The organism is Sinorhizobium mexicanum, from assembly GCF_013488225.1.
GTDB lineage: Bacteria > Pseudomonadota > Alphaproteobacteria > Rhizobiales > Rhizobiaceae > Sinorhizobium > Sinorhizobium mexicanum.
The window spans coordinates 316,276-371,472 of record NZ_CP041238.1; the positions used below are offsets into that span (position 1 = coordinate 316,276).

At 62.4% G+C, this 55,197-nt stretch carries 54 protein-coding genes, 2 tRNA genes and 1 pseudogene (2 of these 57 cut by a window edge); 28 read left to right on the forward strand and 29 right to left on the reverse strand.

Features of this window, described 5'->3' with window-relative positions:
- From rimP to FKV68_RS01470, 11 genes are all read left to right on the forward strand, one after another.
- A protein-coding gene (rimP, locus tag FKV68_RS01420) for a ribosome maturation factor RimP (protein ID WP_180939789.1) crosses the window boundary here: on the forward strand, positions 1–16 show its final stretch. The gene continues 602 nt to the left of window position 1, outside the view; only the last 16 of its 618 coding nucleotides appear in the window; the start codon falls outside the window, past its left edge; the stop codon is at positions 14–16.
- Positions 17–62: 46 nt separating this feature from the next.
- Complete coding sequence (nusA, locus tag FKV68_RS01425) at positions 63–1,673, forward strand: transcription termination factor NusA (protein WP_180939790.1); 1,611 nt, start codon at positions 63–65, stop codon at positions 1,671–1,673.
- Positions 1,674–1,678: 5 nt separating this feature from the next.
- Positions 1,679–2,371 (forward strand): RNA-binding protein, encoded by a 693-nt coding sequence (locus tag FKV68_RS01430; RefSeq protein WP_180939791.1) that lies wholly within the window; start codon positions 1,679–1,681, stop codon positions 2,369–2,371.
- Positions 2,372–2,476: 105 nt separating this feature from the next.
- Positions 2,477–5,149 carry a translation initiation factor IF-2 gene (gene infB / locus FKV68_RS01435; protein WP_180939792.1) on the forward strand — a complete coding sequence of 891 codons (2,673 nt, stop codon included), beginning with the start codon at positions 2,477–2,479 and terminating at the stop codon, positions 5,147–5,149.
- Positions 5,150–5,331: 182 nt separating this feature from the next.
- Positions 5,332–5,739 (forward strand): 30S ribosome-binding factor RbfA, encoded by a 408-nt coding sequence (gene rbfA, locus FKV68_RS01440; protein ID WP_180939793.1) that lies wholly within the window; start codon positions 5,332–5,334, stop codon positions 5,737–5,739.
- A gap of 9 nt (positions 5,740–5,748) precedes the next feature.
- Positions 5,749–6,684, forward strand: a complete 936-nt coding sequence (truB, locus tag FKV68_RS01445; protein WP_180939794.1) for a tRNA pseudouridine(55) synthase TruB — start codon at positions 5,749–5,751, stop codon at positions 6,682–6,684.
- A 347-nt stretch (positions 6,685–7,031) separates the two neighbouring features.
- Positions 7,032–8,750, forward strand: coding sequence for a sensor histidine kinase (locus FKV68_RS01450; protein ID WP_425347633.1), 1,719 nt, complete (start codon positions 7,032–7,034; stop codon positions 8,748–8,750).
- A gap of 270 nt (positions 8,751–9,020) precedes the next feature.
- A complete protein-coding gene (rpsO, locus tag FKV68_RS01455; protein WP_180939796.1) occupies positions 9,021–9,290 on the forward strand; it encodes a 30S ribosomal protein S15 in 270 nt (89 codons plus the stop codon).
- Positions 9,291–9,745: 455 nt separating this feature from the next.
- Positions 9,746–11,899, forward strand: a complete 2,154-nt coding sequence (pnp, locus tag FKV68_RS01460) for a polyribonucleotide nucleotidyltransferase (RefSeq protein WP_180939797.1) — start codon at positions 9,746–9,748, stop codon at positions 11,897–11,899.
- Between the two features lie 194 nt (positions 11,900–12,093).
- Complete coding sequence (locus FKV68_RS01465) at positions 12,094–13,110, forward strand: class I SAM-dependent methyltransferase (RefSeq protein ID WP_180939798.1); 1,017 nt, start codon at positions 12,094–12,096, stop codon at positions 13,108–13,110.
- 136 nt (positions 13,111–13,246) lie between these two features.
- Positions 13,247–13,483: a hypothetical protein gene (locus tag FKV68_RS01470; RefSeq protein ID WP_180939799.1), complete on the forward strand. Its 237-nt coding sequence runs from the start codon at positions 13,247–13,249 to the stop codon at positions 13,481–13,483.
- Positions 13,484–13,674: 191 nt separating this feature from the next.
- Here the strand turns inward: FKV68_RS01470 and fabI are convergent, their stop codons facing one another.
- The 3 genes from fabI to fabA are packed head-to-tail and all read right to left on the reverse strand — an operon-like array spanning position 13,675 to position 16,269.
- Complete coding sequence (fabI, locus tag FKV68_RS01475; protein ID WP_180939800.1) at positions 13,675–14,481, reverse strand: enoyl-ACP reductase FabI; 807 nt, start codon at positions 14,479–14,481, stop codon at positions 13,675–13,677.
- 4 nt (positions 14,482–14,485) lie between these two features.
- The gene (fabB, locus tag FKV68_RS01480) at positions 14,486–15,706 is read right to left on the reverse strand and encodes a beta-ketoacyl-ACP synthase I (protein ID WP_180939801.1); all 1,221 of its coding nucleotides are present in this window, start codon (positions 15,704–15,706) and stop codon (positions 14,486–14,488) included.
- A gap of 47 nt (positions 15,707–15,753) precedes the next feature.
- On the reverse strand, positions 15,754–16,269 hold the full coding sequence (gene fabA, locus FKV68_RS01485; protein ID WP_180939802.1) for a 3-hydroxyacyl-[acyl-carrier-protein] dehydratase FabA: 516 nt from the start codon (positions 16,267–16,269) through the stop codon (positions 15,754–15,756).
- Between the two features lie 388 nt (positions 16,270–16,657).
- Here fabA and irrA point away from each other — a divergent pair, with 388 nt between their 5' ends.
- Positions 16,658–17,080, forward strand: a complete 423-nt coding sequence (gene irrA / locus FKV68_RS01490; protein ID WP_153442464.1) for an iron response transcriptional regulator IrrA — start codon at positions 16,658–16,660, stop codon at positions 17,078–17,080.
- Between the two features lie 59 nt (positions 17,081–17,139).
- Here irrA and FKV68_RS01495 read toward each other — a convergent pair whose 3' ends face one another.
- The 4 genes from FKV68_RS01495 to FKV68_RS01510 form a co-directional block, all read right to left on the reverse strand.
- On the reverse strand, positions 17,140–17,775 hold the full coding sequence (locus tag FKV68_RS01495; protein WP_180939803.1) for a trimeric intracellular cation channel family protein: 636 nt from the start codon (positions 17,773–17,775) through the stop codon (positions 17,140–17,142).
- A 270-nt stretch (positions 17,776–18,045) separates the two neighbouring features.
- Entirely contained in the window at positions 18,046–18,831 is a 786-nt protein-coding gene (locus tag FKV68_RS01500) for a YdcF family protein (protein WP_180939804.1), read from the reverse strand.
- Positions 18,832–19,033: 202 nt separating this feature from the next.
- Positions 19,034–19,109, reverse strand: a tRNA-Ala gene (locus FKV68_RS01505).
- A 253-nt stretch (positions 19,110–19,362) separates the two neighbouring features.
- Entirely contained in the window at positions 19,363–19,752 is a 390-nt protein-coding gene (locus FKV68_RS01510; RefSeq protein WP_180939805.1) for a TIGR02300 family protein, read from the reverse strand.
- Between the two features lie 286 nt (positions 19,753–20,038).
- Here FKV68_RS01510 and aroA point away from each other — a divergent pair, with 286 nt between their 5' ends.
- From aroA to rpsA, 3 genes are all read left to right on the forward strand, one after another.
- Positions 20,039–21,406: a 3-phosphoshikimate 1-carboxyvinyltransferase gene (aroA, locus tag FKV68_RS01515; protein ID WP_180939806.1), complete on the forward strand. Its 1,368-nt coding sequence runs from the start codon at positions 20,039–20,041 to the stop codon at positions 21,404–21,406.
- Positions 21,406–22,044 carry a (d)CMP kinase gene (cmk, locus tag FKV68_RS01520; protein WP_180939807.1) on the forward strand — a complete coding sequence of 213 codons (639 nt, stop codon included), beginning with the start codon at positions 21,406–21,408 and terminating at the stop codon, positions 22,042–22,044. The genes aroA and cmk overlap by 1 nt, the downstream gene beginning before the upstream one ends.
- Positions 22,045–22,206: 162 nt before the next feature.
- Positions 22,207–23,913 carry a 30S ribosomal protein S1 gene (rpsA, locus tag FKV68_RS01525; RefSeq protein WP_136509254.1) on the forward strand — a complete coding sequence of 569 codons (1,707 nt, stop codon included), beginning with the start codon at positions 22,207–22,209 and terminating at the stop codon, positions 23,911–23,913.
- An 81-nt stretch (positions 23,914–23,994) separates the two neighbouring features.
- Here the strand turns inward: rpsA and FKV68_RS01530 are convergent, their stop codons facing one another.
- A complete protein-coding gene (locus FKV68_RS01530; protein ID WP_180939808.1) occupies positions 23,995–25,638 on the reverse strand; it encodes a hypothetical protein in 1,644 nt (547 codons plus the stop codon).
- A 477-nt stretch (positions 25,639–26,115) separates the two neighbouring features.
- Between FKV68_RS01530 and FKV68_RS01535 the strand changes: the two genes are divergently transcribed.
- Positions 26,116–26,445: a DUF6665 family protein gene (locus FKV68_RS01535; protein WP_180939809.1), complete on the forward strand. Its 330-nt coding sequence runs from the start codon at positions 26,116–26,118 to the stop codon at positions 26,443–26,445.
- Between the two features lie 7 nt (positions 26,446–26,452).
- Here the strand turns inward: FKV68_RS01535 and FKV68_RS01540 are convergent, their stop codons facing one another.
- A complete protein-coding gene (locus FKV68_RS01540; RefSeq protein WP_180939810.1) occupies positions 26,453–27,526 on the reverse strand; it encodes a hypothetical protein in 1,074 nt (357 codons plus the stop codon).
- 347 nt (positions 27,527–27,873) lie between these two features.
- Positions 27,874–28,311 (reverse strand): BA14K family protein, encoded by a 438-nt coding sequence (locus FKV68_RS01545; RefSeq protein WP_180939811.1) that lies wholly within the window; start codon positions 28,309–28,311, stop codon positions 27,874–27,876.
- A 340-nt stretch (positions 28,312–28,651) separates the two neighbouring features.
- On the opposite strand from FKV68_RS01545, the gene FKV68_RS01550 reads away from it, so the two are divergent.
- Positions 28,652–28,736: transfer RNA gene (locus FKV68_RS01550), tRNA-Leu, on the forward strand.
- Between the two features lie 279 nt (positions 28,737–29,015).
- Here FKV68_RS01550 and FKV68_RS01555 read toward each other — a convergent pair.
- Entirely contained in the window at positions 29,016–29,237 is a 222-nt protein-coding gene (locus FKV68_RS01555; RefSeq protein ID WP_180939812.1) for a hypothetical protein, read from the reverse strand.
- Positions 29,238–29,725: 488 nt separating this feature from the next.
- On the opposite strand from FKV68_RS01555, the gene FKV68_RS01560 reads away from it, so the two are divergent.
- A complete protein-coding gene (locus FKV68_RS01560; protein WP_180939813.1) occupies positions 29,726–30,379 on the forward strand; it encodes a DUF6647 family protein in 654 nt (217 codons plus the stop codon).
- A 40-nt stretch (positions 30,380–30,419) separates the two neighbouring features.
- Here the strand turns inward: FKV68_RS01560 and FKV68_RS01565 are convergent, their stop codons facing one another.
- From FKV68_RS01565 to FKV68_RS01575, 3 genes are all read right to left on the reverse strand, one after another.
- Positions 30,420–32,552, reverse strand: a complete 2,133-nt coding sequence (locus FKV68_RS01565; protein ID WP_245181867.1) for an adenylate/guanylate cyclase domain-containing protein — start codon at positions 32,550–32,552, stop codon at positions 30,420–30,422.
- Positions 32,553–32,902: 350 nt separating this feature from the next.
- A complete protein-coding gene (locus tag FKV68_RS01570) occupies positions 32,903–34,870 on the reverse strand; it encodes an adenylate/guanylate cyclase domain-containing protein (RefSeq protein WP_180939814.1) in 1,968 nt (655 codons plus the stop codon).
- Between the two features lie 222 nt (positions 34,871–35,092).
- Positions 35,093–35,422 (reverse strand): hypothetical protein, encoded by a 330-nt coding sequence (locus tag FKV68_RS01575; protein ID WP_180939815.1) that lies wholly within the window; start codon positions 35,420–35,422, stop codon positions 35,093–35,095.
- Positions 35,423–35,552: 130 nt separating this feature from the next.
- On the opposite strand from FKV68_RS01575, the gene FKV68_RS01580 reads away from it, so the two are divergent.
- Entirely contained in the window at positions 35,553–36,179 is a 627-nt protein-coding gene (locus FKV68_RS01580; protein WP_180939816.1) for a ribonuclease D, read from the forward strand.
- A gap of 3 nt (positions 36,180–36,182) precedes the next feature.
- Here FKV68_RS01580 and FKV68_RS01585 read toward each other — a convergent pair whose 3' ends face one another.
- Positions 36,183–36,527, reverse strand: coding sequence for a YqaA family protein (locus tag FKV68_RS01585; RefSeq protein WP_180941373.1), 345 nt, complete (start codon positions 36,525–36,527; stop codon positions 36,183–36,185).
- Positions 36,528–36,837: 310 nt separating this feature from the next.
- On the opposite strand from FKV68_RS01585, the gene FKV68_RS01590 reads away from it, so the two are divergent.
- Positions 36,838–37,719, forward strand: a complete 882-nt coding sequence (locus tag FKV68_RS01590; RefSeq protein ID WP_180939817.1) for an aldo/keto reductase family oxidoreductase — start codon at positions 36,838–36,840, stop codon at positions 37,717–37,719.
- A 126-nt stretch (positions 37,720–37,845) separates the two neighbouring features.
- Here the strand turns inward: FKV68_RS01590 and FKV68_RS01595 are convergent, their stop codons facing one another.
- Positions 37,846–38,127 carry an Rdx family protein gene (locus tag FKV68_RS01595; protein ID WP_180939818.1) on the reverse strand — a complete coding sequence of 94 codons (282 nt, stop codon included), beginning with the start codon at positions 38,125–38,127 and terminating at the stop codon, positions 37,846–37,848.
- Positions 38,128–38,313: 186 nt separating this feature from the next.
- Between FKV68_RS01595 and FKV68_RS01600 the strand changes: the two genes are divergently transcribed.
- Positions 38,314–38,769 (forward strand): DoxX family protein, encoded by a 456-nt coding sequence (locus FKV68_RS01600; RefSeq protein ID WP_180939819.1) that lies wholly within the window; start codon positions 38,314–38,316, stop codon positions 38,767–38,769.
- A gap of 58 nt (positions 38,770–38,827) precedes the next feature.
- Here the strand turns inward: FKV68_RS01600 and rnk are convergent, their stop codons facing one another.
- A complete protein-coding gene (gene rnk, locus FKV68_RS01605; RefSeq protein ID WP_180939820.1) occupies positions 38,828–39,223 on the reverse strand; it encodes a nucleoside diphosphate kinase regulator in 396 nt (131 codons plus the stop codon).
- Between the two features lie 476 nt (positions 39,224–39,699).
- Here rnk and FKV68_RS01610 point away from each other — a divergent pair, with 476 nt between their 5' ends.
- Complete coding sequence (locus tag FKV68_RS01610) at positions 39,700–40,179, forward strand: GFA family protein (RefSeq protein WP_180939821.1); 480 nt, start codon at positions 39,700–39,702, stop codon at positions 40,177–40,179.
- A gap of 8 nt (positions 40,180–40,187) precedes the next feature.
- Complete coding sequence (locus tag FKV68_RS01615; protein ID WP_180939822.1) at positions 40,188–40,745, forward strand: sugar O-acetyltransferase; 558 nt, start codon at positions 40,188–40,190, stop codon at positions 40,743–40,745.
- Positions 40,746–40,874: 129 nt separating this feature from the next.
- Here the strand turns inward: FKV68_RS01615 and FKV68_RS01620 are convergent, their stop codons facing one another.
- A complete protein-coding gene (locus FKV68_RS01620; RefSeq protein ID WP_180939823.1) occupies positions 40,875–41,180 on the reverse strand; it encodes a GIY-YIG nuclease family protein in 306 nt (101 codons plus the stop codon).
- 49 nt (positions 41,181–41,229) lie between these two features.
- On the opposite strand from FKV68_RS01620, the pseudogene FKV68_RS01625 reads away from it, so the two are divergent.
- Positions 41,230–41,454 (forward strand): annotated as a pseudogene (locus tag FKV68_RS01625) (GNAT family N-acetyltransferase); the annotation flags it as partial.
- Between the two features lie 9 nt (positions 41,455–41,463).
- Here the strand turns inward: FKV68_RS01625 and FKV68_RS01630 are convergent.
- From FKV68_RS01630 to FKV68_RS01645, 4 genes are all read right to left on the reverse strand, one after another.
- The gene (locus tag FKV68_RS01630; RefSeq protein WP_180939824.1) at positions 41,464–41,763 is read right to left on the reverse strand and encodes a CcdB family protein; all 300 of its coding nucleotides are present in this window, start codon (positions 41,761–41,763) and stop codon (positions 41,464–41,466) included.
- On the reverse strand, positions 41,763–41,996 hold the full coding sequence (locus FKV68_RS01635; RefSeq protein ID WP_180939825.1) for a type II toxin-antitoxin system CcdA family antitoxin: 234 nt from the start codon (positions 41,994–41,996) through the stop codon (positions 41,763–41,765). The genes FKV68_RS01630 and FKV68_RS01635 overlap by 1 nt, the downstream gene beginning before the upstream one ends.
- A gap of 56 nt (positions 41,997–42,052) precedes the next feature.
- Complete coding sequence (lepA, locus tag FKV68_RS01640) at positions 42,053–43,879, reverse strand: translation elongation factor 4 (protein WP_153442485.1); 1,827 nt, start codon at positions 43,877–43,879, stop codon at positions 42,053–42,055.
- An 82-nt stretch (positions 43,880–43,961) separates the two neighbouring features.
- On the reverse strand, positions 43,962–45,221 hold the full coding sequence (locus FKV68_RS01645; RefSeq protein WP_180939826.1) for an MFS transporter: 1,260 nt from the start codon (positions 45,219–45,221) through the stop codon (positions 43,962–43,964).
- 183 nt (positions 45,222–45,404) lie between these two features.
- Here FKV68_RS01645 and FKV68_RS01650 point away from each other — a divergent pair, with 183 nt between their 5' ends.
- Together FKV68_RS01650 and FKV68_RS01655 are read left to right on the forward strand one after the other, a co-directional pair.
- Complete coding sequence (locus tag FKV68_RS01650) at positions 45,405–45,983, forward strand: helix-turn-helix domain-containing protein (RefSeq protein WP_180939827.1); 579 nt, start codon at positions 45,405–45,407, stop codon at positions 45,981–45,983.
- Between the two features lie 274 nt (positions 45,984–46,257).
- The gene (locus tag FKV68_RS01655; protein WP_180939828.1) at positions 46,258–46,785 is read left to right on the forward strand and encodes a GNAT family N-acetyltransferase; all 528 of its coding nucleotides are present in this window, start codon (positions 46,258–46,260) and stop codon (positions 46,783–46,785) included.
- Between the two features lie 47 nt (positions 46,786–46,832).
- Here FKV68_RS01655 and FKV68_RS01660 read toward each other — a convergent pair whose 3' ends face one another.
- Both FKV68_RS01660 and FKV68_RS01665 read right to left on the reverse strand, forming a co-directional pair.
- Positions 46,833–47,783, reverse strand: coding sequence for an NAD-dependent epimerase/dehydratase family protein (locus FKV68_RS01660; protein ID WP_180939829.1), 951 nt, complete (start codon positions 47,781–47,783; stop codon positions 46,833–46,835).
- 66 nt (positions 47,784–47,849) lie between these two features.
- A complete protein-coding gene (locus FKV68_RS01665) occupies positions 47,850–48,488 on the reverse strand; it encodes an exopolysaccharide biosynthesis protein (protein WP_180939830.1) in 639 nt (212 codons plus the stop codon).
- Positions 48,489–48,834: 346 nt separating this feature from the next.
- On the opposite strand from FKV68_RS01665, the gene FKV68_RS01670 reads away from it, so the two are divergent.
- Positions 48,835–49,500, forward strand: a complete 666-nt coding sequence (locus tag FKV68_RS01670; RefSeq protein WP_180941374.1) for a YiaD family glycine zipper/OmpA-like lipoprotein — start codon at positions 48,835–48,837, stop codon at positions 49,498–49,500.
- A gap of 88 nt (positions 49,501–49,588) precedes the next feature.
- Here the strand turns inward: FKV68_RS01670 and FKV68_RS01675 are convergent, their stop codons facing one another.
- The 5 genes from FKV68_RS01675 to epmA form a co-directional block, all read right to left on the reverse strand.
- Positions 49,589–51,037, reverse strand: coding sequence for an MFS transporter (locus FKV68_RS01675; RefSeq protein ID WP_180939831.1), 1,449 nt, complete (start codon positions 51,035–51,037; stop codon positions 49,589–49,591).
- Between the two features lie 26 nt (positions 51,038–51,063).
- Positions 51,064–51,954, reverse strand: a complete 891-nt coding sequence (sigJ, locus tag FKV68_RS01680) for an RNA polymerase sigma factor SigJ (protein WP_180939832.1) — start codon at positions 51,952–51,954, stop codon at positions 51,064–51,066.
- A gap of 1 nt (position 51,955) precedes the next feature.
- Positions 51,956–52,387 (reverse strand): carboxymuconolactone decarboxylase family protein, encoded by a 432-nt coding sequence (locus tag FKV68_RS01685; protein WP_180939833.1) that lies wholly within the window; start codon positions 52,385–52,387, stop codon positions 51,956–51,958.
- 97 nt (positions 52,388–52,484) lie between these two features.
- A complete protein-coding gene (locus FKV68_RS01690; protein WP_180939834.1) occupies positions 52,485–53,537 on the reverse strand; it encodes a lysine-2,3-aminomutase-like protein in 1,053 nt (350 codons plus the stop codon).
- The gene (gene epmA, locus FKV68_RS01695) at positions 53,534–54,586 is read right to left on the reverse strand and encodes an EF-P lysine aminoacylase EpmA (RefSeq protein WP_180939835.1); all 1,053 of its coding nucleotides are present in this window, start codon (positions 54,584–54,586) and stop codon (positions 53,534–53,536) included. The genes FKV68_RS01690 and epmA overlap by 4 nt, the downstream gene beginning before the upstream one ends.
- A 191-nt stretch (positions 54,587–54,777) precedes the next feature.
- On the opposite strand from epmA, the gene efp reads away from it, so the two are divergent.
- Positions 54,778–55,197, forward strand: partial view of an elongation factor P gene (gene efp, locus FKV68_RS01700; protein WP_180939836.1) — the 5' portion only. It continues 150 nt past the right edge of the window; the window shows 420 of its 570 coding nt (coding positions 1–420); its start codon is at positions 54,778–54,780; its stop codon lies off the right edge, out of view.

Here is a 55,197-nt window from a genome sequence, read left to right on the forward strand (position 1 = left end):
TTCACCTATCGAATAAGGCAGGGCGTGCTTCAAAGGCCCCTGCAACCAGACGGAGACAAGATATGGCAGTCAGTGCTAACCGGCTCGAACTTCTGCAGATCGCAGATGCTGTGGCACGCGAAAAGGTGATCGACCGCGAGATCGTTCTGGCCGCTATGGCGGATGCGATCCAGAAGGCGGCTCGCTCGCGTTATGGCTCGGAATCGAACATTCGCGCGGACATCAATTCGAAGACCGGCGAAATCCGTCTGCAGCGCCTTCTGGAAGTGGTCGACAAGGCTGACGATTATTCGACGCAGATCCCGCTGGAGCTTGCGCGCGATCGCAATCCCGACGCCAAGATCGGCGATTTCATCGCGGATCCGCTGCCGCCGATGGATTTCGGCCGTATCGCAGCGCAGTCGGCCAAGCAGGTAATCGTGCAGAAGGTCCGCGAGGCCGAGCGTGACCGCCAGTACGAGGAGTTCAAGGATCGCGTCGGCGAGATCGTCAACGGCACCGTGAAGCGCGTCGAATACGGCAATGTCATCGTCGACCTCGGCCGTGGTGAAGGCATCATCCGCCGCGACGAGATGATCCCGCGTGAAAACATGCGCTACGGCGATCGCGTTCGCGCCTTTGTCTACGATGTCCGCCGTGAACAGCGCGGGCCGCAGATCTTCCTGTCGCGCACGCATCCGCAGTTCATGGTCAAGCTCTTCACCATGGAAGTGCCGGAAATCTACGACGGCATCATTCAGATCAAGTCGGTGGCCCGCGACCCGGGCTCGCGCGCCAAGATCGCCGTCGTCTCCAACGACTCGTCGATCGATCCGGTCGGCGCCTGCGTCGGTATGCGCGGCTCCCGCGTTCAGGCCGTCGTCGGCGAGCTTCAGGGCGAGAAGATCGACATCATTCCGTGGTCGCAGGATCCGGCCTCCTTCATCGTGAACGCCCTGCAGCCGGCGGAAGTCGCCAAGGTCGTTCTCGACGAGGATGCCGAGCGTATCGAAGTGGTGGTTCCGGATGAGCAGCTTTCGCTCGCCATCGGCCGCCGCGGCCAGAACGTCCGCCTCGCCTCGCAACTGACCGGCTGGGATATCGATATCCTCACCGAGCAGGAGGAAAGCGAGCGCCGTCAGAAGGAATTCAACGAGCGGACCCAGCTTTTCATGGAGGCGCTCGACGTCGACGAGATGGTCGGCCAGGTGCTCGCCTCCGAAGGCTTTGCCCAGGTCGAGGAACTCGCCTATGTCGATCTCGACGAAATCTCGTCGATCGACGGCTTTGACGAAGAGACCGCGACCGAGATCCAGACCCGCGCCCGCGAGTACCTCGACAAGATCGAGGCCGAGATGGACGCCAAGCGCAAGGAACTCGGCGTTGCCGATGAACTGCGCACGATCAACGGGCTGACCAGCCAGATGCTGGTTGCGCTCGGCGAAGAGGGTATCAAGACCGTCGAGGACTTCGCCGGTTGCGCCGCCGACGATCTCGTCGGCTGGACCGAGCGCAAGGACGGCGAGACCAAGCGCTTCGAGGGCATCTTCTCGAAGTTCGAGGTGACCCGTGAAGAGGCCGAGGCGATGATCGTCCAGGCGCGTCTGGCTGCCGGCTGGATCACCGAAGAAGATCTGGCAACCGAGACGGAAGAACCGATCGAGGTCGCCGAAGGCGCCGAGCAGGACGCCTGATCACGATGATAGCGGAAACCGATGCTAATACCCTGCCTTCGGACAAGGGTCCGAAGGACCGGAGCGGCAGCACCCGGACCTGCATCGTCAGTCGCGAGAGCGGTTCGCCGGACGAGTTGGTCCGCTTCGTTGCTGCTCCTGACGGACGCGTCGTGCCGGACCTGAAGCGACAGCTTCCCGGGCGCGGATGCTGGATCAAGGCGGAGCGGGTGCTTGTCGAGAAGGCGGCGGCGAAGAAGCTTTTTGCCCGTGCCCTCAAGGCCGACGTCACGGCCGACGCGGCACTGGCGGACGACGTCGACAGGCTGCTTGCCGAGCAGCTTGCCGGAATGATGAACATGGCGCGCAAGGCCGGCCAGTTCATTACCGGGGCGACGAAGACGGAACAGGCGGTGCGTGGCCTTGCGGCGCTCGCCGTCTTCCACGCCATCGATGCGGCCGCCGACGGTGTCCGCAAGATCGACCAGGCTCGCAAGGCGATGAGTTTCGTCGCCGATGATGAAAAGGAAATAGCCGCCTTCCGCCCCTTCACGGCGGCGGAAATGGATGGGCTTTTGGGAAGTAATGCTTTTATCCATGCCGCAGCGCTTGCAGGGCAGGCGGGTGAGGGTGTAGTGAAGCGCGCAATCATGCTCGAAAAGTACCGAGGATCCGTCCCGGTCCGGGCCGAAGGCGGCGCTGGCAAGCCACAGCAATGATACGCATCACCGGCAAGGGCCGGCATCGCGAGCATTGTTTGAGACAATTTGGAAGACAGGGTCAGGTGTTTCGCATCCGGCCCTGATCGCTAGGAACGGAACGGAATGACCGACAACAAAGACGACAAGACACTCAGCGTAGCGGGCAAGAAGACGCTGACCCTGAAACCCTCCGGGGTTCAGCAGGGGACAGTGCGTCAGGACATGGGCCGCGGCCGCACCAAGGCGGTTGTGGTTGAAACCAAGAAGCGGCGCCATTCCCGTCCTGAAGACGAGCGGCCAGTCACGCCCATGAACACGTCGCCGGCAGCGCGTGCGCCGGAGCAGCGCCCCATGCCACCGCAGCCGTCCGGCCGCCCCGCGCCGCAGCCGCAACCGCATCAGCCGCGCCAGGAGCAGAACCGTCCGCGCGGCGGCGTGGTTCTCAACGATCTGTCCGCTGGTGAGATGGAAGCCCGCCGTCGCGCCCTGGCGGAAGCTCAGATCCGCGAGGCCGAGGAAGCCAAGCGCCGCGTCGAAGAGGAAGCTCGCCGTCGGCGCGAAGAAGAAGAGCGTGCCGCACGCGAACGGGAAGAGGCCGCGCGCCGTGCCGCCGAAGAGGCAGCACGTCCGGTGGTCGTCGGCGAAAAGGTCGAGGAAGAGCGGCCGGCCGCGGCTGCGCCCGCCGTCACCGCGGAACGCCGCCCCGACACACGCCCGCAACCGCCGCGCCCGGCTCCCGCTCCGGCCGCCCCGCAGGCGCCGGGCGCCGCCGCCTTGCGCGGCCGCCGCGCCGGTGAGGACGAAGAGGACGATCGCGGTGCGCGCGGCGCCGGCCCCGCCCGCGGCAAGGTCACGCGCCCGGAACCGGCGAAGCCTGTCACCCGTCCGAAGGGCGATGACGGCCGTCGCCAGGGCAAGCTCACCCTGACTGCCGCCGTCGACGAGGACGGCGGTCAGCGCGGACGCTCGCTCTCGGCCATGCGTCGCCGGCAGGAAAAGTTCAAGCGCAGCCAGATGCAGGAGACCCGCGAGAAGATTTCGCGCGAAGTCGTTCTGCCGGAGACCATCACGATCCAGGAACTGTCGCAGCGCATGTCCGAACGCGCGGTCGACGTCATCAAGTTCCTGATGAAGGAAGGTCAGATGATGAAGCCGGGCGACCTGATCGATGCCGATCTCGCCGAACTCATCGCTGGCGAATTCGGCCACACGGTCAAGCGCGTCTCGGAGTCGGATGTCGAAGAGGGCATCTTCAACATCGCCGACACCGAAGAGACCATGGAGCCGCGTCCGCCGATCGTCACGATCATGGGTCACGTCGACCACGGCAAGACGTCGCTGCTCGATGCGATCCGCCACGCCAACGTGGTTGCCGGCGAAGCCGGTGGCATCACCCAGCACATCGGTGCCTATCAGGTCGAGCAGAACGGCCAGAAGATCACCTTCATCGACACCCCCGGCCACGCCGCCTTCACGGCGATGCGTGCCCGTGGTGCCCAGGCGACGGATATCGCCGTCCTCGTCGTGGCCGCCGATGACAGCGTGATGCCGCAGACGATCGAGTCGATCAACCACGCCAAGGCGGCCAACGTGCCGATCATCGTGGCGATCAACAAGATCGACAAGCCGACGGCGAACCCGCAGAAGGTCCGCACCGAGCTGCTGCAGCACGAAGTCTTCGTCGAATCGATGGGCGGTGAAGTTCTCGACGTCGAAGTCTCGGCGAAGAACCATACCAACCTCGACAAGCTGCTCGAGGCGATCCTGCTGCAGGCCGAAATCCTCGACCTGAAGGCCAATTCGAACCGGACGGCCGAAGGTACGGTGGTGGAAGCCGAGCTCGATCGCGGCCGCGGTGCGGTTGCGACCATTCTCGTCCAGAAGGGTACGCTCACGCCCGGCCAGATCATCGTCGCCGGCGACCAGTGGGGTCGCGTGCGCGCACTCGTCAACGACAAGGGCGAGCATGTGAAGTCCGCAGGCCCGTCGACCCCTGTCGAAGTCCTCGGCCTGTCCGGCACGCCGGCGGCCGGCGACAAGTTCGCGGTCGTCGAGAACGAAGGCCGTGCGCGCGAGATTTCCGAATATCGCCAGCGGCTTGCTCGTGAAAAGATGGTTGCGCGCCAGTCCGGCTCGCGCGGTTCGCTCGAGCAGATGATGAGCCAGCTCCATGCTTCCGGCATGAAGGAGTTCCCGCTGGTCATCAAGGGCGACGTGCAGGGCTCGATCGAAGCGATTGCCGGCGCTCTCGAAAAGCTCGGAACCGACGAGGTTCGGGCGCGCGTCGTGCATTCGGGTGCGGGTGGTATCACCGAGTCGGATATCTCGCTCGCCGAAGCCTCGAACGCCGCGATCATCGGCTTCAACGTCCGTGCCAACAAGCAGGCGCGCGATGCGGCCGAGCGTGCCGGTATCGAAATCCGCTACTACAACATCATCTACGACCTGGTGGATGACGTGAAAGCGGCGATGTCCGGTCTGCTGTCGCCCGAACGGCGCGAGACCTTCCTCGGCAATGCCGAGATCCTGGAGGTGTTCAACATCACCAAGGTCGGCAAGGTCGCGGGTTGCCGCGTCACCGAGGGCAAGGTGGAGCGTGGCGTCGGTGTCCGTCTCGTGCGCGACAACGTCGTCATCCACGAGGGCAAGCTCAAGACGCTCAAGCGCTTCAAGGACGAAGTTTCGGAAGTCCAGGCCGGCCAGGAATGCGGTATGGCCTTCGAGAACTACGAGGACATCCGCGCCGGCGACACGATCGAGTGCTTCCGCGTCGAACACATCACGCGCACACTCTGATATCTGTCCGGTTGGAGATTGTGCGAGCGCCGGCTCCTGTTCGGCGCTCGCACTTTTTGAAGCGGGATGAGAAAAGCGTGAGCGGTCGGCCGCCCGTGTCCCGCGTTTCATTTGAAATCGATCCCGTCGGTGATTTTGAGCGGATTCAATCCAAGATCACGACGTGATCCGAGGTAAGCACGATGACCAAATCCACATCCTCCGCTCCGTCCCAGCGCATGCTGCGCGTCGGTGAACAGGTGCGCGCCGCGATCACGCAGGTCCTGCAGCGTGGCGACGTGCGCGATCCGCTGATCGAGAACACGGTGATCTCCATTTCGGAAGTGCGCATGTCGCCTGATCTCAAGATCGCTACCGCCTATGTGACGCCGCTTGGTCTCAAGGATCACGCCTCGGTCATCGAGGCACTGAACAGGCATGCAAAATTCATCCGCGGGCGGCTCGGGCCGCAGCTCCGGCAGATGAAATACATGCCCGACGTCCGTTTCAGGGACGATACGAGCTTCGACAACTATCAGAAGATCGACGCCCTGTTGCGCTCGCCGGAGGTTAGCCGCGACCTCGATTCCGATACCGACGACGAAGAATAAGAAAGACCCATGTCCAAACCGCGCAAACCCAAGGGTCGCCCGATCTCGGGCTGGCTTATTCTCGACAAGCCGCTCGATTTCGGTTCCACCGAGGCTGTTTCCAAGATCAAGTGGCTGTTCAAGGCGCAGAAGGCGGGCCACGCCGGCACGCTCGATCCGCTCGCCTCCGGCATGCTGCCGATCGCTCTTGGCGACGCGACGAAAACCGTCCCCTACGTCATGGATGGGCGCAAGATCTACGAGTTCACCGTCGCCTGGGGCGAGGAGCGGGCGACGGACGATCTCGAGGGCGAAGTCGTCCGCGCGTCCGCGGAACGGCCGACGGAAGAGGCTATCCGCACCCTGCTGCCGAAATATACCGGTGTTATCAGCCAGGTGCCGCCGCAATTCTCGGCGATCAAGATCGACGGCGAACGCGCATACGATCTCGCCCGTGACGGGGAGGCGGTGGAGATTCCGGCCCGCGAGGTGGAGGTCTTCCGGCTCTCCCTGATCGGATGCACGCCGCATCTCGCGCATTTCGAGATCGAATGCGGCAAGGGAACCTATGTTCGCTCGCTTGCCCGCGACATGGGCCGCGATCTCGGCTGTTTCGGGCATATCGCCTCGCTGCGCCGCACTTTTGTGGCGCCCTTCGGCGAGGATGACATGGTGCCGCTTTCCGACCTCGTCGCGCTGGAGAAGATCGAGGACGATGCCGAGCGGCTCGCCGCTTTGGATGACTTCCTGATCGAGACGGGCGAGGCTCTTTCCGGCCTGCCGCACATCGCAGTCAACGATGATCAGGCGCATCGCCTCAAGATGGGCAATCCGATCATCCTGCGTGGCCGCGAGGCACCATTGCCCGCTCCCGAAGCCTATGCGACGGCGCGCGGCAAGCTCGTGGCGATCGGCGAGATCGCCGAAGGCGAATTCCGGCCGAAGCGCGTGTTCGCCACGTCTTGATCCACCCGCAGCAATGTCTATTTTCCTAAATCCTACCCGATTTAGGTATAAAAACATGCAGCAAATCAAGTGCTGCAGCGTCCTCCGCACGTCTGAAAGGACGGACCGCACTGCAGGGCGGTTTGCGTTTGGCGAAACCCTGACGCATGATCTCGGGTGGCGATTCGATCTGTTCGGATACGGCCATTCGCGGCAATCGAGGCCAATCCGAGATCGCGATTTCGCCATGCACGCCAACCCGTGGCGGTTGTGCGGGCCGACGCGCAAGGAGCGCACGGGACCTCGTGTCAGCGTTGGCCACCGGCGGCGCGGCGACAGACGGGGAAAGGCGGGCCCGGGTGACTGGAGTGCCAGAGAAGGACCACGGAGAAGCTTCGCGCGGCGGCTTGCAGGCTGCAGCAGCCTTCGTTCGGGACCGTCTCCGCCGACCGTTCAGCTTCTACCTGATCTCGCTGCTGCTGGTGGCGATCATTCCTTCCTTCATCTTCTCATTTGTCATCCTGAAACGCAGCGTGGATGCGCAGGAGCAGGTCGTGACTTCGCTCCTGAAGGCTTCGACCGGTTCCGTGACGCGCATTGTCGAGCGCGAGGTCGAAGGCATGCTGACGACGCTCAAGGTTCTTTCGACTTCGAACGCGATCGAACTGCGCGACATGCGCGCGTTTTACAATCGCGCTTCGGTCGCCCTGGCGGACACCGATTCCAATCTGATCGTCATAGACAGGAGCCAAAACCAGAGACTGAACACCCGTCTCCCCTTCGGTGCGCCGCTTGGACGGGCATCCGATCCGGAATCGATCGAGCTCGCCTTCAAGAACAAGGGCCCGCTCGTCTCGGGCGTGTTTTTCGACAACACCGACGGAAGATGGGCCTTCAATGTCTATCTTCCGGTCAGGCTGCCGACCGGGGAGAGCTATCTGTTGGCCCTGACGCAGAACGCCGATGGGATGGCGAAGGCCGTCAATCGCGACACGCTGTCGCCGGGCTGGAATGCGGCACTTGTGGATGGCAGCGGCAAGGTGATCGTGTCTTCCGATGCGGCGGTCAAGCCGGGTGCTGCCTTCTTCCTCGATAAGCTGCCGGCGATCAGCATCGGCGTCGCCAACATCAGCGAAAACGGCGCGGACTATCGCGTCGCGACGGAGTTTTCCGTGGTGACCGGCTGGCGCATCGTCGCCTGGGCGCCGCGCGCGGTCGTCGATGCGCCGATATTGTGGTCGTTCCTCTGGCTGTCGCTTGGCGGCATCATCTTCGCAAGTCTCGCCGTCGCGGGTTCACTCACCATCGCCCGCCTGCTCTCGCAGGGGGTGAAGCTACTTGCCATGGACGCGCGCCGTCTCGGTGCCGGCGAGCCGATCAAGCCGCGTCGCTACATGATCACCGAGGTCGAGGACGTATCGAGCGCGTTTGCCCGGGCGGCTGCCGCTCGCACCAAGGCCGAAGGGGAAATCCACTTTCTGATGAGAGAGGTCGCGCACCGCTCAAAGAACCAGCTCACGGTCATTCAGTCGATGTTGAACCAATCCGCGTCTTCCACCGGGAGCGCTTCGGAATTCGCTGAAGCCTTTCGAAAGCGGATCGCCGGGCTTGCCCGGTCGACCGACCTGATGGTCGCCAATGCCGCACTCGGCGTCGATTTTCGTGAACTCGCGCAGGGCCAGTTGCAACCCTTTGCTCCCGATGACCCGCAGCGCGTCGTCCTTAGCGGTCCGGCCGTACGGCTGGAAACACAGGTGGCGCAGATGCTCGGCATGGCGCTGCATGAGCTCGCGACCAACGCGACCAAGCACGGCGCACTCGCCAACGCGACCGGTGTCATCAGGCTCGACTGGTCGGTATACGATGGAATGATCGCCATTCGGTGGCGCGAAGAGGGAGCGGATATCGCTGCGCCGCCCGAACAAGCTTCGGGGCGAACGGGCTTCGGAACGGTCGTGCTCGAGCGCATGCTCGGCATGGCGCTCGGGGCCGAGCTCGAAAGGACGATGCACCCGGACGGCATCGAATGGACCATCCGAATTCCGCGCGGCGGCAGAGGCGACGCGCCGGCCGAAACCGGAAGTTGACGGCGCAACACGCGGACGCCGACGCTTTTCAAAGGCTTGCTGGATAGCACTCCCAGTTCCTGGAAAACGGGGAGCGCGCCCTCATCCAACCGGCAATTGAGGCGCGGCGCGTGGCTTCCGGACGCCCGGTTCCATGACCCTTTCCTTTTCGATCCATTTCGTTTATAGGCACGCCAGCGAAAGGCACTGCCTCTTCGTATGAACGGCCGCGGCTGGACGACATCCCGGCTGCCGGCGACCCCGAAATCCTCGAAACGAAAGGATCGTCCGATGTCGATTACTGTAGAGCGCAAGGCTCAGCTCATCAAGGAATTCGCGACCGCTGAAGGCGATACCGGTTCTCCGGAAGTCCAGGTTGCGCTCCTGACGGAGCGGATCAACAACCTGACCGAACACTTCAAGGGCCACAAGAAGGACAACCATTCCCGCCGTGGTCTTCTCGCGATGGTTTCCAGCCGTCGTTCGCTCCTCGACTATCTGAAGAAGAAAGACGAAGCGCGTTACACCAAGCTGATCGGTGCCCTGGGCATCCGTCGCTAAACGACTTGACCGGCGGATCGCTTGCGGTCCGCCGGTTTTTTATCGGGCGCTAGATCGCCTGCTGCATGCTTCCTTAAATCGGGACCGATTGACGGATAAAATCATGCAGAAATTCAAAGTGCTGCTGCGACCTTTGTATGTCTGAAAAGACGCGCGGCGCTGCAGGAAATCGTCTCTCCACTGTCGCCTGAGGCGCAGAATTGGAGAGAATGTCCAGCGAACCGGATGGGCCGGTATCGCGGATCAACCGATGGCCCGTCATGGGGCAGGATTGCAGGATGCTTCGGCGCCCGCATGCCGTGAGCTGCCACGCGGGCAGCACGGCGAGACGGAACCGAGCTGGTTTGTTTTGAAGCCTCCCGTTGTCTTGCCCGTGATGCGCCACCACCAAGCGGCTTTCCGATCATCCGCGCTGCAACAGCCGCGGAAGGTCTCCCGCACACGAAGGACAGAACATGTTCGAGACCCACAAGGTAGAAATCGAATGGGCAGGGCGTCCGCTCAAGCTCGAGACAGGCAAGATCGCGCGTCAGGCTGACGGTGCCGTTCTCGCCACCTACGGCGAAACGGTGGTGCTCGCCACCGTCGTTTCGGCCAAGGCGCCGAAGCCCGGCCAGGACTTCTTCCCGCTCACCGTCAACTACCAGGAAAAGACCTACGCTGCCGGCAAGATCCCGGGCGGTTATTTCAAGCGCGAAGGCCGCCCGAGCGAAAACGAAACGCTCGTTTCCCGGCTGATCGACCGTCCGATCCGTCCGCTCTTCCCGGAAGGCTACAAGAACGACACCCAGGTGATCGTCACGGTCATGCAGCATGACCTCGAAAACAATCCGGATGTTCTCTCGATGGTTGCCGCGTCGGCCGCACTGACCCTTTCGGGCATCCCGTTCATGGGGCCGATCGGCGGCGCCCGCGTCGGCTACATCAACGGCCAATATGTGCTGAACCCGCACCTCGACGAAATGGATGAATCCTCTCTCGATCTCGTCGTCGCCGGCACCCAGGAAGCCGTGCTGATGGTCGAGTCGGAAGCCAAGGAACTGCCGGAAGACATCATGCTCGGCGCTGTCGTCTTCGGCCAGAAAGGCTTCCAGCCGGTGATCGACGCGATCATCAAGCTCGCCGAAGTTGCCGCCAAGGAGCCGCGCGAGTTCGAGCCGGAAGATCATTCCGCCCTCGAAAACGCCATGCTTTCGATTGCCGAAGACGAACTGCGCAATGCCTACAAGATCACCGAAAAGGCTGCCCGCTACTCTGCCGTCGACGCCGTCAAGGCCAAGGTGAAGGAACACTTCCTGCCGGAAGGCATCGAGAACCCTGCTCACACGGCGGAAGAAATCGCTGCCGTCTTCAAGCACCTGCAGGCCAAGATCGTCCGCTGGAACATCCTCGACACCCAGAGCCGCATCGACGGCCGCGACCTCGTCACGGTTCGCCCGATCGTCGCCGAAGTAGGCCTCCTGCCGCGCACGCACGGTTCCTCGCTCTTCACCCGCGGCGAAACGCAGGCGATCGTGGTTGCCACGCTCGGCACCGGCGAAGACGAGCAGTATGTCGATTCCTTGACCGGCATGTACAAGGAAAACTTCATGCTGCACTACAACTTCCCGCCCTTCTCGGTCGGTGAAACGGGCCGCATGGGTTCTCCGGGCCGTCGTGAAATCGGTCACGGCAAGCTCGCCTGGCGCGCCATCCACCCGATGCTGCCGACGGCGGAACAGTTCCCCTATACGCTGCGCGTCGTTTCCGAAATCACCGAGTCCAATGGCTCCTCCTCGATGGCCACCGTCTGCGGCACATCGCTGGCGCTGATGGATGCAGGCGTCCCGCTTGCAAAGCCCGTCGCCGGTATCGCCATGGGCCTCATCAAGGAAGGCGATCGTTTCGCCGTTCTCTCCGACATTCTCGGTGACGAAGATCATCTCGGCGACATGGACTTCAAGGTTGCGGGCACGGAAGCCGGCATCACCTCGCTGCAGATGGACATCAAGATCGAGGGCATCACCGAAGAGATCATGGGCGTTGCACTCAACCAGGCCAAGGGCGGCCGCATGCACATTCTCGGCGAAATGGCCAAGGCGATCTCCGAGAGCCGCGGCCAGCTCGGCGAATTCGCACCGCGCATCGAAGTGATGAACATCCCGGTCGACAAGATCCGTGAAGTCATCGGTTCCGGCGGCAAGGTCATCCGCGAGATCGTCGAGAAGACCGGCGCCAAGATCAACATCGAGGACGACGGTACGGTCAAGATCGCATCCTCGTCCGCCAAGGAGATCGAAGCGGCCCGCAAATGGATCCACTCGATCGTCGCCGAGCCGGAAGTCGGCCAGATCTACGAAGGCACGGTCGTCAAGACCGCCGATTTCGGCGCCTTCGTCAACTTCTTCGGCGCCCGCGACGGCCTGGTCCACATCTCGCAGCTCGCGTCCGAACGGGTCGCCAAGACAACCGACGTCGTCAAGGAAGGCGATAAGGTTTGGGTCAAGCTGATGGGCTTCGACGAGCGCGGCAAGGTTCGCCTCTCCATGAAGGTCGTCGATCAGGCGACCGGCAAGGAGGTCGTCGCTGAGAAGGCCGAGAAGAAGGACGGCGGCGAAGCGGCCGAATAAGCCTGCCCCTCCGAGATATCAGCGCGGGATGAGGAAAGTGTGCGCGGTTTTCCGCCCGCATCCCGCGCTAACTTTCTAGAGTCGATCACGCTTATGATTTTGGGTCGGTTCGACCCAAAATCATCGTGATCTAGGGGGCGTGGAGCGGATCGCTCTGCGCCCCCTTTCTGTAAGCAACGAACGGATTCGATCTCATGAGCCGCGACGCACTGAAGACCTTGTTCCACCCTTTCGAGACCGGTGTCATCGATCCTCCGGGAGAGGATGAACGCGTGCTCTTTCTCGGGGCGGAGGCGGGCTACAGGCTGCCGCAGGGCTTTTCCGCCTCGATTGCCGCCGTGCAGCCCCTGAGGCCGCTCTATCGCGCACTGGAAGCGGCACGTGCCGACGTAACTCCGCTCGCCGAGGGCGACGAATATGACGCCGCGCTGGTGCTTTGCGGCAAGCACAAGGGCGAAAACGAGGACCGGATCGCCGAGGCGCTCAAGCGCACCCGCGCCGGCGCACTGATCGTTATAGCAGGTGGTAAGGAGGACGGGATCCAGTCGCTGCGCAAGAGGATCGGCAAATTCGGTTGGGACGGGGACTCGCTGCCGAAATACCATGGTGTCGCCTTCTGGTTCACCCGCCCCGAAGATGTGTCGGACGCCATGTCTCAGCTTGCCAAGGTGCCGGTGCGTGTCGACGGGCTGTTCGAGGCGACGCCAGGAATGTTCTCTCATGACCGGGTCGATGCCGGTTCGGAGCTTCTTGCCTCGCGCCTGCCCAAGGATCTTACCGGCCACGCGGCCGATTTCGGTGCCGGCTGGGGTTATCTCTCGGTGATGCTCGCCCACGCCTCGCGGGGCCTGAAGGGCATCGATCTTTTCGAGGCGGACTATGAAGCCTTGGAGGCCGCACGCGTCAACATGATGGCGAACGCCCCCTCGATCCCGGCCCGCTTCTATTGGCACGACCTGACCACCGAGGAGACCCGCGACAAATACGATTTGATCGTCATGAATCCGCCCTTTCACGAGGGGCACGCCGCAGAGCCGTCGCTCGGTGCCGCGATCATCAAATCCGCCGCCAAGGCCTTGAAGCACGGCGGCAAGCTGATGCTGGTTGCCAATCGCGGCCTGGCCTACGAGCAGGTTCTTGCGGAAAACTTCAAGGAGAGCGGCGAGACCTGCCGCAATGCGCGCTTCAAGGTGCTCTGGGCGAAACGCTAGGACGCTCCGGACGGCGCCGCAGCTCAGCTGTGACGCGTCGTCGTTTCCAGTTGCCAGCAGGGACGATCAGGCACACCATGTCGTGCCGGGCATGACGGCATACAGCACGAGCGTCTTTGCAGGAGAGGAGCAGGCTATGGGATTCGGACCCGCTCGACCACCTATGATGGAAGATGTCGAAGAGGTGATTGCGCGCGACATCAAGAGTGCCGAAGGGCACGGCGAGACGTCGGAAGTTCCCCTGCCGTTCCTGCGCAACCTCTATCGCGTGCCGCTTGTGTCGGGAAAGCTGCAGCATATGCGTCGCGCCGTTGTCGGCCTCGGGCTTTTGGCCATTCTGTTCGGATTGATCTGGGCCTGGACGGCGGGCTGATCCGAGTGCGAGCAATGCCAGGAAAGGTGTGTAATGGTTTTCCCGGCGGATTTGCGTCGATCTGCTGCATGTTTCCTTAAATCGTAACCGATTTAAGGACCAAAACATGCAGCAATTCAAAGTGCTAAAGCCTCCTTTGCGCGTCTGATAAGACGCGGGGGCGCTTTCGTGAATAAGCCGGATCGGCTGTCTTACTCCACGTCGGCGGTGCGCAGTGCCTCGAGCGTCGGCATGGAGGTGATGTTGTAGCCGGAATCCACATAGTGGATTTCGCCTGTGACGCCGCGCGAAAGATCGGAAAGAAGGTACAGCGCCGAATTGCCGACATCGTCGATCGTCACCGTCCGGCGCAGCGGCGAATTCTTCTGCTGCCAGGAAAGCATCGCACGGGCGTCCGAGATGCCGGCGCCGGCGAGCGTGCGGATCGGCCCGGCGGAGATCGCGTTGACGCGGATGCCGCGGGTGCCGTAGTCGGCGGCGAGATAGCGCACCGAAGCCTCGAGCGCCGCCTTGGCAACACCCATCACATTGTAGTTCGGCATCACCCGCGTCGAGCCGCCATAGGTCAGCGTCAGCATCGTGCCGCCTTCGTTCATCAGTTCGGCGGCGCGCCTGGCGATCTCGGTGAAGGAGAAGCAGGAGATGACCATGGTGCGGCTGAAGTTGTCGCGCGTGGTATCCGCGTAAAGTCCCTTCAACTCGTTCTTGTCGGAGAAGCCGATGGCGTGAACGATGAAATCAAGCTTTCCCCAGCGCTCCTTGATCGCAGAGATCACGGCGTCGACTGAGGCGATGTCCTCGACGTCGCAGGGCAGCAGGAAGTCGGAATTGACTTCCGCGGCGAGCGGCTTCACCCGCTTGCCGAGCGCTTCGCCCTGATAGGTGAAGGCGAGTTCGGCACCCTGGGCGGCGAGCGCCTTCGAGATTCCCCAGGCAATAGAATGGTTGTTGGCCACACCCATGATGAGGCCGCGCTTTCCGTTCATCAGTCCGTTCATTGTGTTATCCGTTATAGCGCTGGAAGACGAGCGTGGCGTTGGTGCCGCCGAAGCCGAACGAGTTCGAAAGAACGGTGTCGATCTTGGCGTTGTCGATCCGCTTGCGAACGATCGGTACGCCTTCGAACTCGGGATCGAGCTCGCTGATATGCGCGCTTTCGCCGATGAAGCCGGCCTGCATCATCAGCAGGCCGTAGATCGATTCCTGCACGCCGGCAGCACCCAGCGAATGGCCTGTGAGAGATTTGGTCGACTGGATATGTGGCATCTTCTCGCCGAAAACCTCGCGGATGGCGCCGATTTCCTTGGAGTCGCCGACTGGCGTCGAGGTTCCGTGGGTGTTGATGTAGTCGATATCGCCCTTCACGGTCGCGAGCGCCTGACGCATGCACCGCACGGCGCCTTCACCGGACGGGGCAACCATGTCGTAGCCGTCGGAGGTTGCGCCATAACCGACGATCTCGGCATAGATCTTGGCGCCGCGGGCCTTCGCATGCTCCAGCTCCTCGAGCACCAGAACGCCGGCGCCGCCAGCAATCACGAAGCCGTCGCGGTTGACGTCATAGGCGCGCGAGGCCGCGGACGGCGTGTCGTTGAACTTCGAGGACATCGCGCCCATGGCGTCGAAAAGATTGGACATGGTCCAGTCGAGATCCTCGTGGCCGCCGGCGAACATCACGTCCTGCTTGCCCCACTGGATCATCTCGGCAGCATTGCCGATGCAGTGCGCCGAGGTTGAGCAGGCGGACGAGATCGAGTAGTTGACGCCATGGATCTGGAACCAGGTCGCAAGCGTGGCCGAGGCCGTCGAGGACATCGCCTTCGGGACTGCGAAGGGGCCGATGCGCTTGGGGCTCACGTTCTTGCGGGTGACGTCGGCAGCCTCGACGATGGTGCGGGTCGAAGGACCGCCCGAGCCCATGATGATACCGGTGCGTTCATTGGTGATGTCGCCGGCTTCGAGCCCCGAATCCGCGATTGCCTGCTTCATCGCCACGTGATTCCAGGCGCCGCCCTGCGACAGGAAGCGCATGGCGCGGCGGTCGACAAGGTCCGTCGGGTCGAGCGAAGGCGCGCCCCAGACCTGGCACTTGAAGCCGTTCTCGGCGAAATCCGGGGAAAACGTGATGCCCGATTTCGCATCGCGCAGCGACGCCGTGACTTCCTCGGCATTGTTGCCGATCGAGGAAACGATGCCGAGGCCCGTGACAACTACCCGTCTCATGGTACTGACCTTTTCTTAACTTGAACCCGTCCTGGCCGTTTTGCGGCTCAGTCGGCCTTTTCCTGGAAAAGACCGACCCTGAGGTCGCTGGCCTTGTAGATCACTTCGCCGTCGGCCTTCATCCAGCCGTCGGCAATGCCGAGCACCAGGCGGCCGCGCATCACGCGCTTGAAGTCGATGCCGTATTCGACCAGCTTGGTCTTCGGCGTCACCATCCCTGTGAATTTCACCTCGCCGGTGGAGATCGCGCGGCCCTTGCCGGGCTCGCCGAGCCAACCGAGGAAGAATCCGGTCAATTGCCACATGGCATCGAGGCCAAGGCAGCCCGGCATGACGGGGTCGCCCATGAAATGGCACGGGAAAAACCAGAGGTCCGGCGTGATGTCGAACTCGGCGCGGATGTAGCCCTTGTTGTGTGGGCCTCCGGTTTCCGAGATGTCGGTGATGCGGTTGAACATCAGCATCGGCGGCAGCGGCAGTTGGGCATTGCCAGGGCCAAACATTTCACCTCGGCCGCAGGTCAGGATTTCCTCATAGCTGAAGCTGGATTGTCTGGTTGTCATGAATGGTCGTTTCCCCGAGTGACTGAGTGTTCCCCGACCAGCTTTAGAGCAAGTTCGGGCTGAATTGAAGCGTGGCCCTGCGCCGATGGCAATCCCGCCAGCCGCAGTTTCCGCTTCGACGATATCCTATAAGGTAGTGCGGATGGCGGCGAAAACCCGCTTCACTTTTTCTCTCATGCGGCTCTTATTTGCGACATCGTTCCGCCGTCGCTTACAGTATGAATGTGGGCACGACCAGAGTTAAATGCCAGCCTTCCCCTGCTTTGGGCCGATTTTCAGGCGTTTGCACCCCCTGGAAGCTCGGAATCTATTGAAAGCGGCGGCGGCAGAAGTTATATCGCAAACGGATAATCTGTGAATTTTGGTCAGGATACCGAAACGGCTGCGTATGACGAAAGCACCACAAATGTGTTCGCAGGAGAGGCTGCGCAATTCGGGGTTGCGCCCGACACGCCAGCGTGTCGCGCTTGCGGATCTCATTTTCGCCAAGGGCGACCGTCACTTGACCGTCGAGGAACTGCACGAAGAGGCGGTCGAGGCCGGCGTCCCGGTTTCGCTTGCCACCGTCTACAACACGCTGCACCAGTTCACCGAAGCGGGCATGATCCGCGTGCTGGCGGTCGAGAGCGCCAAAACCTATTTCGACACCAACGTGTCCGACCACCATCACTTCTTCGTCGAAGGTCAGAATGAGGTGCTCGACATTCCGGTGAGCAATATCCAGATCGACAATCTTCCGGAGCCTCCGGAAGGCATGGAAATCTCCCATGTCGATGTCGTGGTCCGCCTGCGTCGCAAGTCCGACCGCTGACCACAGGACCGGCGCCGCGCCCGCCGGACGCTGAAGGCGCCTGATAGTTTCCAGGACTTCTACATCACGTCGTTCGGGTGACGGCCCGGACCGGCCTTGTCGATCGGCAACGTCCAGCCATACCGCAACGCACCGCCGCGCACGGCAAAGGCCGCCAGCACGCCGAGTGCCGATGTCACGGCCAACGGCATGCCGATCATCGTCGCGGATACGAAAGCGCCGGCGCCGACAAGAGCCGCGGTGACGTAGATCTCCGGCCGCAGCAGCACGGAGGGCTCTCCGGCCAGCAGGTCGCGCAGGATGCCGCCAAAGGTTGCCGTCAGCATGCCGGTCACGATCGCGACGACCGGCGAGCCTGTCGCCGCCAGGCCTTTCGCTGCACCCATGACGCAATAGGCCGAAAGGCCGACCGCATCGAGCCAAACGAGCATGCGGTAGCGGGATTCGAAGCGGTGGGAAGTTAGGAACACCAGGAGCCCGACCGAGGCGCAGACAATCAGATAGGCCGGGTTCAATACCCAGAACACGGGTGTTGCCCCCAGGATCACGTCGCGCATCGTGCCGCCGCCGATGCCGGTGACCGACGCCAGGAAGAGATAGCCGATGATATCGAGCTGCTTGCGGGACGCCGAAAGCGCGCCTGTCGCGGCGAAGACGGCCACACCGGCATAATCGAGGATTTCAAGGATCGGCATGGATGCTCCGCTTTGGACTGCGTTGATCCGGGATCGACGCTATCCGCGATCATTAGCGCAACGCTGGAAATAAGTCAGCGGGCGGCTCTATCATCAGGATATGCGCCCCTCTCGAGGTCGAAGGCACTCGCTCGTCACTCTGGCCCTCTCCCTGTCAGGACGCGGAGAGGGCCAGGGAGGCCCCGGCTCGTCCCTTCGCCCCGCATGCGGGGAGAAGGTGGCCGGCAGGCCGGATGAGGGGCGTCACCGGCACGCCGTGTCGCGACAGATCTAACGCGGCAAAAGCGTCTGCGTCCGGCCGAGCAGGTAATACGCAAGCAGCCCGGTCCATTCCTTGGCGGCGGTCGTCGTCAGCTGCGCGTTGAGCGCAGGCTGGGTGAAGTCAAAGCCGAGCCGCACCTTGCCGCTCGTGCGATAATCCGTCGGCCACGGCATCACGTCGATACCGAACGAACGAAAGAGGCCGACCGAGCGCGGCATGTGGTAGGCTGAGGTGACGAGCGCGCAGTGCTCCATTCGGTTTGCGCTCAACAGATCCCTGGTATTGCGTGCGTTCTCGAAGGTGGTGCGCGAGTCTTCCTCGCGGACGAGGCGTTCGGGGGCGATGCCGAACGCATCGAAGAACGCCCGCGAGGCTTCCGCGTCGCCGGCATAGCCGCCACTCAAGGAGCCATCGCCGCCCGACACGAGGATGCGGGCAGCAGGATAGGTCTTGGCGAGCCGGACGGTCTCGACGAAGCGCTCCGCCGCCTGGTTGAGTTCGATGCCGCCGCGCCCGGCAATCACCACGTTCTCGAAGGCGCCGCCAAGCACGATGATGCAGGAGAGCTCCGCCGGCGGGGAGGGGCGGGGGAACCGATCCTCGAGGATCTGCAGAAAATAGGAGCCTGTTGTCGTGAACAGCGTCACGAACAGCGCCACGAGGCCGAGTGAGCCGAAGACACCGCCGATGCGCGCGCGGCCGCGCAGCGCCAGCACAAAGCCGATAAGGATGCTGAAGAAGGCGAGCGAAAGCGGCTGGGCAAGGAGCCAGAAGATCTTGGAGGCAAGAAACATGAGGTAATCGTTGTGGCGCCTGATTGGTTAATTTTCTGCAAATTCCGGCGTCATCATGCGGGCAGCGAGGCCGTCGCGTTCGTCACCGGCTGAACCTGTCGTAACCCAGACGACATTCTGACGACGTTGCCGAGAATGCAACGCGTACGCGCAAGAATCTGCGCGGTCAGAGGCCTTCGTATCGCAAGTCATTGGAAAATTTTGGTGGAGCTAAGCGGGATCGAACCGCTGACCTCTTGCATGCCATGCAAGCGCTCTCCCAGCTGAGCTATAGCCCCATCAGGGTCCGGCAGTGCCGGTTCCGGGAAGATCGTCAGGCGTTTTGCCCGGCGAGTGGCGGCTTATTACTTCTGCTTTTGGCAGATGGCAAGCCGAAAATTTAAAGCCGGTGCGATTTTGTTGCTCGTTCCGGGAAAACGTCCCGACCGCGAGGTGTTGCAGCGGGCGGGGCGTCTTTCATGCGTGATTTGAAACGCTTAGCGTGATGAAGAAATGTGTGCGACGGGTTTCCCGCCCACATCTTGCCGATGATTAGACGTCTTCGTCCTCGTCGGAGACGCCGATGAGGTCGCTCATATCGTCGTCTTCGTCCTCGTCGTCGGTCTCGAGGAAGGTGTCGTCGTCGTCGCCGTCGATCTCGACATCGTCGTCGCCGAGATCCGGCAGGTCGTCGCCGCCCGATGCCTCGTCGTCGGCATCTTCGAGCGAAACGAGTTCGACCTCGGTGTTCTCTGCATCGACTTCCGTTACGTCTTCCTCTTCTTCCTTCTCGAGCACCTTGGCGACGGAGCTCTCCTCGAAGAAGGACAGCGGATAGGACTTGCCCGTGTAGGGGGAGACGATCGGATCACGGTTCAGATCGTAGAATTTGCGCCCCGTTTCCGGGTCGATGCGCTTTGTTCCAAGTTCCGGTTTTGCCACAGTCAAAGCCTCTTGAATGGCCGGACGAACCGGCTCTTGCCGGAAAGCCGGCGGGTGGAAAGTTATCAAGCTTATGATGATTAGCCGGTCCCCATAATCGTCTTGACGACTTCTGTCAAAGACAAACTTCGGCCCGGCCTCGCTCGCATTTTCTTCGTCCGGGAGGATGACCCTATTTGTGCTTTATGTTAGGGAGCCGGCGAGACCGGCGGTCAGCTGCCTAACGCGCGAGAAGGGCGTGATGTTCCGTGGCCGCCGGCAGCCGGATTGTCAGAGGAAAAACATCATGTCCCATGGCTCAAGCCCGCGGCCTGCCACCGCAAAGAAGTCTTCCGATCTCAAGGGTACGGTCCGCATTCCCGGCGACAAGTCGATCTCGCATCGCTCCTTCATGTTCGGCGGTCTTGCCTCGGGTGAGACGCGCATCACCGGCCTGCTCGAGGGCGAGGACGTGATCAACACCGGCAAGGCGATGCAGGCCATGGGCGCCAGGATCCGCAAGGAGGGCGACGCCTGGATCATCGACGGCGTCGGCAACGGCGCGCTGCTCGCGCCGGAAGCGCCGCTCGATTTCGGCAATGCCGGCACTGGCTGCCGGCTGACCATGGGCCTTGTCGGCGTCTATGATTTCGACTCGACGTTCATCGGCGATGCGTCGCTCACCAAGCGGCCGATGGGTCGCGTGCTGAACCCGCTGAGGGAAATGGGCGTCCAGGTGAACTCGGCCGAAGGCGACCGGCTGCCGGTGACGCTGCGTGGTCCGAAGACGCCGAACCCGATCACCTATCGCGTGCCGATGGCCTCCGCCCAGGTGAAATCGGCCGTGCTGCTCGCCGGCCTCAACACGCCCGGCATCACCACCGTCATCGAGCCGGTGATGACGCGCGACCACACCGAAAAGATGCTGCAGGGTTTCGGCGCCAGTCTGACGGTCGAAACCGATGCGGACGGCGTACGCACCATCCGCCTCGAAGGGCGCGGCAAGCTGACGGGCCAGGTGATCGACGTCCCCGGCGATCCGTCCTCGACAGCCTTCCCGCTGGTGGCTGCCCTTCTCGTGCCGGGCTCTGACGTCACCATCCTCAACGTCTTGATGAATCCGACACGCACCGGCCTCATCCTGACCCTGCAGGAAATGGGCGCCAACATCGAAGTCATGAATGCGCGGCTTGCCGGCGGCGAGGATGTCGCCGATCTCCGCGTGCGTTTTTCGGAGCTTCAGGGTGTCATGGTGCCGGACGAGCGCGCCCCCTCGATGATCGACGAATATCCGGTGCTCGCCGTCGCTGCCGCTTTTGCGGAGGGCACGACCGTCATGAACGGCCTCGACGAACTGCGCGTCAAGGAATCCGACCGCCTCTCCGCCGTCGCCGACGGCCTGAAGCTCAACGGCGTCGACTGTGACGAAGGCGAAGCCTCGCTGGTCGTCCGCGGCCGCCCCGGCGGCAAGGGCCTCGGCAATGCCTCTGGCGGCGAGGTCAAGACCCATCTCGACCACCGCATCGCCATGAGCTTCCTCGTCATGGGGCTCGCCTCCGAGCATCCGGTGACGGTTGACGATGCTACGATGATCGCAACGAGCTTCCCGGAGTTCATGGATTTGATGACGGGGTTGGGCGCGAAGATCGAGCAGACGGAAGCCAAGGTCGCTTAATGACACTCATCATCGCCATCGACGGACCCGCTGCCGCCGGCAAGGGGACGCTCTCGCGGCGGATTGCCGAGGAATACGGCTTCCACCATCTCGACACCGGGCTCACCTATCGTGCCACCGCCAAGGCGCTTCTCGATGCCGGGCTGCCGCTCGACGACGAGGCGGTCGCAGAGAAGATGGCGCGCGAGGTCGAGCTTGCGGGGCTTGATCGCTCGGTGCTCTCGGCCCATCAGATCGGCGAGGCGGCGTCGAAGATCGCAGTCATGCCGGCCGTGCGTCGGGCGCTGGTGGAGGCACAGCGCGGCTTCTCGCGGAAGGAGCCGGGCACCGTGCTCGACGGGCGCGACATCGGCACCATTGTCTGCCCCGACGCCGCCGTGAAGCTCTATGTGACGGCCTCCCCGGAAGTCAGGGCGAAAAGGCGCTACGACGAGATCATCGCAGGCGGTGGCTCGGCCGATTACGCCGCCATCTTCGAGGATGTGAAAAAGCGCGACGAGCGCGACATGGGCCGGGCCGACAGCCCGCTTCGCCCGGCGGCGGATGCGCACTTGCTTGACACTTCCGAAATGAGTATAGAGGCGGCATTCCAGGCGGCGAAGATGCTGATCGACGCGGCCTTGCAAAAGAAGATTTGAAGAAAGCCATCGTCGGCTCGTGCCGGATCGCCTTCTTTTAAAGCCTGAAATTCCGTCCACGCGCCGGATTGCTCCTTCAGATGGGGCGGACTGGGTTCAGGCCCATTTAACGCTAACCCCCGGCGCATGTGTGTCTCTTCGCGAGATGCATCAGGAGATTTTATGTCTGCAACCAACCCCACCCGTGATGATTTCGCGGCGCTTCTCGAAGAGTCCTTCGCCAAGACGGACCTCGCCGAAGGCTATGTCGCCAAGGGCGTCATCACCGCGATCGAAAAGGACGTCGCGATCGTCGACGTCGGTCTGAAGGTCGAAGGCCGCGTGCCGCTGAAGGAATTCGGCGCCAAGGCCAAGGACGGCTCTCTCAAGGTCGGCGACGAAGTCGAAGTCTATGTCGAGCGCATCGAAAATGCGCTCGGCGAAGCCGTTCTGTCGCGCGAAAAGGCTCGCCGCGAGGAAAGCTGGCAGCGCCTGGAAGTGAAGTTCGAAGCCGGCGAACGCGTCGAAGGCATCATCTTCAACCAGGTCAAGGGCGGCTTCACCGTCGATCTCGACGGCGCCGTAGCCTTCCTGCCGCGTTCGCAGGTCGACATCCGTCCGATCCGCGACGTCACCCCGCTGATGCACAACCCGCAGCCCTTCGAAATCCTCAAGATGGACAAGCGCCGCGGCAACATCGTCGTTTCGCGCCGTACGGTTCTCGAAGAGTCCCGCGCCGAGCAGCGTTCTGAAATCGTTCAGAACCTCGAGGAAGGCCAGGTTGTCGAGGGTGTCGTCAAGAACATCACCGATTACGGTGCGTTCGTCGACCTCGGCGGCATCGACGGCCTGCTGCACGTGACCGACATGGCATGGCGTCGCGTCAACCATCCGTCGGAAATCCTGAACATCGGCCAGCAGGTCAAGGTTCAGATCATCCGCATCAATCAGGAAACCCACCGCATCTCGCTCGGTATGAAGCAGCTCGAGTCCGATCCGTGGGATGGCATTGGCGCCAAGTACCCGGTCGGCAAGAAGATCTCCGGTACCGTCACGAACATCACCGACTACGGTGCGTTCGTCGAGCTGGAGCCGGGCATCGAAGGCCTGATCCACATCTCCGAAATGTCCTGGACCAAGAAGAACGTTCACCCCGGCAAGATCCTGTCCACCAGCCAGGAAGTCGACGTGGTCGTTCTCGAAGTCGATCCGACCAAGCGTCGTATCTCGCTCGGTCTCAAGCAGACGCTCGAGAACCCGTGGCAGGCATTCGCGCATAGCCACCCGGCCGGCACCGAAGTCGAAGGCGAAGTCAAGAACAAGACCGAATTCGGCCTGTTCATCGGCCTCGACGGCGATGTCGACGGCATGGTCCACCTCTCCGACCTCGACTGGAACCGTCCGGGCGAGCAGGTCATCGAAGAATACAACAAGGGCGATGTCGTCCGTGCTGTCGTTCTCGATGTGGACGTCGAGAAGGAGCGCATCTCGCTCGGCATCAAGCAGCTCGGCAAGGATTCTGTCGGTGAAGCTGCCGCTTCCGGCGAACTGCGCAAGAACGCCGTTGTTTCGGCCGAAGTCATCGCGATCAACGATGGTGGCATCGAAGTGAAGCTCGTGAACCACGAAGACATCACCTCGTTCATCCGTCGTGCGGACCTGTCGCGTGACCGTGACGAACAGCGTCCGGAGCGCTTCTCGGTTGGTCAGGTTGTTGACGCCCGCGTCACCAACTTCTCCAAGAAGGACCGCAAGATCCAGCTGTCGATCAAGGCTCTGGAAATCGCGGAAGAGAAGGAAGCCGTCGCTCAGTTCGGTTCGTCCGACTCCGGCGCTTCGCTCGGCGACATTCTTGGCGCCGCTCTGAAGAACCGCCAGACCAACGAGTAATCGTTGCGGAATTTGAAATGACGAGCCCGCGGAGAGTGATCTCCGCGGGCTTTTTCGTTGAGCGGCAAAAGAAAACGGCGTTTAGCCGAGACCGCCGAGCTTTCTGTAAAGATCATAGGCATCGATGGCGCCCGGCTCATCGCTCGTCTCTTCGGCTCCACCACCGGAAGATTCCTTAGCGGGCGTTTCGCGATCGCCTTCGTCGCTCTCTGCGTCTGCTCCAGCATCGCTCTCCCCGTCGCCAGTCCACTGCTGCTGGTCGGGCTTGCCTGTAACGTCTTCGGCGTCCGTCTTGGCCGGAGGGTAGGGAACGAGGGCGAATGGTATCGCCTCGCGGGGAAGCCCGTTTTCGACGAGGCGGGTGATCATCTGCTGCATCGTCGGATCGCCGCCGGCGTTCGACGCCTTTGCCTGATTGGCTGAGCGCAGCGCCGCCGTCCTCTCCGGTTCGTCGGCGGATCTGAGATCGCTTAGCGGAGCGGCCCCGGTCGCCTCGTTTCTGGAGCGTATCAACGGCGAGTGTTCCGCCGCATCGCTCTCCTGCGGTGCCGCTGGCATCGGATCGCCAGTCTCACCGTCCTTCGGTTCAGCCAGCTTTCTGCCTTCGTCCAAAACTTCCGGAAAGGCGAGGCCTTCACGGACAAGTGCTTTCACGGCGTCGGCAGAAAAACGCGCCGCCTGACCGCCTGGCTCTGCGCGCGGACCAGCAGGTCGCGTGGCGTGCCCTTCGCTATCGGGCGCGGGGCGGCCATAGGTACCATCCGCATCGAGCCCATCGTCATCGGCCGCTTCGGGACCTTCGAGCAAGGCCTCCGCATCGCTTCCGGTCTGTTCTGCGTCTTCGGGAACGAGGAGGGTCGATTCGGACGGCGAGGCGTCGAGGCGCTCCGCTTCGCCGGGGAAGCTGCCGGTGCCGGCGGGATCTTCGCCGGTGGCGCCCACTTCATCTTCCGGCTGCATTTGTGGGAGCGCCGCATCGGTCTCAGCTATTTCACCCGGCATGCCGCCGCCTACAACCGACGCCGCTGTCTCCATGTTCGGACGGGCCGAAACCGGTATCCGCTGCGTGCGCGCGTCCGAGGTCCTTGCGGCATCCGGCCTCCTGGAGTCATTTGGCGCCTCGTCCGGCGCTTCCTCGAACATCGTCTCGGTCGGATGGCCCTCTTCGTCTGCGCCGAAGGTTTTCTTCAGAACCGATTGCAGCAGCGCGACCTCGCTTGACGCCGAAGCCTTTATCGCGGCGAACTGGGGCGGTGCGGCTGTCTGCACCGGCAGATTGCGGATCGCTTCCTTGGGCTGAGATTGAGGAAATCCTGCATTGGCCCCCACTACCCCAGTTGGTGAGGTTCTTTCGCCGAGGCCGGACGGCATGGCGGTCAGCACGGCGATGCGGTGCGCGAGGCTGCGTCCGCCGAGTTGCCGCTCCAGCAGTAGACGCTCCGGCATCGGCATGGATTGCAGGAAACCGATCAGGCGCTTGACGAAATCACGGCCGCTTTCCTGCGGCAAGGGCGGAAACTTGAGGATGCGCGCAAGATCCTCCATCAACCGCACGAGCGCGTCCCTGGAAAGAACCTCCTTGCCGGAGAGATGGCGACCAAGCGCGTCGAGTATTTTCTGGATGGCCTCGGCGCGCTGACCTGATGGAAGCGCTGCATGGCGGATCTGTGACGTGGCCTCGTCGCCTGGGCCGAGCGCGCTCCTGGTCATGAGAATGGGCAGCATTCCGGTTTCCACTTCGCTTGCAGCAACGTTCTGCCGTTCTCGCAGCACCGCACGTAAAAGCGTCGAACGGCCTTAGATCGCCATGATTGCTGTCGGAGAGCGCTTCATGCGCGCAACGGCCGTGGGCCGAGCCAGCCACGGCCTGGCCGCGGATTTTACAGGCCCGCGCGTCGTATCAGACGCGCAAAGGGTCTCTGCGTGTTTTGTCCTCAAATCGTCGAAGATTGAAGCAAACATGCAGCAGGGCATGATTGTTAAGGGTAGGCCAAAGAAGTTTATGAAATCTTAACCATGTCGCCTGCTGCGCCGGAACCTTGCCGGCCACTTGCATGATGGCCTTTCCCGATCCATCCTGCCCCCTACAGTGTCGCGCGCCTTGTCAGATGCGCGACGCTGTAGCACTTCGAATGGCTGCATGTTTTATCCTTAGATCGCGACGATTGAAGGAAGCATGCAGTGGCCTTCACGGAGCTGCCGATGACATTCCGCCTTCCGCAATCGCTGGGCCGCTCGGATACAAGCAGCGGCGTGAATGTGCTCGAATATGAGCTGATGGCGGAGCGTGCCGACGCGCTTGGCCGCCACGGCTTGAAGGTGGAGAGGGCGATTGCGGCGCTGGACCAATTCGACAGCAGCAAGGAGCAGCCGGCAGCCCGTGAGCGGCTTCTCGACGAGGCGGCCGATGCTGTCTGGGCATTCCTCATTCAGCGCGAGATATGCGGCCTGCGCGACAGCCGCGACGCGGTGCGCCGTTACGGCATCCCGAAGGAGGTCATGGCCCGCCTCGGAATCGTCAGAAAGCGATAGTCAGCAATCAAAAGCCGCCCGAGGGCAAGGATCCTTGTGATCCAGCCAGCTTGCGCCTGATAAAGTCGTAGATGCCGTCTTCGTCAACGTGAAGAACGAACAGATCGCGTGCCTCGGCAGCCTGCTGGTCGGTCTGTTTTTCGCCGTCCTCATGGAGCGCAGCCATGAGGCTTGCCTCTTCCTTTGTGATTCCGGCATTGTCGCGCGCACTGGCCTGGCTTTCCGATGTGGCCTGCTTGTCGTCGCCGTGATCGTTCTGCGCCTGCGTTTCCGCGACCTCGGCACCGGCGGCGAGCACAGTCAGCATCTCGGCGGCGTCGACGCCTTCTCCGTCGGGCGGTATTTTCCCGGTGTCAATATCAGCGGCCACTTCGTTCCGTTTCCTGACGGCCTCATGCAGATCCTTGACGTCGTCGAGCTTGTCATTCGCCTCGAGCGCACGGATCGTCTTCTCGCGCTCGGCACGGGTCTCCGTATCCTCGACGCGCGTCGGATCGCTCTCAGTCCGTTCGACTTTCAGTTCCTCGAGCGATTTCGGCTTGGCGGCATCCTCCAGCCGTTGCAGCACTTTGGCCGTTTCGATGGCGTTCAGCCCGCCATCTTGCGCCTTGGTTTGCAGCGCCGCCTCGAGCTTGTCGTCTTCCGTGCCGTAGGGGTTCTTGATCGCGGCCAGGACTTCCGAGAGCGAAAGGTCGAGTGCGTCGAGGCCGAGCGTCTTCTCGATCACACGGATCTGCTCGGGCTCAAGACTGGAGAGCGCCTCTTCGAGCTGGCGCCCGTAGGCGTAGGCCGATTGGCCATCGGCGCGCTCCAGGCCGACGAGTTCACCCACCTTGCCGATCAGTTCGAGCTTCAGCTCGGTAACGTCGACCACGGCGTGATTGAAGAAGTGGTTGTTGATCTTGTCGTTGGCGGCTTTCTGTGCCTCGTCCGACTTGATCCGCGCCTTGAGGATCTTGTCCTCCTTGGTCGCTTTCGCCTTTTCCTCTTCCTCCGCGCGACGCTTTTCGATGTCCTCGATGATCGAGCCCACGAGGGTGGTCGAGACGGTCGCGCTTGCCTGCTGGGTCGGAAGCAGCATCGTTTCAGTCCGCCATCTGATTGTACCGGTCTGGAACGATAGGTGGCCGAGGTTAACTGCGCCTTAATGATGCCGGTCGAGGCCCGGGCCGGCCTCGATAGGCTTCTCGCTTAGGCGGCGCCTGTCTGGGCTTCCCCGATTCAGCGCGAGATATGCGGCCTGCACGACGGCCGCGACGCGGTGCGCAGCTAACGCGTTCCGAGGGAGCCTACGGCCCGCATCGGGATCGTCCGAAAGCGATAGGTCCGCGCTTCCGCGACGCCCGACGCGGCAGTCTGCCCAGTCGTCGCTTCAAGAATCAAGGAGGCCCGGCGGAAGCCCCCGCCGCGCCTCGTTCGAGCGGGCCTCTACCAACCCCATCCGGGTCGGTAATACCGATGTCCGTAGTAGCCGGGGCGATAATAGCCGTACGGAGCGCCGTAATACCGGTATGGATAGTAACCGGGGTAGTAGCCGGGGCCGTAATAGCGGGTCCCGTAATAATACCGGTTCCCATAGTAGTAGCGACCTGGATAGTAGCCGACGCCAGGCCCGAAATAGAAGGCGATGCCTGCCCGGCGATAGCCGGGAGAGTAACCCGGCCAGCCACCGTAATAGCCGCCGCGCCAGCGCGGATAATAACCCCGACCATAATATCCGCGGTGTGTCACGTTCAGGACATCTGCGGGGGCCTTGATCTCTATATCGAGCGCCGGACGCGGCATGGCCTGGACAGGCGCGACAGGGGTAATCATGGAGGCAGCCGCCAGTGCGCAGCTCATAACGAAATTCCGAAATCCCGTCATTTTTTCCTCACTTTCCGAAAGACGTGCTTTCCGGTTTTGTCCCTGCTCCATAAACATTTGTGTTGGTTGGTTTATTCCATGACGCCGGGTCGCGCGCACGCGTGCTCATCCGCCGGACTTCCGCGCCGATCAGCCGTCGAAGAAAGCATGCGCCTCTCCCGCGCGCATGTCACTGAAATTCTTGCCCTATCCTTGCGAGTTTGGAACACTCCGGCCGCACCGGGGGAAGGCGCGGCGCGACGAAGCGGCGCCACTCGCCGCAGCTTTTTCGTGGTCCGACACGAAAACTTCAAAATGCCTGTTGACACTTCGGCCTCGGCCTTTTACATGCCGGTCCGTCGCCCAGATGGCGGAATTGGTAGACGCGCAGGTTTCAGGTACCTGTGCCGCGAGGCGTGGAGGTTCGAGTCCTCTTCTGGGCACCATTTCCCTTTAAGTTATTGAGGCCCTTGGTTTCTAGGTAAACCGGACCACCGATCGTACCCGGGTGGTATACACGAGGCTTCGCATGACTTCGCCCACCAACCGGTTGGGTGTATCTTCCTACCAAAAGAGAATTCCCACCGGCCTCACGAGCAAAGCGTATGACAAGCTGCTTGTGCTGGAGTTCGCTTCCGAAAGCGGCGACCGCACCATAAGCGTGCCGGTGACCGTTGGCCGACCGGGACGGATGGACCGAAAGGTGTCGGATCGCGGCCTTGCGGTCAGTTTGGCGCGCGGTTTCCTGCAGCGCCTTGCGGCGGTTTCTGCCTTGCCATGCGCTTGAGGAGATAGGAATTGATTGGCTGGCGCTTGCCACCAATGTGGTTTTGGTTGGCGCCAAGGCCCACGTAGTAGTCTCCGTCGCATTCTCCTGCAGATGCAGAAGAAATAGGGGTGGTTGCGACAGCAAAAATTAACATGACGAACAGAATTCTTTCTTTCATGACTGTTTCCTCCTTAATCTCTGTCTGACCTCCTCATTCAATCTTACGCCATTTCCGATCATCGTGTCGGAGCTTTGTCGGGAGCTTCCGCGGACGCACAGCGTTCCATGACGGGATGCAAGGATCGCCGTCGTTGTTGGGAGAAGCCTCGGGGCGAGCAAGGCTCCTCGTGCAGTCGGATTGCGTGTTCAGTGCGTCCTTGCGCGCCTTCGCCGAAGTCCTCCTGCGCATGCGCGGCGAGCCCTGGCTACTGCCAGTCGCCGATGCACGGCAAGCCCACGAAATCTAGGTAGTCCTGCGAAAAACGATATGGAGAAATTGGGGGATCCGTACCGATGCGCTCGACCCGGTCGGCGCGTAGTGTGGGCCTGCCATGGGAATGGACTGCCCATTACGCCTCACGGGCTCGCTGACTCTGACGCGGAACTGAAGCCTTGCTGTGACCGACCAGCCATTTTGTTACGGCGTGTCGAGGGAGATTTGCGGCTATGCACACGCTCACGAAGCAAATGGTGCCCTGGATCTTCAGCGCAATTGCATCGACCACCCTGGCCGCATCGGCAGGAGAGCCGGCGCATCCCGACGTCAATTCTGGCGACGCGTCGAGGCAAGTGGTCCTGCCGGGCAGAGGACTCATTGTCGAGCCCGATGCCTTCGTTTTCGGGTCAGGGCCTAACCATTCGCGGCAGGCTGCGCTGAAGGCGATCGCTGCATGGCTTTCGTCGGAACTCGGTCTTCCGCTGATCGACGAACCGCCTGCCATCGAATTCGCATCCGCCAAGCGAATGATCGGTCTGCGCTATCGGGACGTGCCGTTGGACCGGTGGAGCGGAGGCGCTGCCCATCTGGACGCGCCTGGCGAACGGCCCGCCGTCGTTGCTGTTTACGATGATGAGGCAAGAACTGTCTATCTGCCGGACGGATGGACGGGGAAGACGCCGGGGGAGGTCTCCGTGCTTGTGCACGAAATGGTCCACCACATTCAGAATGTGGCAGGATTGAAGTTTGCATGCCCGGAGGAACGCGAGAAAACAGCCTTCGAAGCGCAGAAACGATGGCTGGGTCTCTTCGGTAGCGATCTCGAGGCGGAGTTCGGGCTTGATCCCTTCACACTGTTGGTCCGTACAAACTGTTTGTACTAACCGGGGAAGATGCTGACGGGCATGTTAGATACCCACGGCACTACAATCTTAGGAGCCACGCCTCTACCTTTCCTTTGCCCTTGACTTCGATTGTGCCGCGCGGCTCGAAGACGAACTCGCCTTTGAGCTTTTCGTAGACCGCGCGGGTAACCTGGATCGAATTGGGAATGCCCCCTGTTTCCATCCGGCTCGCGAGGTTCACGGTGTCGCCCCAAAGGTCGTAGATGTATTTGCTCTTGCCGATCACGCCGGCCACGACAGGGCCGGTGTTGATGCCCACCCTTATGCTGAGCGAGGCTTTGTGTTCCAGGGCGTGCTCGCGGGTAATGTGAACCATGCGGATGGCCATGCGAACCATGCGCTCGGCGTGGTCGGCCGTCGGCACGGGTAGGCCGCACACCGCCATATAGGCATCGCCCACTGTCTTGATCTTCTCGACGCCGAGATCTTGAGCAGCAGCGTCGAAGCGGGTGAAGAGCCCGTTAAGCAGGGTCACGACGTCCTGCGGCGGCATGTCAGACGTCAGTTCCGTGAAGCCGACGATATCGGCGAAAGCGACAGTGACTTCAGCAAAGCCATCCGCGATCGCCACCTCGCCGCTGCGGAGCCGGTTGGCGATTGGCGCCGGCAGCACATTCAGCAGCAGCTGCTCGTTCTCGCGATTCTTTTCCTCGATCGCGGCGCTCTGCTCTCGAATATCCTCGACCATGCCATTGAAGGCCGAGCAGAGCTGGCCGATCTCATCGCCCGTGCGGACAGGGACGCTGGCGTCGTAGTCGCCGGCGGCGAAGCGTTTCACCCCGGCGGTGAGTTCGCGCAGTGGCTGAAGCAGCGCGTGCGAAAGCCACGCGGCCGCGGCTGCCACCACCAGCGCCGCCAGTCCTCCGACCACCATCAGGTCCCGGCGCAGCCGATCGATCGGCGCGAAGGCTTCGGCGCTGTCGAGCTTGGCGACAAGGCCCCACTTGACATCGTGAATTGCGAGTGGCCCCCATGAAGCGAGCGTCGGAACGCCACGGTAGCCGATGATCTCGCCAGTACCCTCGACACCGGCCAGCGCAGCCCTGGTGGCCTGTGTCTCGATGCGCTGATGCAATACCGGTGTCCCGTAGCGCCGGATTGCTGACAGCTCGCTCTCCGGGGTGCCTACGGTGCGGAGTTCGGCGAAATAGCCGTCACGATTCTCGTAGAACGCACGCGGGGCCGAGCGCACCAGATAGTCCGGCCCGACCAGGTATGCCTCGCCGGTGTTGCCAAATCCGTCCTGCCGCCAACGGCGACCGCTGGTGACGACGTTGTCGATCTCGTCATTCGACAGTTGCGCGATCAGCACGCCGATGACGACGCCCTTGTCGATAATCGGCGCGCCCATGAAGGCGATCGGTGCGCCGCCCGATGGATCATAAGGTGCGAAATCCGCAAGGCAGACAGCCGACTGGTCGGGGGCCAGCGAGCAGCGGGCGACCGCGGCTGCGACGTTGGAGCGGCGATACGGACCGAACTGGAGGGATGTGGTGAAGTCCGTCTCCTTCTGCACGGTGTAGATCAGCCGGCCCGATTTCGGGTCGGCCACCATGAAGTCGAAGAATCCGACCGTTGTGGCAGCCGCCCGCATCAGCGGATGGTAGATAGCGTGCAGTCGGCTGTATTCGCTGCCGTCGCCGGCGTCGTCGAGAAGCCCGCGCCGCTCCGCCGGGTTCGGATTGGCCACGATGTAGTGATACTGCAGATAGTAGGGGGCTCCGCCGACCGGCAAGTAGTCCGACAGGGCCGGTTCCCTGCCCAAGACACTGGTCATTTGCGGGATGAAGTTCTCGGCATACCAGTCGCTGACCTTCCGGCTCAATTCGGCTGATATGCCTCCCCGGTCGAGTTGTTCGACCGCGGTTCGGAACTCGCGTGTAGATTCGACCACCATCTTCGAGGTGGCAAGGAGGCGCAACTCGGCCTGGATAGTGCGGAAGTAGGTTTCGATCTGGCGCGCCTTGGTTTGGCGGGCGGTCGTGAGCTGATCGAAGATTGCCTGTTCGAGGGCATCGCGGGCCCGGAAGTAACCGAGCACCGCAGTCAGCAGAACGGCGGCCGCACCGAGTAGGACGAGTGTCGCGAACAGTTTTGCGGCCAGGCCCCAGCGCGCAGGGCGTGGTGTGCCGGTCGCACCTTTGAAAGACATCCTCGACCTCTAATCCACAACGCGACCGTTTTTGGGCAGGCATCACCGGCGATGACAGCGTTTGGTCAGGTCGTTGCACGTAACATCTGCTACCAATGACAAAGTACTGAAGTCGCGACCCAATGGTAGTACATTTTCAGGCCGACAGAGCCACGTGAACAGCGTTGTCAACACCGCCCTTTGATCTGACGCGGTCACGGTAGCAACGTCGATTTTGCGCCGGTAGTGCCCGATCTCTCACGCGCGAGCGTCTGCACTGCCAAACAACTATCCATGCTCACGCAGGCAGCTGGAATCCACCATCCCGAGTCGACGCAGCGAGCCATGGGCAAACGCAAGCAGATCGACGCCTACGCCGCCGTTCCGGTTTGCGCTTCGTCCATTTTCACTCCGGCGACAGGGCTCGCTGCCAGGACCTCGTAGATGTCGAGGGCTGTTGCCCGCCCCTTGGCCTGCGCCGAGCCGAGCGGACGGAATGTGATCACGTCCTTGCATTGGGCAACGACTGCGCCGCTCGCCATGATCGTCGTGTCGTAGTTCTTGTTCATGCCTTCAAGCCGCGAGGCGACATTCACCGTGTCGCCCATCGCCGTATATTGCAGCCGCTCCTTGGCGCCGACGCTGCCGACGACGGCCGTGCCGGTATGAATGCCGAAGCGCGTGCGGAATTCCGGAAGACCCTTTGCCTTCTGTTTCTCGTTGAACGCGTGCAGCCTCTCCTTGACGGCGAGCGCGCAGCGACAGGCGTGTTCGGCGTGTCGTTCATCGGCGACCGGCGCGTTCCACATGGCAAAGACCGAGTCGCCGAGGAACTGGATGATCGTGCCGTCGTGGGCGTGGACCGTTTCGCTGAAAATATCGAAATACTCCGAAAGCATCGCCACCACCTCCTCCGGCGCGTGACGCTCGCTGATGGTGGTGAAATCGTAGATATCCGTGAAAAGCGCCGTCACTTCCTGACGCCAGGCGGCCCGGCCGCCGAACTGCCCGGATTCGATGCCTCGGCGCACCAGTTCCTTGGGCACGTAGAGTGCGAAGGTAAAGATGGCGTCGCGGGCCTTGTTCATCGCGCCGTTGAGCGTCGAGATTTCGGTTACATGCGACGGCACGTCGATCGGCGTGGTGAAGTCCAGATCCTGCAGCCGGTTGGCGCTGGCGGTCAGCTGGTGCAGGGACTTGGTAATCAGGTGCGCGAGAACAAGAGCGCTGAGGACGGCGAGCACCACGACGGCGCCTGAAACCGCGAGGCCCTCGAGCAGGGCGGCGTTGGCGGTCGCCATCAGTTCGTCGAGAGGAGCGGCGACGACCACCCGATGCCCCGAAAGCAGCAAGGCCGAGGCTAGTGGCGTCACCACGACGAGATAGGTGCGATCGCCGACATCGACAAAGCTTGGCTTGCCCGGGGCGGGCGGGTTGAGGCGGATGCTTTCGATGAGCGGATCGTTTTGCGGCGCAGCGACCGGGTCGTACTTCTGTTTTGCCGCCATGATGCGGCGCATCATGGCGGGGTCGGAGTGGATGATTGGCCGTCCGACCGCGTCGAGAATGAATGAAACGGAACCGTCGGTGAGCCGCTCGCGCGACAGGAAGTCTGTAATCGTGTCGAGAACGACGTCTGCGCCGATGACGATCTTTCCGTTTCCGTGATGGGCTTGCGATATCGTCATTCCGAGCTTGCCGGTCGTGGCCATTTCGTAAGGCCCGGTCGAGACCGGAGCCTTCCCGTCGACGGCGGCCTGATACCAGGGGCGAGTTTGCGGATCGAAGCCGGTTGACGTCAGCCGGCGCTCGGCGAACTGCATGCCGGCTGCATCGAGGAAAAGGACGCGGTTGACTGACTTTCCTTCGGCATCCTTTTCCATCGAGCGTACGGCAATCGCTGCGCCGCGCGGCGCGTCGAGCGCCATGCGCCACGCCGGCATTGCCAGATCGACGAGCTGGAAGAACGCACCGTCCGGATAGCCGACATAGACGCCATCGATATGCGGAGATCGCATGATGCCTTCACGCAGGATCGCGATCTTGTCGTTCACGCGCTCCGGCGGGGGCACGAGGAAGGAATTGGCGACCGATGATACCAGGCCGACCAGTGCCGACGTGTCGCCGGAAAGGACCCCGAGCCGGTCGACGAGACGACCGACGAAGGCGTGCATGTTAGCCTCGGCGTCTTCGATCGCCGCACTGCGCGAACGGCGGTAGTCGAGGCCAACCAGCGTCGCCGACACGACGATGAGCATGGCAACCATTACGAGGGCAAACAGCGACCGGAGAGAATGCGTCCAGATCGCGGGATGCCTGTTCTCGTCAGAGCCGCGCATGCGTCTGTGTCCCCGTCAGTACGTTTGCCGTCGATCTTTGCAGCATTGCACGGCCTTTGCATAGAACTTGTTAATTGGCCAGTCGTAGCAGTTGAGCAGACTAAATATTGCCTTGGATCGCCCCGTAATAGGTAAGCAATTGCTTACCAGACATTATGTGAGCTCCTGCGTCATCCGGTGAACCGGCGATGATCGGTTGCCCCACTCGGAACAAGATCGGACTTAATAGTTCAAACCACGCTTCTGCCGCTCGAGCGACGGCGGCAATCGACTTCCGCGAAAGACCGGGCCACCGTCGCCCTCGCGGCATTTGTAGACCGTGTCGTAGCCCGGTCCGCGTGACGACTCGAAGGGCGCCCAGCGGTCTACGAAGACCTGCTCGCAAGCCACCCTCGGCGGATCCCGCAATGGATCCTCGGCGCGGACGCCCGGAAGGTCATAGTAGGCCTGGGCGAACTGTTGCGCGCTTTGTGCCGCGAGCGCGGCGCCTGTCGAGAGTCCCAGCAGGAAGGCGGTGCAGGCAGGCACCCGGACGGATCGAAGCGAAATCATGCTCTCGGACTTTCTCAAGAAGGGGATCGGTAAGACCGGAGGGGAGAACGTACGGTATTGCCTCCAGCAAACTTGCGCTATAGGCCAACTGTGTTCCAATTCACTTGGCTAGTTGATCTGGGGATTTTCGATGGCGAATGCAATACGATTCCACGAAGGCGATATTTCCGCGGCCGATGCGGCCCGCTACACGGGCGCTATCGCCATCGATACGGAAACGCTCGGCCTCGTTCCCCGCCGCGACCGGTTGTGCGTGGTGCAGCTTTCACCGGGTGACGGCACCGCCGACGTGATCCGCATTGCTGCCGGGCAGAGGGAAGCGCCGAACCTCGTTGCAATGCTCGCCGATCCGACGCGCCAGAAGATCTTCCACTTCGGCCGATTCGATATCGCCGTGCTCTTCCACACCTTCGGCGTCACTGCGACACCGGTTTTCTGCACCAAGATCGCCTCGCGGCTGACGCGCACCTACACCGACCGGCACGGGCTCAAGGATAATCTCAAGGAACTGCTCGACGTCGATATTTCCAAGCAGCAGCAGTCATCGGACTGGGCCGCCGACATCCTTTCGCCGGCACAGCTCGAATACGCCGCTTCCGACGTGCTGTACCTGCATGCGCTGCGTGACAAGCTGACGGCGCGCCTCCTGCGCGATGGCCGCATGGAGCATGCCGAAGCCTGCTTCGCCTTCCTGCCGACACGTGCAAAGCTCGACCTGCTCGGCTGGGAGGAAACGGATATCTTCGCGCATAGCTGACCTTCACGGCGTCAGCCACAGGACGGCGGCGTAGCGTGCGGCCTTGCCGAGCGTCACGAAGACGAGAAACAGCGTGAGCGGGGTCCTCAGCAGCCCGGCGACGAGCGTGAGCGGATCGCCGACGACCGGCAGCCAGGAAAAAAGCAGCACGGGTCTGCCATAGCGCTGAAAGAGCGCCTCGGCCTTTCGCCGCGCGGGCGGCGAAACCGGAAACCAGCGGCGGTGCTCGAAACGGATGAGAAAGCGGCCGAGCGCGAAATTGACAACGGCGCCAAGCACGTTACCCGCGGTAGCCGCCAGGAAGAGCGCTGTGCGGCTCGTCTCGCCCGCAAGCGCCGCCGCGACGATCGCTGCCTCCGAAAGGCCGAAGAGCAAGGTCGCCGACAGGAAGGCCGCGGCAAAAATGCCGGAAAGCATACCGAAGTCCAGGCTCAGCTCCCGTCGACATGGCCGAGATCGCGCTCCGGCCCGATGCACCCATGCTTCCACGGCGCGCGGCGTCAGCAAATCCGCTGCACACACCACCGCCACCAAAGCGTTCAGATCGCTGATGCCCACCCTCATTATTCGAAAATCCGCACAGCCTGTGCGGGTTGTATCAGGTAGTCGCACAGTCGAACAACGCCTATCTGCATTTCGTCAGATAGGGGGAAAGATCATGACCATCAAAGACCAAACTGGAACCTTCAAGCTGGGCAACCGCACCCTGAAACGTGTTGGCTATGGCGCAATGCAGCTCGCCGGGCCCGGCGTGTTCGGCCCGCCCAGGGACCACGACGCGGCAGTGGCCGTGCTGCGCGCGGCCGTGGATGCCGGGGTGGACCACATCGACACCAGCGACTTCTATGGCCCGCATGTCACCAATCGATTGATCCGCGAGGCACTCGCGCCCTATCCCGACGACCTCGTTATCGTCACGAAGATCGGCGCCCGACGCGGTGAGGATGGAGCGTGGCTCCCGGCCTTTTCAAGGGAGGAATTGAAGCAGGCGGTGCATGATAACCTGCGCAATCTCGGGATCGACGTACTGGAGGTGGTGAACCTCCGCATCATGTTCGATGCGCACGGCCCTGCTGAGGGGTCGATCGAGGCACCGCTTGCCGCCTTGGCCGAGCTTCAGCAACAGGGTCTGGTGCGCCATATTGGGCTGAGCAACGTTACGGCTGCGCAGGTTACGGAAGGACGCCGGATCTGCGACATCGTCTGCGTGCAGAACCACTATAATCTGGCGCATCGCGCAGATGATGCCCTGATCGACGATCTCGCTCGCGACGGCATCGCCTACGTCCCTTTCTTCCCGCTTGGCGGGTTCACTCCATTGCAGTCGTCCACCTTGTCCGATGTCGCAAAGCGCCTGGACGCGACGCCGATGCAGGTCGCACTCGCATGGCTGCTTCATCGCGGGCCCAACATTCTTCTGATCCCCGGCACCTCGTCCGTCGCGCATCTGCATGAGAACATCGCCGCGGCCGACATCGCTCTCTCGGATGATGCGCTCAAGGCACTGGACGACATGGCGGAAGGCTCCAGCTTCGGCTAGCAATCCGAGGCTCGAACGCGATCGCACTTTTTCGCAAACGGCTTTCTTAGGCTCCCGGCGACTACGCTCCTCAGGCGCCTCGAATGCCACTCCGAACGTCGCCGTGATAGCGCTGGAGCAACTGGCTCAGCTCCTGTCGACGTGGCCGAGATCGCGCTCCGGCTCGATCACGTCGCGGATCCGCTGCTTCAACTCCTTCGGCCCGGGGAAGCCGCCGTCGCGCTTGCGTTCCCAGACGAGCCCGCCATCGACGCGGATCTCGAAATTGCCGCCGGTCCCGGGGATCAGCGCGACTTCGCCGAGCGAATCGCCAAAGGTCGACAGCAGCTCCTGCGCCATCCAGCCGGCGCGAAGCAGCCAGTTGCATTGGGTGCAGTAAAGGATCGTGACGCGAGGCTTTTCACTCATCTCATGCTTCCTGTTTTGCATTAGATTCAAACATATCGGCGCGTCGGGGTCACAACAACGGGGCTTTCACGGACAGATCACATACATGTCAACTTTTAGAGTCATGTTTTTATCGGAGGGAGCCTTGAATTGCGAACGGCGCCCGGCGAGAGAATTGCTGCAGTGCAACCGATTCCAGAGGAAATCATGACCGACACCACCGCTACGACCGACCGCCCGCGTGCGATCCTGCCGGCACTCGAAAAGATCTACCTGCCGCTCGACACCTTCGCCGAGACGCTGCTGCGCGTCCTCGCGGGTGCGCTGCTCGTCACCCACGGTTACGGCAAGATCATCAATCCCTTTGGTGCCGTCGGCATGGTGGAAGGCCTGGGCTTTTATCCGGGCGTCTTCTGGTCGCCGCTCCTCTCTGCCACCGAATTCTTCGGCGGCATCTTCATCGCCGTCGGCTTCCTGACCCGCCCTGCCGCGTTCGCGGCCACCATCGTGCTGCTGGTCACCGTCTATTTCCATGGCATCGTGCAGGGCCAGGGGCTCGGCGGCGCCGAGAAATCGATCCTTTGGGCTGCAATCACCTTCTTCTTTGCCGTTCGTGGCGCCAACAGCCAGTCGGTCGACGCCAAGCTCGGCAAGCAGTTCTGATCTCTTGCCTTTTGACGCGGCCGCTCGTCGGCCGCGTCTCGCCTTCTCACGATCAATATTATCGGGCGACGCTGCGGATCGTCATGCGATGCGCCTTTCCCGCCCGGTCGAGCCAGTCGATCGACTGTCCGACGGAAAGGCCGATCAGCGCCGCGCCGATCGGCGTCAACACCGAAATCCTGCCCGCTTCGATGTCGGCTTCGCCGGGATAGACCAGGGTCACTTCCTTCGCAAAACCATTGTCGGCATCGAAGGCGACGGTCGAGCCCATCTGCACGCTGTCCTTCGGCAAATCATGTGCGGCGACGCGCGCCCGTTCGAGTTCCGAAAGCAGCGCTTCGGCGACGTCGGGTAGGCGGTCGAGTGCCGACGTGGCGAGTGCTGTAAGGCGCGCATGGTCTTCGGCATTGATGACGATCGGTGGAAGTTTGTTGCGGTTTGCTGTGTCCGCCATGATGATATCCGTGCTTGTGCGCATGGCTGCCTACGCGCGTGTTTCCTCGAATCCGAATTTGAGGAAACATGCAGCAATTCAGAGTGCCGCAGCGTGCTTGCGCGCCTAACACGGCGCGCGGCGCTGCAGAGGCGCCATGATCGCGATTGTTCCTGTGAAATGTTTTTTGCGCTCGCCGCACTTTAAGTCTGTGGATGGCCGCAGACGGTCTCGATGCGAAAGGCTCCCCTTCCCCGGAGAGCGCACGCGTCCGGGCCGGGGTCAAGTTCCTGCGATAGGGCAGACCCTGAAAGAACAACAGAAATGGATCGCAAGCGTCGACATGGCCCAAAGGTCGGAAAGTTCGCCGACGAAGTCAAGGCCGGCGATCGTCTCTTGAACGGTAGCGGCGGCCGTGGTCAACCTAGCCCGGCGGCACGCCGGTGGGCTTTCGAGCTCCCGCCGCCATGCGATCTCGTGATCGAGGAGGTTTGGTCATGAACGAAGCGATCGAGGGCGGCTGCTTTTGCGGGCGCATCCGCTACCGGTTGAAGGCGCGCCCGATGTTCGTCCATTGTTGCCACTGCAGCGATTGCCAGCGGCAGGTGGGAAGCGCTTTCGCGATCAACGGCCTCGTCGAGGCGGAAAACGTCGAGCTGCTCAAGGGCGAGCCCGTGATGGTCACCTTGCCGACCGACAGCGGCCGCCCGCACGACGTCTATCGCTGTCCCGACTGCCAGTCGGCGCTCTGGAGCGACTACGGCCGGCGCAAATGGCTTTCTTTCGTGCGCGTCGCAACGCTCGACCGGCCGTCGGATTTTCCGCCGCACGTGCACATCTATACGCGCTCGAAACTCGACTGGGTGGTGCTGCCGGCGGGCGCCAAGGCTTTCGAGGAATATTACGACATGCAGGCGCTGTGGCCGAAGGAGAGCCTGGAGCGGCGCGCTCGTGCACACGCCAAGGCGAATGGGTAGACGCGGCCATGACCGGAAGCGAGCGTGAAAAGATGGGGGCAGGCGCGTGGTATCGCTGCCTCGATCCGGAATTGGATGAATTGCGCGCCCGCGCCCGCAGGGCGATTCACCAGCACAACATCCTGCCGCCGGACGAGCGTGGCGGCCTGGCCCCGGCCTTGCGGGCGCTCTTTGCCGATGTGGCCGCCGACGTCTTCGTCGAGGCGCCGTTTCATTGTTCCTACGGCCTGAACATAAGGCTCGGCGACCGCGTCTACCTAAACGCCGGCTGCACCATCCTCGACAGCGCGCCGGTCGTCATCGGGAGCGATACGATGCTCGGACCGGGCGTACAGATCTATTGCGCCGAACACCACAAGGACCCGGCGCTTCGCCGTGAGGGGCTGGAAATCGCCCGCCCCGTGACGATCGGCGAAAACGTCTGGATCGGCGGCGGCGCGATCATTCTCGCCGGCGTGACGATCGGCGACGGGGCGATCGTGGGCGCTGGTGCGGTGGTGACGCGGGACGTGGCCCCGGGCGCGACGGTGGTGGGGAATCCGGCGCGGGTGGTTGGCGGCACATAATGGGCAGATGACTTCGGGGGGCGCTTACCGCTCTTCCTGCCACAACGCGCAGCGCCGTCCCGTTGTCCGGCACGTCAACCCTTCCGCTCGTCATTCTCGGGCTTGACCCGAGGATCCAAGCACAAGCGTTCACCAAAGCTCAAAATACAGATCACGCCAGTCCGGATTCATCTTCTCAATGAGTTCGATCTTCCACTGCCGGTACCAGCGTTTGAGCGATTTCTCGCGCTGAATGGCGGTGCCGATCTGCAAGTGTTCCTCGTACCAGACGAGCCGGTTGCAGCCATATTTCGATGCAAAACCGGACGTCAGCCCCTCGTGATGCTCGAAGACACGGCGCTCGACGTTTGACGTAACGCCGATGTAAAGCGTTCCTCGCTTGTGATTCGTGACGATGTAGACGTATCCGGTCGTGTGCGGAGGATGCTTGCGCATGGATCCTCGGGTCAAGCCCGAGGATGACGGTGGGAACTGGTCGAAGATGCCAACGTCTTGTGGCGCCGGTACCGCGCTCTTTGCCGCCGCGAAGGCACACGCTCGCGAGGCTGGCCTTGAGGCGATTAATGCCACGATCCGCGCCGACAATGCCGGAGGGCTGGCCTACTACGCAAAAATGGGCTTCATCGATTACAAGGTCGAGAAAGCGGTGCCGCTGAAGGATGGCCAGCCGGTCGACCGCATATCGAAGCGGTATCTGCTTGCGGTGTGATAGAGCGCCTCAGAAGCCTTGGAATGCGAAATCCGTGGCGGCGACAATGTCGTCGCGCAGGCTCGACAGATCCGTGACCATCTCATCGAGGTCACCCACTGAAATCGCAGCCAGGAGATGGATAGCGATGACGTAGGCGTCCCCGCCGATGGTCACGCGTGGATTGAGACGCGACATCACGTGACCGATGTCGGACACCGGAAGAAGCGGCGCGACGATTCGGGTCTTCAGTGCATCGAAAAGGTCGGCCTGGAGATCGACCACCAATGTTTCGGCATGCTTCAAACGATAGACATGAAAGCGGGACATCAGAACTGCCGGTGTTTCGCCAGTGGCAGTCCACGCTTTTCGACCAGGGCGTTGGCATCGGCGATCGCTTTCGCGTTCTCGATACGCCATAGCTTTTCCCGTTCGGTCTTGATCGCTTGCGCGATGCCTTCTTCCGCCGCGCGCGAAACGTTGATCTTCAGATCGCGTGCGGTTGAAAGCAAATCGCCGTCGAGGGAGAGATTGGTTGGGCGCCGTGCGGTTGATCGTGTCATATTCGTTCCCATGAAGATGCGCACATTATATGCGCATCTTCATGGGAAGAAAACAGTCACTCATCGCCCATCTTCAACGCCGCGATAAACGCTTCCTGCGGGATCTCCACCTTGCCGAACTGGCGCATGCGCTTCTTGCCTTCCTTCTGCTTTTCCAGAAGCTTGCGCTTGCGGGTGGCGTCGCCGCCGTAGCATTTCGCCGTCACGTCCTTCCGGAGCGCCCGCACGGTTTCGCGGGCGATGATGCGGCCGCCGATTGCGGCCTGGATCGGGATCTGGAACATGTGCTGCGGGATCAGATCTTTCAGCTTTTCGCACATGACGCGGCCGCGCTTTTCCGCGGCCGAGCGGTGGACGAGCATCGACAGCGCATCGACCGGCTCGCCGTTGACGAGGATCGACATCTTGACGAGGTCGCTCTCGCGATAGTCCGAGAGGTTGTAGTCGAACGAGGCATAGCCCTTGGAGATCGACTTGAGGCGATCGTAGAAGTCGAAGACCACTTCGTTGAGCGGCAGGTCGTAGGTCAGCATCGCCCGGTTGCCGACATAGGTCAGTTCCGTCTGGATGCCGCGTCGGTCCTGGCATAGCTTCAGGATGCCGCCGAGATATTCGTCCGGCGTCAGGATCGTGGCCCGGATCCAGGGTTCGCGGAACTCGGAGATCTTGACGACATCCGGCATGTCGGCCGGATTGTGCAGTTCCTTCTCGGTGCCGTCGGTCATGGTCAGCTGATAGACGACCGAGGGCGCGGTCGCGATCAGGTCGAGGTCGAACTCGCGCGACAGCCGTTCCTGGATAATTTCGAGATGCAGGAGCCCGAGGAAGCCGCAGCGGAAGCCGAAACCGAGGGCGGCGGAGGATTCCATTTCGAAAGAGAACGAGGCGTCATTGAGCCTGAGCTTGCCCATGGCGCCGCGCAGTTCCTCGAAATCGGCGGCATCGACCGGGAAGAGACCGCAGAAGACGACCGGCTGCGCCGGCTTGAAGCCTGGCAGCGCCTCCGACGTCGGGCGCTTGTCTTCGGTGATCGTATCGCCGACACGGGTATCGGCCACTTCCTTGATCGAGGCGGTTATGAAGCCGATCTCGCCCGGGCCGAGCGAATCCATCGCCACCATCTTCGGCGTCAGCACGCCGACGCGCTCGATCGTGTATTTCGCGCCGGTGCCCATCATGCGGATCGTCTGGCCCTTGGTCAGCACGCCGTCGATGATGCGCACGAGAACCATGACGCCGAGATAGGTGTCGTACCAGCTGTCGACGAGCAGCGCCTTCAGCGGCGCCTTTTCGCCGCCCGAACTCTTCGGCGCCGGCAGCTTCTGGACGATTGCTTCGAGCACGTCCGGAATGCCGAGGCCGGTCTTGGCCGAGATCAGCACGGCGTCGGAAGCGTCGATGCCGATCACTTCCTCGATCTGTTCCTTGATCCGCTCCGGCTCGGCCGCAGGCAGGTCGATCTTGTTGAGCACGGTGACGAGTTCGTGGTTGTTGTCGATCGCCTGATAGACGTTGGCGAGCGTCTGGGCTTCGACCCCCTGGCTGGCGTCGACGACGAGCAGCGAGCCCTCGCAAGCCGAAAGCGAGCGCGAGACTTCATAGGCGAAGTCGACGTGGCCGGGCGTGTCGATGAGGTTCAGCACATAGGTCTCGCCGTCATTGGCCTTGTAGTGCAGGCGCACGGTCTGGGCCTTGATGGTGATGCCGCGCTCGCGTTCGATATCCATGCTGTCCAGCACTTGCTCGGACATTTCGCGCTCGGCAAGACCACCGGTCGACTGGATCAGCCGGTCGGCAAGCGTCGATTTGCCATGGTCGATATGGGCCACGATCGAGAAGTTGCGGATATGCGACAGGGGCGTCTTGGAAGATGTTGTGCTCATGGGCCGCATATAGCAGCGCGATCAGGCGGCGCAAAGCGGGAAATGAAGGCTTTGTTCACTATGTTTTGGCCGCTCCCGCCGCCTATTCGGAGCGGGCTTCCGCCTCTATCAGTGCGCCGGCATTCGGCACCTGCGCGCTCTTGAGTTCGAAACCTTCGCAGAGTTGCGGCGGTACTCTTTCGCGGCTGCGCAGGCGCAACAGCACGAAGGCGGCATAGAGGAGCGCCACCGCCATGGCGGCGTAAATGAAGGTGCGCTGCCCCAATGCCGGCGTCAGGATGGTGACAAGCATCGGAACGATGGTTGCCGACGTCGACCAGGCAACGAGCATGGTGCTGGCGAGCGGCACGAAATCAGACGGATCGGCGCGGTCGTTCGCATGCGCATTGGCGATCGAGTAGACCGTCTCGACCGCGCCGGCGAAGAGCGCGAAGACCAGCATCAGCAGGATGAGATTGGCGAAGGAAACGCTGAGCGCCGCAAGTCCGGCGGCGACGATCAGCGCGCAAGTGGCAATCAAGACAATGCGGCGATCGATACGGTCGGAGAGCGCGCCCATCGGATACTGGATGAACATCAGCCCGAACTGCATGACGAACATCAGCGCCGCTACATCTTTCTGGCCGACATCGTTGGCGGCGGCATAGATCGGCGTGAAGCCCTGCACGACCATGGAAAGGCCGCCGGCCGCAAGGATACCGACGAAGGCGACGGGAGAATTCCGCCACGCCATCGGAATGTCGATGCTGACCTTGGCGGGCGCTGGCGGCGTCGGCAGGCGGGTGAGGCCGATCGGCAGGATCGCGATTGTGGTGAAGAAGATCGTGATGATCGGCGCGAGGTTGCCTTCCGCGGGGATCTGGCCGAAGAGCCAGGCGCCGGCGCCGAGGCCGATGACATAGGCCATGTAGAAAAGCGCCATCGCCTTGCCGCGCCAATGGTTTTCGCTAGCGTGGTTCAGCCAGCTCTGGCTGATGATGAAATTGGTATTGCCGGCGGCGCCGTAAAGGCAGCGTGCGAACACCCATAGAAGCGGATGGACGCCGAGGCTGATCATCAGCGCAGCGAGGATGACGAGGGCCATCGAACAGGAGAAGGCGCGCGCATGGCCGACGCGGCGGATGAGCGGTCCGGCGATCACGCAGCCGACGAGGCCGCCGAAGGCGATGGCGGTGACCGCTGCGCCAGGAACCCAGTCTGGCGCCTCGGACCGCGTCAGCACGAAGGGAACATAGGCGAGCATCATGCCGTTGCCGATCGCGACTGCCGTCATCGAGACGACGATGCTGGCGATCGACGTGAGCGAGGAAGGGGACCTGTACCTGGCTTCCGCGACGTCCATGCCGTCCCCCTCGACAAGCGATTTCTAAACTATTGAAGAAGAATGCTTTTGCGAACTAGCGCAGTTTCGCGACCATAGCGCCTGACGCGCCGCCATGTTGTCGTCAAAGCGGCATGGACGAAATTTATTTTGGCGGTTCGGTGGAGTCTTGACTCCACTATATGAGAAATGCAATCTCAGATAATGGAATACGTAAACGACCCCCTTGAACGGGCCATCGGCGAGCGGGTACGGCAACTGCGAAGCGAGCAAGCGCTGACCCTCGACGATCTCGCGACGCGCTCCGGCGTCAGCCGGGCCATGATATCGCGCATCGAACGCGGTGAAACGAGCCCGACGGCGCAGCTCCTGGCGAAGCTTTGCAGCGCGCTGGGCACAACGCTTTCGGCGCTTTTCACCTTCGAGGTGAAGGATGCCTCACCGGTCGCGCGGCGGGCGGATCAGCGGCTCTGGCGCGATCCGGAAAGCGGTTACCTGCGCCGGTCGGTTTCGCCGGAAGGCGTCGGCTCGCCGGTCGATATCGTGGAGGTCGAGTTTCCACCTCGGGCCCGGGTCGTCTTCGAGCGCCGGCCGGCGGACCGCGGCATCACGCAGCACCTCTGGCTCTTGTCGGGCCGGCTCGAACTGACGACGGAGGACGGACCCCATCTGCTCGACGCGGGCGACTGCCTCTTCATGGGGCTTGAGGAGGCGCATGTCTTTCACAATCCCTATGACGAGCCGGCCCACTACGCCGTCATTCTCTGTCGCACCAAGGTGTAGAGCCTTTCATGGTGAACTGGAAACAATTCTGTTGGCTCAAGCGGAGCGGAATGTTTGCTCGGCTGGCGCGCGTCGTAGCCAACGCATACGGCCAAGCCGGCCGAGCAAGCAGGTCGCCCGCTTCAGCCAACCCGAAGGGCCGGGCATCTTTGCGCCAGGATCAGAGGCGATCGCCTCGGCCGTACGTGCGGGTACGACGCTCGCCAATCGCCTCTGTCCTAACGCAAACCTGCTCCGGCAGAATGTTTCCAGTTCACCATGAAAGGCCCTAGCCATGCCTGAGATAAACATCCGTGTGCTCTGCGAAGAAGAAACCTGTGCCGCTCTGCCCGCGCTTGCCGAGATCCTTTCCGATTGCGTCGAGGGCGGCGCGTCGGTCGGGTTCATGCAGCCCTTCGCGCCGAAGGATGCCTTGCCTTTTTGGGAGGCGGTTTGCGCTTCCGTCGCGCGAGACGAAACGGTGCTGATCGTTGCCGATGTGGATGGCCGCTTGGTTGGTACCGTTCAACTCGGCATCGGCACGATGCCCAACCAGCCGCACCGCGCCGACATCAAGAAGCTGCTTGTCCGCCGGGATGCGCGCGGTCTCGGTCTCGCGCGCCGGTTGATGGAGAAAGCGGAAACCGAGGCCGTGAAGCGCAGCCGGCGCGTGCTCGTGCTCGACACCGCGACCGGTGAGCCGGCGGAGGCGATTTATGAGCGCCTGGGCTGGATGCGCGCCGGCGTCGTCCCCGATTACGCGCTGATGCCGGACGGCCGCTATTGCGGTACGACCTTCTTCTACAAGCATCTCGCGCTATAGAGTAGTTCCAGGCGTGCAACGGTTATCCGCCTGAAATTGCGCCGTTTCTAACCGGGGATGGCCGCAAGCGTCTGTTTCCACCAGGCGACGGTCTGTTCGATACCCTGCCGCAATGAGACACGGGCCTTCCAGTCGATGAGTTCCTCCGCCAAGGCGGGCGACGGGCACAGGTCGACGTCTCTCGATCTGTCGGAGGGATGGAAGTCGACAAGTGCCGGGTCGGCGCCGGTTGCAGCAAGGATCGCCAAGGCTGTCTCACGCATCGTCGGTGCATGGCCCGAGGCGATGTTGACAATCGATCCACCACGCGCCGGCGTTTCTGAAAGACGGTGCAGGGCATCGACCGCGTCGTCGACAAAAAGCAAATCGCGACGCTCGCTCGGGCGGCGCACAGTGAAGCGTTCACCGGCGAGACAACGTCGAATCAGTGACGGAATGAGGAACTCCTCCGATTGGGAAGGCCCGTAGATGAGTGAAAGCCGCGCCGTGACGACGGGGAAAGGAAGCCGCGGTTGCAGGGCCTCGACGTAATGTGCACCGGATACCAGTCCGGCGGCATAGGTCGTACTCGGCCTTTCTCGTTGCCACTCCGCATGCGGAGTGGGCGCTCTGCCGTAGGCTGCCAGGGACCCGGTACGAATGAAGATCCGCGGTGCCGCACGCGCTTCGGCCGCTGCCGCGATCATCGACAAAAGACCGAGCAAATCCTCCTTGACACTCCCGAAGGCATCGCCGAGCCCCGGCTCCTCCTTACGCCTGGTCGATACGGCGAGATGAAAGACGCAATCGGGCCTTGCCTCCGCAAAGCAGCGCTGAAGCGCTTCACGATCGTCGAGGTGCAGTAGGTGAAGTTGGATCCTGTCCTGCACCGACTGAAGACGGTGCAAGCTCGTCTGAGGACGAGCCAGCACGTGGACGTCGTGCCCAGCTTGAAGACAACGTTCGACCACATGCGACCCGATGAAGCCGCCGCCGCCAACGACCAATACGCTTCCCATGAGCCTTCCCTGGTTTCTCGCAGCGCCGATTATGGCCCGCCAGTTATTTTGGCGGCTTTCCGCCGCTCATGAAACGAAGAAGCTAGAGAGTCCTTCGCCGGCGGCAAGGGCCAGATAGGCGAGAACAGCGAAATAGACCGTTGTCGCGACGAGAAACAGATAACCAGCGGCCACCATCAGGCCGTCGCGCTGGATAATTCCGAGCGATAAGAGCAGGATCGCGATGCCGGGCAGTGTGTTCGACAGCGGGATCAGTCCGAGCGGAAACATCAGGAGCACGCCGCCGGCCATGATCATCAGGCCGTTGAAGCGGTTCATGAAGGCGCCCTGCGTCAGGAAGCGCAGTCTCGGTCGCACGAAGCGATCGAGCTTGGAGACGAGTGCCGCACCCTTTTTGAGAGTCGGCACCAGCTTCTCGGTCTCGATCTGCCGATCAAGGATGCGTTGCGGGAGCCAAGGCAGGCGATTGAGCGTGATCGCCAGCGAGATAAGGATGATTGCCGCACCGAACACGGTGCTGACGCCCGGAATCGAAACCGGAATCAAAAACGGCAGCGTCAGCAATGCGCAAAGCAGCAGAAAGCCTTGCTCGCCGATTCCGATCATAAGCTCGCGCAGCGTGATCGTACTGCCTCTGATCGAGGCGATCATGTCGTTCAGCGTGTCGCTGAGATTGCGTTCCGTGTCGCCGAACTCGATCGCCATGCTGTCGCCCCCGCTTGTCTGACCCCTTCCAGCGCCGTGCGTCTGAAGACGCACAAAGGTCGCTGCAAGGCTCTAATCTGCTGCATGGGTTTGTTCTTAAATCGGTTCCGATCAAGGAACCATGCAGTGGCCCATGTACCACAGGCATGTGAAGGATCGGTTAGCGGGTGCTCTGGACAGCAATGTGGCGGAGGCCGGCCATTTTGTCAGGCTGCCGGGGCCGTTGCCGGCGTACAACACTAAGCTGCACATTGCTGGTTGCAGCGTGAATGGAATGCCTCTTCATCTTCCTGCCTTAATCGATAGTATGAAGCAATTTCGAGCACCAATGGGGACAATCGATTCGATGATCAAGAAATGCGCCATCCTGGCCATTGCGGCCGTTTACCTTTCCGGATGCACCACTACCGATCCCTACACAGGCGAGCAGAAGATGTCGAATACGGCCGGCGGTGCACTGCTCGGCGCGGGCCTTGGTGCGGCAACCGGCCTTCTGGTCGGCGGCAGCGCCGCGGGACGACGTGATGCCGCGCTTGTCGGCGCCGGTATTGGCGCGCTCGGCGGCGGCCTTGTCGGCAACTACATGGACCAGCAGGAATCGGAACTGCGCGCCCAGTTGCAGGGCACGGGCGTGTCGGTGACGCGTGCGGGCGACCGCATCATCCTCAACATGCCGTCGAACATCACCTTTGCGACCGACCGCGACCAGGTGGTACCGGACTTTTATTCGACGCTCGACTCGGTTGCGATCGTGTTGCGCAAGTTCAACCGGACGCTGATCGACGTCGACGGCCACACCGATTCGACCGGCAGCGCCGCCCACAACCAGGCTCTCTCCGAGCGCCGCGCAGCTTCGGTTGCCAACTTCCTCGGCGGCCGCGGCATCGACCAGCGCCGCATCTCGACCATGGGTTATGGCATGGAGCGGCCGATTGCATCGAACGCCACCGAGGCCGGCCGTGCGCAAAACCGCCGTGTCGAAATCTCGATCGCGCCGATCAAGCAGGGCTGATCCGCGCAACAACGGATAAAACAAAGGGCCGCCGGCACGCCGCGCGGCCCTTTTTTTCTGCTGCATGCCGCGGTTCGAGTTCGCGACTCTAATGCATTTCTTGGTTCTGCATATGTCGGTTCGCGCTTCCGCCAACCGCCCTCCGGGCAGAGACAATGCCCAAGGCCGGGGCGAGTGCGAAGAGCCCGAAGAGCCAGATCGCGGCCGAGGCGGTGCCCTCCGTCGTGCCCTCGCCTATACCGGCAAGGTTGGCTGTCATGCCGGCAAGTGCGGCGCCGAGGGATGCGGCGAAGAGCTGGATCGTCGTGATCGACGCTGCCGCCTTTTCCTCTTCGCCAGCCGGTGCGGCAGCGTAGACGGCCGTGACGATGTGCGGCCATGCGAGCCCGATGCCGAAGCCGACCGCAGCGATCCCGAGGCACAGCGGCACCGCGATCGCGGCGATGCCAGCCGAGATGATCGGCATGAAAGCGGCGATGGTCAGGAGACCGACGAGGCCGAAGAACGGGCCGGCGGTAATCGTCTTGCGCGCCCGGTGGCCCTCCCAGTGGGCGCTGGTCATCGAGCCGGCTGTCCAGCCGAGCGCCATCAGGGCGGCGATATAACCGGCAACGAGGGGAGACTGTTCGTGCAGTTCCTGCAACAGATAGGCAACGTAAATCTCCGGCTGCATGCCGATCATCGCCAATGCAATGGTGGCATAGAGCGCCGCCAGCGGCGAGCGAGGGCTGAGCGCGCCCCGCGGCAACAGTTGGGCAGCCGCGCGTCGTTCGCTGGCGATGAGCACTGCAAAGAGAACGAGCGCGGCACCGACCCCGGCGATCTGTTCGGCGGTCGCCGTAAGGGTTCCGCTCACCGACAGTACCAGGACGATGCTGACAAGAAGCGTGAGCTGCATCAGCGGCAGCGGACCGCGCGCGCCCGAGGTCGTCCGCGGCAGGGTCGAGAGGGCGAGGGTCGCGAGCACTGCAGTCAGCGGCAGCAGCGACCAGAAGGCAGACCGCCACGCGCCAAATTCGGCAAACACGCCGCCGACGGCCGGGCCAACGAGCGTCGCCGTGCCCCAGGTGGCGGATATGAGCCCAATAGCGCGGGCCCAGAGTGCGGCCGGGAAAACCATCCGGATGACGCCATAGGCCAGCGCGTAAAGAAGCCCCCCGCCGAAGCCCTGAATGGAGCGGCCGGCGAGCAGCAATGCCATGCTTGGCGCCACGGCGCAGGTGAGCGAGCCAAGTCCGAAGACCAGTGCAGCGACGGCGTAGGCTCCCCCGGCGCCAGCCCGATTGAGGAGGCGCACCGAGAGCGCTGCACCGAGGATGGACGCGGCCACGAAAAGCGTCGTGCTCCAGGCATAGTAGTCGAGCCCGCCGATGTCCCGCACGATGGATGGCATGACGGTCGTGACGATGTAGATGTTGAGCGCGTGAAGCGCGACGCCGCCGCTGAGCACAAGCGAGTGGATGGCGTTTCCGCCGGAAAAAAGGGTGAACCAGCCGGCATCGGATGCGGCCGAAGCGTTCTTGGTCTTGTCGAGCATGTGGGCCTCGTTGATCGGCAACCGTTTCAATGGACGGTCGCGTCGTCAAGATGAGCGAGCTTGTCCGGATTGCGGACGATGAAAATATCGGCGACGCCGCCGTCGTTGTCGTAGCCGAACGAAACCGTTGCGGCGATATCGCCGCCTTCGCTGCGCAGGAGGATGCCGCGTCCGCCGTTGAGCTCGGCGGTTTCCCACCGGTAATGCGACCAGTATTCGGTGAGCCGCTCGGTGATGAAGGCCAAGACGGTCTCCTTGCCGGAAAGGATGCCGAGCACGGTCGCGGCCTTGCCGCCGCCATCTGCAGTGAGCTTCACGTCAGCCGACAGCAGCGCCGAAAGGCCGGCGATGTCGCCGCCTCGTATGGCGCCGTGGAAGGCTGCAAGGAGTTCCTCCTGGCGTTCGCGCGGCGTGGTATGCCGGGTCCGGACCACGCCGATATTGGATTTCGCGCGTGATACCAGCTTGCGCGTGGCGGCCTCCTGCATGTCGAGCGTTTCGGCAATCTCGTCATAGGGTTGGCCGAAAATCTCATGCAACAGGTAGGCAGCCCGCTCCTTGGGCGTCAGCCGTTCGAGCATCAGCAGGAATGCGGTCGTGAGCGAGGAGGTGAGCGCGAGCTTCTCCTCCACGTTGTCGTCGCTTGCGGTGTGGATCGGTTCCGGCAGCCACGCACCGACATAGTCGACGCGTTTGCGGTGCGCGGACTTGAGCAGGTCGAGGCAGCGGCGGGTGCAGGCCGTGGTGAGCCAGGCGGCCGCACTTTCGATCGCGGAATGGTCGGCCGCCTGCCATTTCAGGAACGTGTCCTGCACGGCATCCTCGGCATCGGCACGCGAACCCAGGATACGATAGGCGAGGCCGAGGAGGCGGGGTCGCGCCTCCTCGAACATGCCGCTCTTGTCGCTGCGAACCATGTCAGTGCCTCGAAATCTGGATGCGGTTCCAAAGGTTGATCATCGCCACGGTCGAAGTGATGACGCTGATCTCGTTGTCGCTGAAGTGCGCGCGAAGCCGAGCACGCAGGCTTGCGAAATCCGTCCGGGGCTCGAGTTCTGTCAGAGCCTCGGTCCAGGCGAGGGCGGCCTTTTCGCGCTCGGAGAAATCGCCGACCTGATCCCAGACGATGATGCGGTCGAGCCGTTCGCTCGTCTCGCCGTCGGCACGGGCTTCTTTCGTATGCATCTTCACGCAGAAGCCGCAACGGTTGATCTGCGAGGCACGAAGCTGGATGAGGTGATGGATCGTGCGGTCGAGGCCGTGGCCGTCCATTTTCGTGTGCACGTCGGCAAGCGCGTCGAGCACATCCGGGATTTCCTGTTCATAGCGCACGGCTTTGATATCGGTCATGGTCTGTCTCCATCACTGGGTGTCAATTGATGCATTCGATCAGTTGACGATTGACCATGGGCGCCTGTGACGCGGGTTCGAAATCTTTTTCGGGAAGTCATCCCTTGGGCGGATAGGCGTGCTCGTTTCCGCGGAAATCGGTAACAGTGTAGCAGCCGCCCCCTTCCGCCGCGATCGTGCTTGCGCTAACGACGGCCTTGCCGTGGCCGCCGGGGATATCGAGGATATAGGTCGGCTGGCAGAGGCCGGACACGCGACCGCGAAGCGCGGTGACGAGGGTTTGGCCCTCCTCGATCGACAGCCGGAAATGGCCGGTGCCAGGGGCGAGATCGGGGTGATGCAGATAATAGGGCTTGATCCGCGTTTCGACGAAGGCGCGCATCAGCTCCGCAAGCACGGCCGCATCGTCGTTGACGCCCTTGAGCAGCACCGACTGGCTGACCATCACGATGCCGGCGTCGATGAGGCGGGCCGAAGCGGCGCGCGCCTCGGGCGTCAGCTCGCGCGGGTGGTTGGCATGCAGCGCCACATAAGTCGCCTTGCCGCTCGCCTTCAATGCCGCGGCGAGATCGGCGTCGACGCGCTCCGGTTCGACGACGGGTACGCGCGTGTGGAAGCGGACGATCTTGACATGGTCGATCGCGCCGAGCCGCTCCATGATTTCGCCCAGCCGACGAGGCGAAAGCACCAGCGGATCGCCGCCGGTGAGGATCACCTCCCAGATTTCGGCATGGTCCGCAATGTAGGCGATCGCGGCGTCGAGCTCGCCAGGCGTCAACGTGCCCAGCCCCTGCGGCCCGACCATTTCGCGACGGAAACAGAAGCGGCAATAGACCGGACACACATGTACCGCCTTGAGCAGCACGCGGTCGGGATAACGGTGAACGATCCCGGCAACCGGGCTGTGCGATCCGTCGCCGATCGGATCGGCGCGCTCTTCCGGCGTGAGCGTCAGCTCGGCTGCGTCCGGCACGAACTGCCGGGCGATGGGGTCGTCCTTGTCCTGGTGGTCGATGAGATCCGCAATTGCCGGGCTGATCGAAACGGCGTAGCGCGACGCGACATGCGATATCGCCTCTTCGTCCGCCGGCGCGATAAGACCGGCATCCACGAGCTCACGCGCTGTTCTGATGGAGCGCTGCATCGTCATGCGCTGGCCTCCGCGACCGGCGCCCAAAGCACCTGATCGATGCGCGAGGCGCCCGTCGCCAGCATCACCAGGCGATCGAAGCCGAGAGCGATGCCGCTCGCCTCGGGCATGATCGCGAGAGCCGACAGGAAGTCTTCGTCGAGAGGATAGGTTTCTCCGTAGACGCGCGCCTTCTCCGCCATTTCGAGTTCGAAGCGGCGGCGCTGCTCCGCGGCATCAGTCAGTTCGCCGAAGGCATTGGCAAGCTCGACACCGCAGGCGTAAAGCTCGAACCGTTCGGCGACGCGACGGTCCTGTGCCGTCGGCCTGGCGAGCGCCGCCTCGGCGACCGGATATTCGTCGAGGATCGTCGGCCGGCCGAAGCCGAGATTGGGTTCGACCTTTTCCACGAGCACGCGGCTGAAGAGGTCAGCCCAGGTGTCATCGTCGGCGACGCGCAGGCCTGAAACCCTCATCGCCGCCGCCAACTGGTCGCGATCCGTCTCGCCGTCCCCGGCGATCGAGGCGAGCAGGTCGATGCCCGCAAAGCGATCGAAGGCTTCGGCCAGCGAAAGCCGCTCGGGTTCGATAAACGGGTCCGTCGTTCTGCCTTGATAGGTGAGGGATCGTGTGCCTGTCGTCTCGGCGGCGAGCGCGAGGATTTCGCCGCAGTCGCGCATCAGCGCCTCATAGCTCTCGCCGGCGCGATACCATTCGAGCATGATGAATTCGGGATGGTGCAGCGGCCCGCGCTCCCGGTTGCGGTAGACATGGGCAAAACAGGCGATGCGCTTCTCTCCTGCCGCCAGCAGTTTCTTGCAGGCGAATTCCGGCGAGGTGTGGAGATAAAGCGGCTGGGCGGAGCCGTCGTGGCCGAGCGCCTGCGTTGCAAAGGCATGCAGGTGAGCCTCGTTGCCCGGCGACACCTGCAGGCTCGCCGTATCGACCTCGACGAAATCGCGCTCGTCGAAATAACGCCGCAACGCCGATTGGATCCGGTTACGCCCGATCAGAAACGGGCGCCGGTCGGCATGGACATCCGGTGTCCACCAGGGAGAAGCATGCGGCATGATCGGTCGGTCCAAACTTTCTTCGCCTGCCAAGTTTCTTCGCGTGCAGTTTCTTCGCGTGAATGCCGGCGCAGGCTGGCTATTTGCGCGAAATTAGGGTAGTTGCGGCGCGAAATCCTAGTTTTCGCGTCCTGCAGGGCCGGGTTTCCCGGCTCGCCGTGTCGCGCATACCTCTGTTACAAGGAAGACTAATGGTCAAGGTCATCGCTTCTTCTGTCCGCAAGGGCAACGTTCTCGACGTCGACGGCAAGCTCTATGTCGTGCTTACCGCACAGAACTTCCACCCGGGCAAGGGCACGCCGGTCACGCAGGTCGACATGCGCCGCATTTCCGACGGTGTGAAGGTTTCGGAGCGCTACCGCACGACCGAGCAGGTCGAGCGCGCTTTCGTCGAAGACCGCGAACACACGTTCCTCTATGAAGACGGCGAAGGGTTCCACTTCATGAATCCGGAATCCTACGATCAGCTCGTCATGTCGGCCGAAGACATCGGCGACCTGAAGTCCTATCTCCAGGAAGGCATGGCCGTGATGCTGTCGATCCACGAAGGCGTTGCGATCGCCATCGACCTGCCGCGCCACGTCATCCTCGAGATCACCGAGACCGAACCG

Excerpts from the sequence above, each read along its gene's own strand:
- cmk (WP_180939807.1), top strand. The coding sequence starts at position 21,406 with ATGACACTCATCATCGCCATCGACGGACCCGCTGCCGCCGGCAAGGGG.
- FKV68_RS01465 (WP_180939798.1), top strand. The coding sequence starts at position 12,094 with ATGAGCCGCGACGCACTGAAGACCTTGTTCCACCCTTTCGAGACCGGT.
- FKV68_RS01430 (WP_180939791.1), top strand. The coding sequence starts at position 1,679 with ATGATAGCGGAAACCGATGCTAATACCCTGCCTTCGGACAAGGGTCCG.
- FKV68_RS01580 (WP_180939816.1), top strand. The coding sequence starts at position 35,553 with ATGGCGAATGCAATACGATTCCACGAAGGCGATATTTCCGCGGCCGAT.
- FKV68_RS01685 (WP_180939833.1), bottom strand. The coding sequence starts at position 52,387 with ATGACCGATATCAAAGCCGTGCGCTATGAACAGGAAATCCCGGATGTG.
- FKV68_RS01535 (WP_180939809.1), top strand. The coding sequence starts at position 26,116 with ATGACATTCCGCCTTCCGCAATCGCTGGGCCGCTCGGATACAAGCAGC.
- FKV68_RS01570 (WP_180939814.1), bottom strand. The coding sequence starts at position 34,870 with ATGCGCGGCTCTGACGAGAACAGGCATCCCGCGATCTGGACGCATTCT.
- rbfA (WP_180939793.1), top strand. The coding sequence starts at position 5,332 with ATGACCAAATCCACATCCTCCGCTCCGTCCCAGCGCATGCTGCGCGTC.
- FKV68_RS01610 (WP_180939821.1), top strand. The coding sequence starts at position 39,700 with ATGAACGAAGCGATCGAGGGCGGCTGCTTTTGCGGGCGCATCCGCTAC.
- FKV68_RS01675 (WP_180939831.1), bottom strand. The coding sequence starts at position 51,037 with ATGCTCGACAAGACCAAGAACGCTTCGGCCGCATCCGATGCCGGCTGG.
- aroA (WP_180939806.1), top strand. The coding sequence starts at position 20,039 with ATGTCCCATGGCTCAAGCCCGCGGCCTGCCACCGCAAAGAAGTCTTCC.
- FKV68_RS01665 (WP_180939830.1), bottom strand. The coding sequence starts at position 48,488 with ATGGCGATCGAGTTCGGCGACACGGAACGCAATCTCAGCGACACGCTG.
- FKV68_RS01615 (WP_180939822.1), top strand. The coding sequence starts at position 40,188 with ATGACCGGAAGCGAGCGTGAAAAGATGGGGGCAGGCGCGTGGTATCGC.
- rpsO (WP_180939796.1), top strand. The coding sequence starts at position 9,021 with ATGTCGATTACTGTAGAGCGCAAGGCTCAGCTCATCAAGGAATTCGCG.
- FKV68_RS01670 (WP_180941374.1), top strand. The coding sequence starts at position 48,835 with ATGATCAAGAAATGCGCCATCCTGGCCATTGCGGCCGTTTACCTTTCC.
- FKV68_RS01660 (WP_180939829.1), bottom strand. The coding sequence starts at position 47,783 with ATGGGAAGCGTATTGGTCGTTGGCGGCGGCGGCTTCATCGGGTCGCAT.
- lepA (WP_153442485.1), bottom strand. The coding sequence starts at position 43,879 with ATGAGCACAACATCTTCCAAGACGCCCCTGTCGCATATCCGCAACTTC.
- FKV68_RS01500 (WP_180939804.1), bottom strand. The coding sequence starts at position 18,831 with ATGTTTCTTGCCTCCAAGATCTTCTGGCTCCTTGCCCAGCCGCTTTCG.
- fabB (WP_180939801.1), bottom strand. The coding sequence starts at position 15,706 with ATGAGACGGGTAGTTGTCACGGGCCTCGGCATCGTTTCCTCGATCGGC.
- FKV68_RS01565 (WP_245181867.1), bottom strand. The coding sequence starts at position 32,552 with ATGTCTTTCAAAGGTGCGACCGGCACACCACGCCCTGCGCGCTGGGGC.
- irrA (WP_153442464.1), top strand. The coding sequence starts at position 16,658 with ATGACGAAAGCACCACAAATGTGTTCGCAGGAGAGGCTGCGCAATTCG.
- FKV68_RS01690 (WP_180939834.1), bottom strand. The coding sequence starts at position 53,537 with ATGACGATGCAGCGCTCCATCAGAACAGCGCGTGAGCTCGTGGATGCC.
- FKV68_RS01645 (WP_180939826.1), bottom strand. The coding sequence starts at position 45,221 with ATGGACGTCGCGGAAGCCAGGTACAGGTCCCCTTCCTCGCTCACGTCG.
- FKV68_RS01540 (WP_180939810.1), bottom strand. The coding sequence starts at position 27,526 with ATGCTGCTTCCGACCCAGCAGGCAAGCGCGACCGTCTCGACCACCCTC.
- FKV68_RS01630 (WP_180939824.1), bottom strand. The coding sequence starts at position 41,763 with ATGTCCCGCTTTCATGTCTATCGTTTGAAGCATGCCGAAACATTGGTG.
- sigJ (WP_180939832.1), bottom strand. The coding sequence starts at position 51,954 with ATGGTTCGCAGCGACAAGAGCGGCATGTTCGAGGAGGCGCGACCCCGC.
- truB (WP_180939794.1), top strand. The coding sequence starts at position 5,749 with ATGTCCAAACCGCGCAAACCCAAGGGTCGCCCGATCTCGGGCTGGCTT.
- FKV68_RS01560 (WP_180939813.1), top strand. The coding sequence starts at position 29,726 with ATGCACACGCTCACGAAGCAAATGGTGCCCTGGATCTTCAGCGCAATT.
- pnp (WP_180939797.1), top strand. The coding sequence starts at position 9,746 with ATGTTCGAGACCCACAAGGTAGAAATCGAATGGGCAGGGCGTCCGCTC.
- FKV68_RS01575 (WP_180939815.1), bottom strand. The coding sequence starts at position 35,422 with ATGATTTCGCTTCGATCCGTCCGGGTGCCTGCCTGCACCGCCTTCCTG.
- nusA (WP_180939790.1), top strand. The coding sequence starts at position 63 with ATGGCAGTCAGTGCTAACCGGCTCGAACTTCTGCAGATCGCAGATGCT.
- infB (WP_180939792.1), top strand. The coding sequence starts at position 2,477 with ATGACCGACAACAAAGACGACAAGACACTCAGCGTAGCGGGCAAGAAG.
- FKV68_RS01650 (WP_180939827.1), top strand. The coding sequence starts at position 45,405 with ATGGAATACGTAAACGACCCCCTTGAACGGGCCATCGGCGAGCGGGTA.
- FKV68_RS01595 (WP_180939818.1), bottom strand. The coding sequence starts at position 38,127 with ATGAGTGAAAAGCCTCGCGTCACGATCCTTTACTGCACCCAATGCAAC.
- rnk (WP_180939820.1), bottom strand. The coding sequence starts at position 39,223 with ATGGCGGACACAGCAAACCGCAACAAACTTCCACCGATCGTCATCAAT.
- FKV68_RS01470 (WP_180939799.1), top strand. The coding sequence starts at position 13,247 with ATGGGATTCGGACCCGCTCGACCACCTATGATGGAAGATGTCGAAGAG.
- FKV68_RS01600 (WP_180939819.1), top strand. The coding sequence starts at position 38,314 with ATGACCGACACCACCGCTACGACCGACCGCCCGCGTGCGATCCTGCCG.
- fabI (WP_180939800.1), bottom strand. The coding sequence starts at position 14,481 with ATGAACGGACTGATGAACGGAAAGCGCGGCCTCATCATGGGTGTGGCC.
- FKV68_RS01545 (WP_180939811.1), bottom strand. The coding sequence starts at position 28,311 with ATGACGGGATTTCGGAATTTCGTTATGAGCTGCGCACTGGCGGCTGCC.
- epmA (WP_180939835.1), bottom strand. The coding sequence starts at position 54,586 with ATGCCGCATGCTTCTCCCTGGTGGACACCGGATGTCCATGCCGACCGG.
- FKV68_RS01635 (WP_180939825.1), bottom strand. The coding sequence starts at position 41,996 with ATGACACGATCAACCGCACGGCGCCCAACCAATCTCTCCCTCGACGGC.
- FKV68_RS01555 (WP_180939812.1), bottom strand. The coding sequence starts at position 29,237 with ATGAAAGAAAGAATTCTGTTCGTCATGTTAATTTTTGCTGTCGCAACC.
- FKV68_RS01530 (WP_180939808.1), bottom strand. The coding sequence starts at position 25,638 with ATGCTGCCCATTCTCATGACCAGGAGCGCGCTCGGCCCAGGCGACGAG.
- FKV68_RS01590 (WP_180939817.1), top strand. The coding sequence starts at position 36,838 with ATGACCATCAAAGACCAAACTGGAACCTTCAAGCTGGGCAACCGCACC.
- FKV68_RS01620 (WP_180939823.1), bottom strand. The coding sequence starts at position 41,180 with ATGCGCAAGCATCCTCCGCACACGACCGGATACGTCTACATCGTCACG.
- FKV68_RS01495 (WP_180939803.1), bottom strand. The coding sequence starts at position 17,775 with ATGCCGATCCTTGAAATCCTCGATTATGCCGGTGTGGCCGTCTTCGCC.
- rpsA (WP_136509254.1), top strand. The coding sequence starts at position 22,207 with ATGTCTGCAACCAACCCCACCCGTGATGATTTCGCGGCGCTTCTCGAA.
- fabA (WP_180939802.1), bottom strand. The coding sequence starts at position 16,269 with ATGACAACCAGACAATCCAGCTTCAGCTATGAGGAAATCCTGACCTGC.
- FKV68_RS01655 (WP_180939828.1), top strand. The coding sequence starts at position 46,258 with ATGCCTGAGATAAACATCCGTGTGCTCTGCGAAGAAGAAACCTGTGCC.